The sequence below is a fragment of the Pseudomonas sp. LBUM1668 genome, from assembly GCF_059695715.1.
Genome location: NZ_CP166787.1, coordinates 5,011,971 through 5,069,641 on the forward strand (window position 1 = coordinate 5,011,971; position 57,671 = coordinate 5,069,641).

Here is a 57,671-nt window from a genome sequence, read left to right on the forward strand (position 1 = left end):
CCTCACAGCGCTTACACACCCAACCTATCAACGTCGTAGTCTTCGACGGCCCTTCAGGGAACTCAAGGTTCCAGTGAGATCTCATCTTGAGGCAAGTTTCCCGCTTAGATGCTTTCAGCGGTTATCTTTCCCGAACATAGCTACCCGGCAATGCCACTGGCGTGACAACCGGAACACCAGAGGTTCGTCCACTCCGGTCCTCTCGTACTAGGAGCAGCCCCTCTCAAATCTCAAACGTCCACGGCAGATAGGGACCGAACTGTCTCACGACGTTCTAAACCCAGCTCGCGTACCACTTTAAATGGCGAACAGCCATACCCTTGGGACCGGCTTCAGCCCCAGGATGTGATGAGCCGACATCGAGGTGCCAAACACCGCCGTCGATATGAACTCTTGGGCGGTATCAGCCTGTTATCCCCGGAGTACCTTTTATCCGTTGAGCGATGGCCCTTCCATACAGAACCACCGGATCACTAAGACCTACTTTCGTACCTGCTCGACGTGTCTGTCTCGCAGTCAAGCGCGCTTTTGCCTTTATACTCTACGACCGATTTCCGACCGGTCTGAGCGCACCTTCGTACTCCTCCGTTACTCTTTAGGAGGAGACCGCCCCAGTCAAACTACCCACCATACACTGTCCTCGATCCGGATAACGGACCTGAGTTAGAACCTCAAAGTTGCCAGGGTGGTATTTCAAGGTTGGCTCCACGCGAACTGGCGTCCACGCTTCAAAGCCTCCCACCTATCCTACACAAGCAAATTCAAAGTCCAGTGCAAAGCTATAGTAAAGGTTCACGGGGTCTTTCCGTCTAGCCGCGGATACACTGCATCTTCACAGCGATTTCAATTTCACTGAGTCTCGGGTGGAGACAGCGCCGCCATCGTTACGCCATTCGTGCAGGTCGGAACTTACCCGACAAGGAATTTCGCTACCTTAGGACCGTTATAGTTACGGCCGCCGTTTACCGGGGCTTCGATCAAGAGCTTCGCGTTAGCTAACCCCATCAATTAACCTTCCGGCACCGGGCAGGCGTCACACCCTATACGTCCACTTTCGTGTTTGCAGAGTGCTGTGTTTTTAATAAACAGTCGCAGCGGCCTGGTATCTTCGACCGGCATGAGCTTACGGAGCAAGTCCTTCACCCTCACCGGCGCACCTTCTCCCGAAGTTACGGTGCCATTTTGCCTAGTTCCTTCACCCGAGTTCTCTCAAGCGCCTTGGTATTCTCTACCCAACCACCTGTGTCGGTTTGGGGTACGGTTCCTGGTTACCTGAAGCTTAGAAGCTTTTCTTGGAAGCATGGCATCAACCACTTCGTCATCTAAAAGATGACTCGTCATCAGCTCTCGGCCTTAGAATCCCGGATTTACCTAAGATTCCAGCCTACCACCTTAAACTTGGACAACCAACGCCAAGCTGGCCTAGCCTTCTCCGTCCCTCCATCGCAATAACCAGAAGTACAGGAATATTAACCTGTTTTCCATCGACTACGCTTTTCAGCCTCGCCTTAGGGACCGACTAACCCTGCGTCGATTAACGTTGCGCAGGAAACCTTGGTCTTTCGGCGTGGGTGTTTTTCACACCCATTGTCGTTACTCATGTCAGCATTCGCACTTCTGATACCTCCAGCAAGCTTCTCAACTCACCTTCACAGGCTTACAGAACGCTCCTCTACCGCATCATCCTAAGATGATACCCGTAGCTTCGGTGTATGGTTTGAGCCCCGTTACATCTTCCGCGCAGGCCGACTCGACTAGTGAGCTATTACGCTTTCTTTAAAGGGTGGCTGCTTCTAAGCCAACCTCCTAGCTGTCTAAGCCTTCCCACATCGTTTCCCACTTAACCATAACTTTGGGACCTTAGCTGACGGTCTGGGTTGTTTCCCTTTTCACGACGGACGTTAGCACCCGCCGTGTGTCTCCCATGCTCGGCACTTGTAGGTATTCGGAGTTTGCATCGGTTTGGTAAGTCGGGATGACCCCCTAGCCGAAACAGTGCTCTACCCCCTACAGTGATACATGAGGCGCTACCTAAATAGCTTTCGAGGAGAACCAGCTATCTCCGAGCTTGATTAGCCTTTCACTCCGATCCACAGGTCATCCGCTAACTTTTCAACGGTAGTCGGTTCGGTCCTCCAGTTAGTGTTACCCAACCTTCAACCTGCCCATGGATAGATCGCCCGGTTTCGGGTCTATTCCCAGCGACTAGACGCCCTATTAAGACTCGCTTTCGCTACGCCTCCCCTATTCGGTTAAGCTCGCCACTGAAAATAAGTCGCTGACCCATTATACAAAAGGTACGCAGTCACAGAACAAAGTCTGCTCCCACTGCTTGTACGCATACGGTTTCAGGATCTATTTCACTCCCCTCTCCGGGGTTCTTTTCGCCTTTCCCTCACGGTACTAGTTCACTATCGGTCAGTCAGTAGTATTTAGCCTTGGAGGATGGTCCCCCCATATTCAGACAAAGTTTCTCGTGCTCCGTCCTACTCGATTTCATGACCAAGAGATTTTCGCGTACAGGGCTATCACCCACTATGGCCGCACTTTCCAGAGCGTTCCGCTAATCTCAAAGCCACTTAAGGGCTAGTCCCCGTTCGCTCGCCACTACTAAGGGAATCTCGGTTGATTTCTTTTCCTCAGGGTACTTAGATGTTTCAGTTCCCCTGGTTCGCCTCTTGCACCTATGTATTCAGTACAAGATAACCATCTTATGATGGCTGGGTTCCCCCATTCAGACATCTCCGGATCAAAGTCTGTTTGCCGACTCCCCGAAGCTTTTCGCAGGCTACCACGTCTTTCATCGCCTCTGACTGCCAAGGCATCCACCGTATGCGCTTCTTCACTTGACCATATAACCCCAAGCAATCTGGTTATACTGTGAAGACGACATTCGCCGAAAATTCGATAATACTCAATTCAGAGTAACTCACAAATTTTACCTTAGCCTGATCCGTTACCAGTGAAAGTAACGTTCAGTCTATCTTTCTATCACATACCCAAATTTTTAAAGAACGATCTAATCAAAAGACTAGAAATCAATATTCAATGCGAATATTCATTTCTAAACTCTTAAACTTTCGAAGCAGTTTATGGTGGAGCCAAGCGGGATCGAACCGCTGACCTCCTGCGTGCAAGGCAGGCGCTCTCCCAGCTGAGCTATGGCCCCATAACAAAATTGGTGGGTCTGGGCAGATTCGAACTGCCGACCTCACCCTTATCAGGGGTGCGCTCTAACCAACTGAGCTACAGACCCAATTTCGAGCTTGTAACTGTTAGCTCAGAGCTATCAGCTTGGAGCTTAAAGCTGCTTCTATCGTCTTCTTCAATGAATCAAGCAATTCGTGTGGGAGCTCATGGAGCAGCTGATGTCGTCGATTAAGGAGGTGATCCAGCCGCAGGTTCCCCTACGGCTACCTTGTTACGACTTCACCCCAGTCATGAATCACACCGTGGTAACCGTCCTCCCGAAGGTTAGACTAGCTACTTCTGGTGCAACCCACTCCCATGGTGTGACGGGCGGTGTGTACAAGGCCCGGGAACGTATTCACCGTGACATTCTGATTCACGATTACTAGCGATTCCGACTTCACGCAGTCGAGTTGCAGACTGCGATCCGGACTACGATCGGTTTTATGGGATTAGCTCCACCTCGCGGCTTGGCAACCCTTTGTACCGACCATTGTAGCACGTGTGTAGCCCAGGCCGTAAGGGCCATGATGACTTGACGTCATCCCCACCTTCCTCCGGTTTGTCACCGGCAGTCTCCTTAGAGTGCCCACCATTACGTGCTGGTAACTAAGGACAAGGGTTGCGCTCGTTACGGGACTTAACCCAACATCTCACGACACGAGCTGACGACAGCCATGCAGCACCTGTCTCAATGTTCCCGAAGGCACCAATCCATCTCTGGAAAGTTCATTGGATGTCAAGGCCTGGTAAGGTTCTTCGCGTTGCTTCGAATTAAACCACATGCTCCACCGCTTGTGCGGGCCCCCGTCAATTCATTTGAGTTTTAACCTTGCGGCCGTACTCCCCAGGCGGTCAACTTAATGCGTTAGCTGCGCCACTAAGAGCTCAAGGCTCCCAACGGCTAGTTGACATCGTTTACGGCGTGGACTACCAGGGTATCTAATCCTGTTTGCTCCCCACGCTTTCGCACCTCAGTGTCAGTATCAGTCCAGGTGGTCGCCTTCGCCACTGGTGTTCCTTCCTATATCTACGCATTTCACCGCTACACAGGAAATTCCACCACCCTCTACCATACTCTAGCTTGTCAGTTTTGAATGCAGTTCCCAGGTTGAGCCCGGGGATTTCACATCCAACTTAACAAACCACCTACGCGCGCTTTACGCCCAGTAATTCCGATTAACGCTTGCACCCTCTGTATTACCGCGGCTGCTGGCACAGAGTTAGCCGGTGCTTATTCTGTCGGTAACGTCAAAACACTAACGTATTAGGTTAATGCCCTTCCTCCCAACTTAAAGTGCTTTACAATCCGAAGACCTTCTTCACACACGCGGCATGGCTGGATCAGGCTTTCGCCCATTGTCCAATATTCCCCACTGCTGCCTCCCGTAGGAGTCTGGACCGTGTCTCAGTTCCAGTGTGACTGATCATCCTCTCAGACCAGTTACGGATCGTCGCCTTGGTGAGCCATTACCTCACCAACTAGCTAATCCGACCTAGGCTCATCTGATAGCGCAAGGCCCGAAGGTCCCCTGCTTTCTCCCGTAGGACGTATGCGGTATTAGCGTTCCTTTCGAAACGTTGTCCCCCACTACCAGGCAGATTCCTAGGCATTACTCACCCGTCCGCCGCTGAATTCAGGAGCAAGCTCCTGTCATCCGCTCGACTTGCATGTGTTAGGCCTGCCGCCAGCGTTCAATCTGAGCCATGATCAAACTCTTCAGTTCAAACATCTTTGGGTTTTTAAGAAACCCTAAACTTGGCTCAGCAATCGTTGGTTACATCTTTGATTTCTCGCGGAGTAACTTGTGATGCTGATAATCTTGTTGACTATCAGTCTGACTCCACAAGCACCCACACGAATTGCTTGATTCAGTTGTTAAAGAGCGGTTGGTTAAGATCTTTCGTCTCAACCGAGGCGCGCATTCTACAGCAGCCTCATTTGCTGTCAAGTGATTATTTTCAGAAGTTTTCGAAGAATTCTTCAACAACTTCAACCACTTGCGCTTCCGATCTCTCGTTAGCGGGAGGCGAATTCTACAGCGTTACTCGCTATTGTCAACACCTCTTTTTCTCCGCTTTCGACCGAGAAGATCGAACCGTTAAAAGAGCCAAACATCACCGCTCTTTCAACTCCTTCCAGGCTTCGATGAACTGAAGCGACCCGCTCTCGAAACCTACTTAACTCTTTGAATCTCAAGGAGTTTTCCGTTTCGACTGCGCCGGAAGTGGGGCGAATTATAGACGTCTGGAATCTGCCGTCAACCGTTAATTTCACTTTTGTTGCAGAACCTGCTTTTTGGGCACTAAACGTGGGATTCGACGAGCAACCGAAGGGACACGCAGCAATAGAAGCAGCCCACCTATAAAGGCATAGATCGCCCATTCCTTAAGATCAGCACGCGCGATCCACAGCATATGCAGAAGACCCAACCCAAGAATCACATAGACCAGCCGATGCAGCTTCTTCCAGCGAACACCTAAACGGCGCTGACTGTAGCGATTGGAGGTCACCGCTAACGCCAACAATCCGAGGAACCCCAGCGCACCGACAATAATGTAAGGCCGCTTGCGCAACTCAACACCCAGTTGAGACCAGTCGAACCCCAGGATGAAAGCCATATAGCTGCAAAGGTGCAAAACCACATAGGCAAAACACCAAAGGCCCAACTGTCGCCGAACAGCAATCCACCCCGCCCAACCGGTCAGTTTCTGCAAAGGCGTCATGCTCAAGGTGATCAACAGCAACACCAACGTGCCAAGGCCCAGCCTATCAACCAGCACCTTGCCAGGATCCGGCCCAAGCAGATCTGCGAAAGCCTGATAAAACCACAGCAATGGCCAGATCGCTGCGGCAATGAAAACACCCACCCGCCAGACCGGATATCGCATCAGTAGTTCTTCCGTAGATCGAGCCCTGTATATAAAGAAGCGACTTCATCCGAGTAGCCGTTGAACATCTGTGTATCGCGCACATTCGGCTTGAACAGACTGTTCGGCAGCCTCCGCTCGCGCGCTTGCGTCCAGCGCGGATGATCGACTGTCGGGTTCACATTTGCATAGAAGCCGTATTCGTCCGCCGCAATGCTTTGCCACGTCGTTTTCGGTTGCTCACTGACCAGACTGATACGCACGATGGATTTGACGCTTTTGAAGCCATACTTCCATGGCACCACCAGCCGCAGAGGTGCTCCGTTCTGATTCGGTAGCTCGCGCCCATACATGCCCACCGCGAGGATCGCCAACGGATTCATCGCCTCATCCAGACGCAAGCCTTCTATATAAGGCCAGTCGATCAGTGCGAAGCCGGAGCGCTGCCCGGGCATGCTTTTCGGATCCTGCAGGGTTTCAAACCGAATGTACTTGGCATTGGAGGTCGGCTCGACCTGCTTGAGCAGCGCCGCGATGGGAAACCCGATCCACGGAATGACCATCGACCAGGCCTCGACACAGCGCAGACGATAGATACGCTCCTCCAACTGGTACGGTTTCATGAAGTCTTCCAGCGCATAACGCCCCGGCTTACCCACCTCCCCGTCCACCACCACACTCCACGGCTCGGTTTTCAGCGAACCGGCATTAGCGGCCGGATCACCCTTGTCGGTGCCGAACTCATAGAAGTTGTTGTAGTGAGTCGCGTCCTTAAAAGGCGTGATCGCCTCATCCTTGACGTTTACCGCCCCCCATTTAGTAGAGGGGAGTTTTTCGGTAAACCAGGCGGGCGCCTTGCCAGGTTCGACATCGGCATATCGCGCCGCATCGTCAGCACTGGCCCAGCGCGGAAGACTGCTCACGGCGATGCCGGCCGCGGTGGCTCCGAGCAGCTGGCGGCGAGACAGATAGATGGATTCAGACGTGACGTCCGACTCATGGCAGTCAGACGCTTTGGGGATTTTGATGAGCATGGCAACTCCGCAGCTTTGGAGGACAGATGCACCCATAGACTGCGGAGTATGCTGGAAATTACATCACTCGGCGTTTTTGTGACGACGAAGATGCAACAGATACTGGATTGGGCCGGAAGCCGCATAAGCGAGGAACACCAGCAGCAGAATGCGCGGTGGATCGCTGAATACGACAGCGAACACCAGCACTACCGCGAGGATCGCCACGAAAGGCACGCGACCTTTCAAATCCAGCTCCTTGAAGCTGTTGTACTTGATGTTGCTGACCATCAGCATGCCGGCAGCCGCCACCATCAGTGCGACCAGAAACGACATCTTCGAACCCTGGATGCCGTAATCGCTGAACGCCCAGACAATGCCTGCCACCACACCGGCAGCTGCCGGACTGGCCAGACCGATGAAGTAGCGTTTGTCCGCTGTCCCCACCTGAGTGTTGAAACGCGCCAAACGCAACGCTGCGCCCGCTACATAGATGAAGGCGACCATCCAGCCGACCTTGCCCATGTCACCTAGCGCCCAGCCGAAGGCCAGCAACGCAGGCGCTACACCGAAGGCGACCATGTCGGACAGCGAGTCATACTCGGCGCCGAAGGCACTTTGCGTGTTGGTCATGCGCGCGACACGACCATCGAGGCCGTCCAGCACCATCGCGACAAAAATCGCGATTGCGGCGAACGCGAAATACTTGCTCGCGTTGACGGAATCGCCAGCGCTCAAGGCCGCCTGAGCGCTCATCGAGTTGATGATGGAGTAAAACCCGGCAAACAGGTTTGCGGTGGTGAACAGATTCGGCAGCAGATAGATACCACGATGCCGGACTTTACGACCTTCTGCGTCATGCCCTTCTTCGATGTGCTCATCGATGGGCAGCAGGCTTTCGGCGTCTGAAGCCTTGTTCGGCTCTTCGGGACGTTCGCTCATGGACATTACCTTGCAACGGTTTGGAAAAATTCGACAGATGCCTGTGGACGACGGTTCGGCCACAAACGATGCAGCTTTATACCAGAACCACCGACCCAAACGAAAAAACGCGGCCGAGGCCGCGTTTTTCGTACAAGGGACGACGACTTAGTTTTTGGCTTTGTCGACGATCTTGTTGGCACCGATCCACGGCATCATGGAGCGCAATTGCTCGCCGATGATTTCGATACCGTGAGCGGCGTTGTTACGACGCTTGGCGGTCATCGAAGGGTAGCCGGTTGCGCCTTCGCTGATGAACATTTTGGCGTATTCGCCGTCCTGAATACGTTTCAGGGCGTTGCGCATGGCCTGACGGGATTCGGCGTTGATCACTTCCGGGCCGGTCACGTACTCGCCGTATTCGGCGTTATTGGAGATCGAGTAGTTCATGTTGGCGATACCGCCTTCGTACATGAGGTCAACGATCAGTTTCAGTTCGTGCAGGCACTCGAAGTAGGCCATTTCCGGCGCATAGCCAGCTTCAACCAGAGTTTCGAAACCGGCTTTTACCAGTTCAACGGTACCGCCACACAGAACGGCTTGCTCGCCGAACAGGTCGGTTTCAGTCTCGTCCTTGAAGGTGGTTTCGATGATGCCGGTACGACCGCCACCAACGCCTGCAGCGTAGGACAGTGCAACGTTTTTGGCGTTGCCGGAAGCGTCCTGGTAGATCGCGATCAGGTCAGGAATACCGCCGCCTTTCACGAACTCGGAACGTACGGTGTGGCCCGGGGCCTTCGGCGCGATCATGATCACGTCGAGGTCGGCGCGCGGAACAACCTGGTTGTAGTGGATCGCGAAACCGTGGGAGAAGGCCAGGGTGGCGCCTTTCTTGATGTTCGGCTCGATTTCGTTCTTGTACAGAGCAGACTGGAACTCGTCCGGGGTCAGAATCATGACCAGGTCGGCAGCAGCAACAGCGGAAGCAACGTCGGTCACTTTCAGGCCGTGAGCTTCGGCTTTGGCAACGGTGGCCGAACCTTTACGCAGACCGACGGTAACGTCGACACCGGAGTCTTTCAGGTTGCACGCCTGGGCGTGGCCCTGGGAACCGTAACCGATGATGGCAACTTTCTTGCCCTGGATGATCGACAGGTCGCAGTCTTTTTCGTAATAAACTTTCATGAAATTCCCCTATATATCCAGGCCGTTCAGGCCATTCACTAATTTGGTTTAGATGCTGAGTACTTTGTCGCCGCGGGCAATACCGGTTACGCCACTACGGACGGTCTCCAGAATCGATGCGGTGCCGATGGACTGAATGAAGCTGTCGAGCTTGTCGCTGGTACCGGTCAATTGAACGGTATACACGCTCGCGCTGACATCGACGATCTGTCCACGGTAAATATCGGTGGTGCGTTTGATCTCGGCGCGCTGGGCGCCAGTGGCCTTGACCTTGACCAGCATCAGTTCGCGCTCGATGTGAGCACTTTCCGACAGGTCCACCAGCTTGACCACTTCGATCAGCTTGTTCAGGTTTTTGGTGATCTGCTCGATGACTTCATCATGACCCACAGTGGTCAGCGTCAGACGCGACAGGGTCGGGTCTTCGGTCGGGGCCACGGTCAGGCTTTCGATGTTGTAGTTGCGCTGCGAGAACAGGCCGACTACGCGAGACAAAGCGCCGGGTTCGTTTTCCAGAAGCAAGGAAATAATGTGCCGCATGATTAAGTACGCTCCGTCTTGCTCAGCCACATATCGCGCATGGAGCCGTCTTTGATCTGCATCGGGTAGACGTGCTCGCTGGTATCAACCGAAACATCGATGATCACCAGACGATCTTTCATGGCGAACGCTTCTGCCATCTTCGACTTCAGATCTTTCGATTCGGTGATGCGTACGCCGACGTGGCCATAAGCTTCAGCCAGCTTGACGAAGTCAGGCAGCGATTCCATGTAGGAATGCGAGTGACGGCTGCCATAGCTCATGTCCTGCCACTGACGAACCATCCCCAGAACACCGTTGTTCAGGATGACGATTTTCACTGGCAAGCCATATTGCAGGCAGGTCGACAGTTCCTGGATGTTCATCTGGATACTGCCTTCGCCGGTGACGCAGGCAACGTCGTCGTCCGGGAAGCTCAACTTGATGCCCATGGCTGCGGGAAAGCCGAAGCCCATGGTGCCCAGACCACCGGAGTTGATCCAGCGATTCGGCTTGTTGAACGTGTAGTACTGCGCAGCGAACATCTGGTGCTGACCCACATCGGAGGTGATATAGGCATCGCCCTTGGTCACTTCGCACAGGGTTTCGATAACGGTCTGCGGCTTGATTTGGCTGCCGTCGCCCTTGTCGTAAGGGAACAGGCCGCGATCACCGCGCCATTCATCAACCTGCTTCCACCAACTGGCCACGGACTCCTTGTTCGGGGTCTCGCCGATTTCCTTGAGGATCGCGACCATTTCGGTCAGGACGCTTTCCACCGGACCAACGATAGGCACGTCGGCCTTGATGGTCTTGGAAATCGAAGCCGGGTCGATGTCGATGTGAATGATCTTGGCATTCGGGCAGAACTTCGCCGGGCCATTGATCACTCGGTCATCGAAACGTGCGCCAACCGCCAGGATCACGTCGGCATGGTGCATCGCCAGGTTGGCGGTGTAGCTGCCGTGCATGCCGAGCATGCCGATGAACTGACGATCGGTGCCTGGGAAACCACCCAGGCCCATCAACGTGTTGGTCACCGGCAGGTTGAGCATTTTCGCCAGTTCGGTCAGCGGAGCGGAACCGTTGCCCAGAATGACGCCGCCGCCGGAGTACAACACCGGGCGCTTGGCCGCCAGAAGCATTTCTGCTGCCTTGCGGATTTGCCCGGAGTGGCCACGAACGGCCGGGCTGTAGGAACGCAGCTTGGCTTTTTTCGGGAAGATGTATTCGAACTTCTCGGCCGGGTTGGTCATGTCTTTCGGGATATCGACCACGACCGGGCCCGGACGACCGGATTGCGCCAGGTAGAAGGCCTTCTTCATGACTTCCGGGATTTCCGAAGCGTGCTTGATCATGAAGCTGTGCTTCACGATCGGCCGGGAGATACCGATCATGTCGGTTTCCTGGAACGCGTCGGTGCCGACCATGGTGCTTGGCACCTGACCGGAAATGATCACCATTGGAATCGAGTCCATATAGGCAGTGGCAATACCGGTGATGGCGTTTGTGGCGCCTGGACCGGAAGTCACCAATACCACGCCGGCTTTACCGGTGGCACGGGCGTAGCCGTCAGCCATATGGGTTGCCGCTTGTTCGTGACGAACCAGGATGTGAGTCACTTCCGGTTCTTTGAACAGGGCATCGTAAACATGCAGGAGAGCACCACCCGGGTACCCGTAGATATATTTGACGCCTTCGTCACGCAAGAAGCGGACGAGCATCTCACCGCCAGATAAAAGCTCCACGTTGTTCACCTCTAAAACGCCAGAATACCGCCCACGAAAAATGGGACGGGTCTTAATAGGTTTACTTCTCGGCAGAGCATGAGCGACGGTGGTCGCCGACTACGTCAGCACTGACTGAGCAAGTATTGGGATCGTCCCAAGTGTTGCGGGCCTTTCCCACCCAGCGCGAGGTAACGCGTTGCGGGTGTAACAGGTCGGCGCGGGTGTGCGCCTCATGATCTACCGAGTGGGTCTGCTTCTGGCAGTCCCTCTACAGCGGACTTTGGATTCTTCTGTTTCGCCCTCTCCAAGTCAAGTCGTCTGTGTGGTTAATTGTGGGTAAGCACATGAGAACGCAAGAAAAAACCTGAAAACGGCTACTCTGTTAGCGTCAATTGCGCAATTTTGCCAAGGAATCAGCATGCGAATGCTTCTGTTAACCCTGCTGATCGGCCTCAGCCCATGGTGCACAGCCGCTCAGATCTACAAATGGGTCGATGCCCAAGGTGTTACGCACTTCGATGCGCAACCTCCGCCGGGCCAACCATCCACCACCGTACAGACGCACTCGTCACCACCGGCAAAACCTGCAGCAATGCCAGGCAGCGGTGTGCTGGGCGATCAGAAAGCCATCGACGACAAGGTCAAAAAGCAGGTCGACGACCAACAGGCGCAGCTCAAGGCATTTTGTGAGCAGGCACGGACGAACCTTGCGCAATTGCAGAACAATCCGCGTTTGCGAGAGGAAGTCGGGGGGAAATTGCGGCGGCTGGATGATGCACAACGACAGGAGCGCATTGTCGAAGCGCAGAAACAAATTGCGGAGAACTGCCAGTAGAAAACTGTAGGAGCATTCGAGTGAAACGAGGCTGCGATCTTTTGATCTTGAGTTTAAAGATCAAAAGATCGCAGCCTGCGGCAGCTCCTGCAGGGAGCCGGTGTCAGCGTTCAAGAGCACCGTTCCAGCAAAAGACAGCGTCAGCGTTCTTCAGCGTGAAGCGGTGATCAGCAGGTCAAACTCTTTGAGCAGCACCTGCAGTTGACGATCCCGTCCCTGAACGTTGCGCTGAGCGAAGACCATTTCCGCCATTTCCTGAATACCCGAGGCGTTCGGCAGCGGCAGATCCTGTTCAAGGATCATCTTCATGCGGGGCAGGAAGATCCATTGCAGCCACTGCTCGAAATCGAGCGTGTCGACCGAAAACGGCTCGACACTGCTCAATGCTTCGGCCGACGGCGAAACCTCATCCCACCAGCCCTGCGTACGCAGCTCACGCTCGATCAGCAATAACTGATCGGCGATTTTCGGGAAACGTGCATCCATCACAGCGTTACCTTGGCCTTTTGACGGGCCAGGGCAGCGCCGGCGGAATCACCTTGTTTCTCACGGGACTGAGCGATGATTTCCCACAGATTGGCCTGCAAATCCGGACGACCATTGGCCATGGTCAACGCACGACGGGCGAACTGCTCGGCCTGCGGCGCATCGCCTTGAGCCATGCGCACCTGAGCCAGACGATAGAGCACTTGCGGCTCACGCGGCGCAACACGCTGCGCGCGCTCAAGGCTCGACGACGCACCGTTGAGGTCGCCACCGGCCTGTTGCTGTTGAGCCGTCGTCAGCAAGGCAAGCACCGGACCATCCAGTTGCTCGTCCGCCGACAACCCACCGCCACTGCTGGCCGAAGGAATGCCGCTCGGTGTCGAAGGCATGCTGTAGCTGCCGGAGTTGATCGGCGCCGACTCTACTGGCGACGGGTTGTATGGCCCCGACGTAATGCCGCCGGATGCCGGGCCCGGCACAATTGGCGCAGCGCTGATCGGTGCCGACGTTGTCGCGCCACCGCCCGGCACCATTACTACGACGCCGGTATCGCCTTGCGGGATGGCTTGAGGCTGGCCCTGCACAGGACGCTTGACCGTCGTCTGACGGAAACCGCCATTGGCGGAAATGCGTTCGCTGTTGGACACGGCTGAGCCCGAATCCACCACTGGGATCGAACCACGCTGAACGGTAGAGCAGCCGCTGAGCAAAGCCACGGCGGTCACCGCTGGAATCAACCACTTGTTCACTTGAAACCCTCTTTGCTTAATTCATCCAGCCCTTGACCCAATCCATCACCGACTCGCCAGATGCAGGCGTCTCGCTTGCACACGCAGCGCCGGGTGGTGGTTCGCTGCCGCGAATATACGGCATCTGCACCGCACCCGGGCAGTTGGCGTCAGAACCTTGCCCGGTACGCGAATCAACCCATGCCTGCACGACGTTGTCCGGCTGCGGCATGTCCAGCGGCAGCGGATCGGCCTTGCGCATGAAACTGCTCCAGACCTGCAACGCACCGGTCGCACCGGTGAACGGCGTCTTGCCGTTGTCATCACGGCCCAGCCAGACCACTGCCAGCAAGTCCTGACTGAAACCTGCGAACCAGCTGTCGCGCGAATCGTTACTGGTACCGGTCTTGCCGGCCAGCGTCAAAGTCTTCGGCAACACGTTGTAAACCGAGCTGCCGGTACCCTCGCGCATCACACGCTGCATGGCGTTCTGGATCAGATAGATCGACGCCGGATCAAACCGCTGCTCGATCTGGAACGGATAGCGCTTGAGCGGCTCGCCTTCGGCAGTCAGTACGCTGCGAATGCCGCGCATCGGCGTATTGAAACCACCATTGGCCAGCGTCTGGTACATGGTCGCCACTTCCATCGGCGTCATCGCGCCCGCCCCCAGCAACATCGACGGGAACGCCGGGAACTCGCGGGTCACACCCAGACGGGCCAGCGTCTTGAGGACATTCGGCACGCCCACTTCCAGACCCAGGCGCGAGGTCGAGAGGTTGTAGGAATGCGCCAGCCCCTGATACAGGAACACGGTGCCGTGGGAACGACGATCATAGTTCTGCGGCTTCCAGACTTGACCGTTCGCGCCTTTGACCGACAACGGATCATCCGACAGCCAACTGGTCAGTGTGTACTGGCTCGGTTTCTCCAGCGCGGTCAGATAAACCGCCGGTTTGATCAACGAGCCGATCGGCCGCACGGCATCCAGTGCCCGGTTGAAACCGGCATAACTGGCCTGGCGACTGCCGATCATGGCCTGGACTTCGCCGGTCTCCGGATTGGTCACGACCATCGCCGCTTCGACGTCATCGGAGCCCTTGCGACCGGCCAGACGCTTGAAGGTGTCGTTGACCGACGCCTCGGCCTTCATCTGCAGGATGGGGTCAAAACTTGTGAAGATCCGCAGGCCTTCTTCAGTCAAGTCTTCGTCGCGATAGTCTTCGCGCAGTTGACGTTTGACCAGGTCGATAAAGCCCGGGAAGGAGCTATCGGCCAGTTTGCCGCGAGTGGTTACACCCAGAGGCATGTTCTTCGCCGCGGCAACTTGCTCGGCAGTCGCTACGCCTTGCTGCTCAAGCACGTCGAGCACCAGATTGCGACGTTCCAGCGCACGCTCAGGATTGCGACGCGGGTTGTAATAGGACGGGCCTTTGACCATGCCGACCAGCATCGCGACCTGATGCAGTTTCAGCTCGGACAATGGCTGACCGAAGAAGAACTGACTGGCCAGACCAAAACCGTGCACGGCGCGCTGACCATCCTGACCGACAAAGACTTCGTTGAGGTACGCCTCAAGGATTTCCTTCTTGTCGTAATGCAGTTCCAGCAACATCGCCATCATTGCTTCAGTGAGCTTGCGGCTCAGGCTGCGTTCGTTGGTCAGGTAGAAGTTTTTCACCAACTGCTGGGTCAGCGTACTGCCGCCCTGAGTCATCTTGCCGCCAGAGGTGTTGACCCAGATCGCCCGGGCAATCGACTTCGGCGACACGCCCCAGTGGCTGTAGAAGTCCCGGTCTTCGACGGCGACCAAGGTTTCCAGCAGATACGGCGGCACCTGATCCAGTTTGATCAGGATGCGGTCTTCGAGGTTCTTCGGATAAATCCCGCCGATCAGAACCGGCTCCAGACGTACCACGGACAGTTTCGAACCGTTGGTCGCCGACAACTCGGCCACGTAATCGCCCGAGAAGCGCACACGCACAGGTTGTGCCTTCTCAAGCCCTTCATAGAACTGGAAGCCACGGGTATTCAGGTCGACGGTGTTTCCGGAAACTGCGGCAGCGCCGGGGCCATTGCTCACGGCTTCGCGGCGATAGCCGAGTGCGTCGAGTTCGGTGAGGAAATCTTCCTTGCTGAGCTTCTGTCCGACGAACAGCTCAAGCGGGCGCGCGTATACCTTGGCCGGGATGGTCCAGCGCTTGCCGGAGAACTTCTCCTGCACCACGGCATCGAGGTAAACGGCAAAGCCGGCCAGCACTACAAGGCCGACCAGACTGAGTTTAATGGCCCAACCCATCCATGGGCGCAGGCCCTTGGAAGGTGGTTTTTTCTTGGTACGGGGAGATCGAGTTCGAGTCATGGCGGCGGATTATACGCACTTTATTCAGACTCAACAGGCGCGCTCCGAGGTTTGCGTCAGGCGGGCGAGCGGCCATAATGGCGACCTCGAATTTCCCCCAGTCTCTGAAGGATCGCCCGTGAGCCAGTCTCTGATCGCTGCCCTGCAAAACCCGGCCCTGTATCCGCACCCCGTCGAAGGGTTCCAGGTCATCGAAACCCATATTTCGTGGGTGATCCTCACCGGTCCCTTTGCTTATAAAGTGAAGAAGCCGGTGAATTTCGGCTTCCTCGACTTCACCGGCCTCGATCAACGCGAACACTTTTGCGCTGAAGAACTGCGTCTGAACCAGCGTTTGACCGACGATTTGTATCTGGAAGTGTTGCCGGTGACGGGCAGCGTCGACACCCCGCAACTGGGCGGCGACGGCCCGGCAATCGAGTATGTGCTGAAAATGCGTCAGTTCCCGCAGACCGGTTTGCTCAGCACCCTGCAAGCCAACGGCGAGCTGACCACCCAACACATCGATGAAATGGCCGAGCAGATCGCGCACTTCCATCTCACCGCGCCGAAAGTCCCGGCCGAACACGACGCCGGCACCCCGGACAGCGTGATGGCGCCGGTCCGCCAGAACTTCGAACAGATTCTGCCGTTCCTCAGTGACAAGAACGACCTGCTGCAACTCGACGCTCTGCAAGCCTGGGCCGAAAGCAGCTTCGAACGCCTCAAGCCTCTGCTGGCTCAGCGCAAGGCCGACGGTTTCACCCGCGAATGCCACGGTGACATCCACTTGGGCAACGCCACCGTCATCGACGGCAAAGTGGTGATCTTCGACTGCATCGAATTCAACGAGCCGTTCCGCTTCACCGACGTTTACGCCGACACCGGTTTCCTTGCGATGGACCTGGAAGACCGCGGCCTGAAGTCGCTGGCTCGCCGCTTCATCAGCCAATACCTGGAACTGACCGGCGACTATCAAGGCCTGGAAGTGCTGAACTTCTATAAAGCCTACCGCGCACTGGTTCGCGCCAAAGTGGCCCTGTTCAGCATGCCGGCAGACGCGACTCCGGTGCAGCGCGCCACCACCCTGCGCCAGTACCGCAACTACGCCAACCTGGCGGAAAGCTACAGCACCATTCCTTCGCGCTTCATGGCCATTACCCACGGCGTTTCCGCTGTCGGCAAGAGCCACGTGGCCATGCGCCTGGTCGAAGCACTGGGTGCCATTCGCCTGCGCTCGGACGTTGAACGCAAGCGTTTGTTCGGCGAACAAACCGGCGCCAATGATGTACAGGCCGGCATTTATAGCGCCGACGCCAGCACCAAGACCTACGCGCGTCTGCATGAAATTGCTGAAGTGATCCTGCACGCCGGTTTCCCGGTGGTGATCGACGCGACTTACCTCAAGCGTGAGCAGCGCGACAACGCCGCGAAAATCGCTGAAGCCACTGGCACACCGTTCCTGATCCTCGACTGCAACGCGCCGCAAGCAGTGATCGAGAGCTGGCTGTCGATTCGTCAGGCCGATAAACAGGATCCGTCCGACGCCACGTTGGCTGTGATCGAAGCGCAACAGGCCAATCGCGAAGCGCTGACGCCGGAAGAGATTCTGCGCAGCAAACGCGTTCAGACCAATGAGTCCGGGACGCTGGACACCGTCGTCGCGCAGATCCGTCAACGCCTTCCAGGCCTGTAAGAAACTATTTCGGCCGTGAAGCCCTCGCTCGCTTCACGGCCGCCAAATAGTGGCACTATACTGGCGTCATAAAACCAACAGGTGATGTGACATGAGCCAGCCGAAACTTCTCGACACCCCGCTGTACGCCTTGCTGCACAAAGATGACATCACAGGTTTCAACAAGGAGCGCCCACAAGACGGCCCGATCGACATGGTCGGTGGCGACTTCCGTGGTCTCGATTTGCGCGAATTGAACGCCGATGGCGTGGATTTCCGGGACGCGTATTTCCGTTCTGCCGATTTGCGTGGCATTGATTTCCGCAAAGCGTCGCTTGAAGGCGCCAGCCTGGCCCACGCGCAAATTTCCGGGGCGTACTTCCCGCCGGAACTGAGCGCTGACGAGATTCTGATGTCGATGAATTTCGGCACACGCCTGCGTTATCGCACTCGCTGATTGCTTCATTATTCCCTGATACAACACCATCCCTGTAGGAGTGAGCCTGCTCGCGATAGCGGTTTAACTTTCAACACATGTGTGCCTGCCAGTCCGCTATCGCGAGCAGGCTCACTCCTACATTGATATGTGTGTTCCCCCCTCTTTTCTGCGCTCGCAGGCCGTTCTAGCCCCCTTTCTTAGAAGCGTTTGCGTTGAATCCGACCAAACAACCACGCTTTTCCTACTGATGGCTACACTCCTGAGAAGCTCGCCCACGCACCATTCGGCCGTCGCAAGGAGGCTTGATGAATGATGAACTGCAACACCTGAAGAATCTTGGCAAGACGTCGGCGCAATGGCTGCATGCCGTGGGCATTCACAGCGCCTCGGACTTGCGTCGCCTGGGCGCGGTGGACGCCTACAGGGCCGTGCGAACCCGCGGGTTTCGCGCATCGAAGGTGTTGCTGTATGCGATCGAAGGAGCGTTGATGGATGTGCACTGGAACGACATCCCCGCCGAACGCAAGGACGCCCTGAACAAGCAGCTCGAAGCCATTTCCACACGCCACAAAAACTGAACGGGCGCTGACTGCCATGTACCTGCTTGGGGAACAATCGGCATTGGCCGACGCATTGATCAACCGTTTGCAGAGTCTGCCTGCACAGGGGCTGGAAGGCCTTTTATCGTGCGGGCCGGCAATTGAGCTGGAAGCGACTGATGACCTGTCGGCGCAGTTGCCCGGCGATCAAGTGTTTCTACTGGCAGAAGGGGTGGTCAACGGTTTCATCGGTTCGCGCGCGCTGTTCTATTGGCAGGAAGGCGACTTGATCGGCCTCCAGCAGAGTGACGCCTGGGCCGATTGCCGCTTGCGCAGTGACGGGCCGTTACGTTTGCTGCCTTATCGGCGCAGTGACGTTTTCCAGCATTTATTGGCGGACGCCAGCCGTGCGGAGCGATTTCTCGAGTATCTGCTGGGACAAATGGCCCTCCTCGCCCACGCCGTGGCCGAACTGAAACCGCGGGAGTTTCGCAGTACCAACGGTTTCAAACGGGTCGAGGCCGGGGAAACCCTGATTCACCAGGGCGACCCCGCCGATCACGTGTTCGTGATCATCGACGGGCATGCCGAAGCCTTTGTCGATGGACACAAGGTCGGTGAGGTTCCCAAGGACGAGATCTTCGGCGCCATGGCGCTGTTCACCGGGGAGCCGCGCAACGCTACGGTGGTAACCCGAGAACCTTGCACAGTCATGCTGATTCCCGGTGATCAATTTTTGAGCATGACTCGCAGCAATCCGAAGATCGCCCACAGCCTGATCGAGAGCATGGCGCGGCGCATCGGCCAACTGAACAAACAGATCGCCCAACTGACGACTGACAAAGGGTAGCTCCAACCCTTTATTTACGGGGCATTCCGGCCATTGCAGAGACTAAATCAAATAAATGCAGAATCAGCGATTGACTTGGTAATGAGAATCGCTATGATTATCACAACTGGTCGCGAGATCAGTCGATATTCTGAAAAGCCCTTGGTTCGGACTCTCAGATTATCTCCTCATCAGGCTAATCACGGTTATTTGACCCGGTTTTTACCGGGTCTTTTTTTGCCTGTGGAAAAGTCATTTGCCGAACTGTTTACGCATCTCTTCACAATAATCGCGCTTCGGCGTGGCGGGGGTGTACCAGACGTAATCGGCCATCGCCTGAGTTACCTCATCGCCCTGCTCTGCCAGCATCAGCACCGTCGGTGCTCGGGGCTCGCCCACATCCACGACGTGCAGCGGCACCCCGACATCCTTGCGCACATGCCAGCCGCCGGCCAACAGCAAGGACGGAGTCGGCGCCGAGAGCAAACGCTCTGCCATGCGTCGATCCCGTTGCTGCTGAACCGCCAGCATCGCCGGCATCTGTGAATCTGGCAGCAGACCACAGTGAGAATCGCCGATCTGCCCCAGCAAAGTTGTTTTCACTGCTTCAGCATTGCTGCGTTCGCCGCTCAAAACGGGCGCATTGCGATAGAAGGCACGGATTTCGCCGTTATCCAGGTTGGCGGCCAGCAGCGGGTACGGTTGCGTGAGGGCGAAGCGGACAATTGGTCCGTAGAGATTCCAGTCCCAACCCTCCTGCCAGGCCAATGCGCCGGGAAGGTCAGAGGGAGGCGACGCGGACTGGCGAACCGCAGTAACTTTGGCCTGTTGATCCGGCGTGAGCATTTCCAGCAGCAGGCTGCCCTGCGGCCGTAGTTCGCCAAGCGACTGTAAAAGCCATAACTGCGCAGCGTGATGGTCGGCGTTGTCATGCTGCTCACCGACGATCACCCGATCAGGTTCAGCGAGGCGTGCCAGCAATTGCTGCGCGGTCAGCGCCTGACCGCTGTGCAGATCACGAATCTGACCACCGATAGGCGGCGGCGCAGCAACATGCTGACACCCGGCGAGCAACAACACAGCCAACAGCCACATCCCACGCATGCGATCACCTTGATAAGAAAGTCAGCGGGCGATGATCAGCGGATGCCCACGCTCCGGGTGCGGCTGCACCAATACCTCAAGGCCGAACACGGCTTTGAGCGTATCCGGTTGCAATACCTGTTGCGGCGTATCCAGTGCTACCGGACGCCCGCCTTCAAGCAGCAACACGCGATCACAATAACGTGCTGCCAGATTCAGATCATGCAGGATCACCAGCACGGCGGCGCCACGATCGGCAAACTCGCGCACCGCTTGCAGTGTGGTGTGTTGATGCAGCGGGTCGAGCATCGAGGTCGGCTCATCCAGCAATAGCGTTTGCCCCGCCTGCCCCGGCCAGAGTTGCGCGAGCACCCGCGCCAGATGCACGCGCTGCCGTTCGCCACCGGACAACGCCAGATAACTGCGACCGCTCAGATGCCCGGCGTCTGCGGCCGCCAGTGCCGCGGCGACAATCTCGTCATCGCGCACCCGGCCACTTTGATAAGGCAAACGCCCCATGCCGACCACTTCTTCGACGCGAAAGGCAAAATCCAGCGTCGACACCTGCGGTAACACGGCCAGGCGTTGCGCGCGTTGGGTGCCGGTCCAATGGCTCAACACGTGCGCGTCAAGCAAGACTTCTCCCTCACTGGCCGTCAATTCACCGCACAAAGCGCCGAGCAAGGTGCTTTTACCGGCGCCATTCGGGCCGAGCACACCGAGTACTTCACCCGGTTCAAGCTCAAGGGTGATACCGCTGAGCACGTTTTTACGACCACGGAGGATGTGCAGATTGTGCGCACGCAACATCAGGCACGCCCTCGCAGCAGCAGATATAGAAAGAACGGTGCACCGATAAACGCCGTGACGATACCGATCGGCAATTCCGCCGGCGCCAGGGCCAGTCGAGCCACCAGATCAGCCAGCAACAACAGGCTCGCCCCGGCCAACACCGAGGCCGGCAGCAAGACCCGGTGATCCGGCCCTGCCAGCAATCGCACCAGATGTGGCACCACCAGCCCGACAAACCCGATCATTCCCGCCGCCGCCACTGCCGCGCCGACACCCAGCGCCGTACAGAACACCAATTCCCGCTTGAGCCGTTCGACATCGATGCCCAAATGCCCGGCTTCGGATTCACCCAGTAACAAGGCGTTCAGTGCTTTCGCCCGACGCGGCAACCACAACGCCACACCGGCACTGATGATCAGCAATGGCCACAGCCGCGCATAACTGGCGCCATTGAGGCTGCCGAGATTCCAGAACGTCAGTGTGCGCAGGGTCGCGTCGTCTGCCAGATAAGTGAACAGGCCAACCGCCGAACCGGCGAGTGCCGTCAGCGCGATCCCCGCCAGCAACATGGTCGCGACATTGGTTTGCCCATTGCGCCGACCGAGCCGATAAACCAGTGCCGTAACACCGAGCCCACCAAGAAACGCGCACGCCGACAACAGATAAGGCCCGAACCATTCCGGCAAGCCGCCAAAAAACGAGCCGCCGACAATCGCAACCGCCGCCCCCAGCGCCGCGCCACTGGAAACGCCAACCAGCCCCGGATCTGCCAACGGGTTGCGAAACAACCCTTGCATTGCCACACCCGACAACGCCAGCACGCCGCCGACCGCGAGCCCGAGCAAGGTTCGCGGCAGCCGAATCTGCCCGAGAATCAGCTCAGCCTGCTCCAGACCTTCCGGTGCCAGCGGTACGCCGATCATGCGCAACGCCGCACGCAGGGTATCGAAGAGCGGCAAGCTGACCGGCCCCAACGCCAACGACAACCAGATCGCCAGCAAACACAGAAGTGTCAGGCCAATGAACAGGCTGCGAGGTTTTACCAGTGTGGTCATTGGCCGCTCTTGGCCGGGTAAAAACCGTCAGACAGGGTTTTCAGCGCTGCTGGCAACCGTGGTCCGAGCCCACCGACCAACAAGGTCGGATCGAGCTCCAGCACCCGTCCGGCCTTGGCCGCGCGGCTGGCGTTGAGAATCGGATTTTCCTTGAACAACGCAACCTTGGCCGCTTCACCGGTTAACGCTCGGTCGGAAAACACCAACACTTCTGGATCGAGGCTGGCGAGGGATTCCACAGAAAACGGCTTGTACCCGGTGTGGGTGGCGAGATTACGCCCGCCTGCCTGTTCCAGCAGCCAGTCAGCGGCAGTGTCCTTGCCAGCAATCAGCGGCTTGCCACCGGCATGCCCGAGCAACAGCAGCACGCCCGGCGCCTTTTGTCTGGATTGCGCGTCAGTCACCCGCGTTTTTTGCGCGTCGAGTTGCTGTTGATAACTCTGCAGCAGTTGCGTGGCCTGTTTTTCCGCTCCAAGTAGCTGGCCCAGATGGGTGACGTTTTTTTCCAGTGTCGGCAGATCCGGTTGGGCCGAGAACAATTCCACTCGAACGTTGGCCGCTTTCACCTGCGCCAGCACTGGTGGCGGGCCCATTTCCTCGGTACCGATCAGAATGTCCGGACGCAAGCTGAGGATGCCTTCCGCAGACAGACTGCGCTGATAGCCGATGCTCGGCAGGGCCTTCAAGGCTTGCGGATGCTGACTGGTAGTATCGACGCCGACCAGTTTCGACTCGCCACCCAGCGCACTGACCCATTCCGACAGCGCACCGCCGGCACTGACCCAACGTTGCGGCAAATCAGCCGCTGCAGCCTGGTGACTGACCAGAAGTCCGACACACAGCACAGCAACGCGGGTACTCAGGCGCATACACAGCTTCCTTGAACAAGGTTTTCCCGGGCGTCAGGATGTCAGGCCAAGTATCCTCGGCATCTGGCCGGCGCCTTCGGGTGAAGGCCGCCATTTGATAATTGTTTGCATTTAAACGTCAAGCTCGGACATATCCCGACACGACACTAGAGGATAGCCATGAAGTTTCTCTGCGCCGGCACCGATCTGGCCGAGGCCGGCAGTCGCGGTTTTGATGTCGATGGGCAAAAACTGTTTGCCGTGCGTCGCAACGGTCAGGCGTATGTCTACCTCAACCGCTGCCCGCACCGCGGTGTAGGGCTGGAATGGCATCCCGATCAGTTTCTCGATCAGAGCAACAGCCTGATCCAGTGCGCCACTCACGGTGCACTGTTTCTGATCGAGGACGGTGAATGCGTTTCCGGGCCGTGTGCCGGGCAATCGCTGACGGCCATACCCTGCCGCGAAGATGCGCAAGGCCTGTGGATAGATGTTTAACCGTTGAGCAGCACGTCGAGGCGGCGGTCGATCACCATTTCTTCATGGCTCAAGCGAACGCCGTAAGCCAAAACCTCAACTCCGCAGGCGACCGCTTCACGCAACGCCTCGGCGTAGGCCGAATCGATTTCTTCGGCCGGACGCACCGCTTCAATCCCGCTGAGATTCACGCAATACAGCTGCACTGCACGAATCCCGTCCCGCGCCAGGTGCGCCAACTCACGTAAATGCTTGGCGCCACGCTGGGTCACCGCATCGGGAAACGCCGCCACGTTCGTGCCATCGAAACCCAGCGTGACGCTTTTCACTTCGACATAAGCTGGGCCGCTCGGGTATTCGAGGCGGAAATCAATGCGGCTTTTTTCCTGTCCGTAAGCCACTTCGCGCTTCAACGCGGTAAAGCCGTTCAACTCGGTAATGACGCCAGCCTGCAACGCCTCTTCAACCAATCCATTGGCGCGTGCGGTGTTCACGCAGAACAACCGTCCCTGCGGGGTCTCACCGATTTCCCAAGTGCCGGGCAGTTTGCGTTTCGGGTCGTTGGAGCGGCTAAACCAGACCTGCCCACCCTCGACCTGACAATTGAGCATCGAACCGGTGTTCGGGCAGTGAATAGTCAGCAACTCGCCGTTAACGGTCTCGATATCGGTGAGAAAACGCTTATATCGACGGATCAGTCGCGCCTCTTCCAGAAGAGGATAAAAACGCATCAGGCTTGCCAGCTCTTCAAGCCACGGGCAATCCGCTCCACCGCTTCCTGTAAGCGAGGGAGGTTTTGCGTGTAGGCAAATCGCACATGGTGACTGGCCTGATAACGGCCAAAGTCGAGACCCGGCGTGAACGCAACGTGCTCGGTTTCGAGGAAATGACGGCAGAACGCGAAGGCATCGCCGCCGAACTTGCTGATATCCGCGTAGAGATAAAACGCGCCTTCCGGTTCTACCGCGATGTTGAAACCCAACTCGCGTAATGCCGGCAGCAGGAAATCTCGACGTCGGCCGAATTCGGCTCGGCGCTCCTCAAGAATCGCGATGGTATTCGGCTCGAAACACGCCAGCGCCGCGTACTGGGCCATGCTCGGTGCGCTGATGTAGAGGTTCTGCGCGAGTTTTTCCAATTCACTGACCGCCGCATCCGGTGCGACCAGCCAGCCAAGACGCCATCCAGTCATGCCGAAATATTTGGAGAAACTGTTGAGCACGAAAGCGCTGTCATCAACTTCCAGAACGCTGGCCGCGTCGGTGCCGTAAGTCAGCCCGTGATAGATCTCATCCACCACCAGATGCCCGTGCCGCGCCTTGATGGCTGTGGATAACCCGGCGAGTTCATCGCGGGTCAGGATCGTCCCGGTCGGGTTGGCGGGCGACGCGACCAGTGCGCCAACGCTGTCGTGATCCCAGTGCCGCTCGACCAGATCCGGAGTCAGTTGGTAACGCACCTCCGGCCCTACCGGAACAAGCTGCGCCGCGCCTTCGACCAAGCGCAGGAAGTGCCGATTGCACGGGTAACCCGGGTCCGCCAGCAACCAGTGTTTACCGGGATCGACCAGCAGGGCACTGGCCAGCAGGAGCGCCCCGGAGCCTCCCGGCGTGATCAGGATGCGGCGCGGGTCAATGTTCAAGCCGTAACGCAACTGATAAAAACCGGAAATCGCTTCGCGCAACTCTGGAATACCGCGCGCGGCGGTGTAGCGCGTCTTGCCCGCCGTCAGTGCTGCGTGTCCCGCCTGGATGATCGGCTCGGCCGTGGTGAAGTCCGGCTCGCCGATTTCCAGGTGGATCACGTCGTGGCCCGCGGCCTGCAATTCATTGGCCCGCGCCAGCAGCGCCATCACATGGAACGGTTCGATCGCACGACTGCGCGCACTGTAGGGCTGAGCCATTGGCCTTCCTTCGACGGGGGAAAAGAAACGATTCTACCCATCTGCCGGAACGAGCGAGAACCCGTAGCGGTCACAGCCACAAGAACGCTGGACTGTAACGATACGAACGTACGCTCCAGGATTGACTAAAATCAGTGATTGAACAGGTCTTCAACACCGCCAGACATGGCTTGGCAAACATTTCCAGGCACCGTCGGCCGCAGCCTCGACATCCGGGAGTAGCGCGGGCCGAATTGATCTGGTAAGTTCGCCCGCTTGCAGCCGCAGGGCCGGCAGGTGTCGGTGATGGAGCAATCCTGCGCAATGGATTACAAGAGTAGAGGCGGTCCATTTCATGCCCACCCAAGCAAAGCAACAGGCTAATCCGACCGTCAGCGGTTTCGAACCTTATGTTCAGGCCAAAGACGAAGAGTATATGGGCGCTCCAATGCGTGCCCACTTCACCAAGATCCTGAACAAGTGGAAACAGGACTTGATGCAGGAAGTCGACCGTACCGTCGACCATATGAAAGACGAAGCGGCCAACTTCCCTGACCCGGCCGACCGTGCCAGCCAGGAAGAAGAATTCGCCCTGGAGCTGCGCGCCCGCGATCGCGAGCGCAAGCTGATCAAGAAGATCGACAAGACGCTTGATCTGATCCAGAACGAAGATTACGGCTGGTGCGAATCCTGCGGCATCGAGATCGGCGTCAAGCGCCTCGAGGCCCGTCCTACCGCCGACATGTGCGTCGACTGTAAGAACCTGGCTGAAATCAAGGAAAAGCAGGTCGGCAAGTAATATCGACCTGAACGAAAAACGGAGCGTGCGAACGCTCCGTTTTTGTTTCTGCCGTTTGCCCCTTGTAAGAGTGAGCCTGCTCGCGATAGCGGTGGGTCAGTCAATTACGATGTTGAATGCCAGACCGCGATCGCGAGCAGGCTCACTCCTACAAGGTGTTGTGTACACCCCCGGAAAGTAACATCGCCGCCATGACTGCCAAGACTCCTCCCGCCTACATCGGCCGCTTCGCCCCGACACCCAGTGGCCACTTGCACTTCGGCTCGCTGGTCGCTGCCCTCGCCTCGTATCTCGACGCGCGTTCGGTCGGCGGCCGCTGGCTGGTGCGTATGGAGGATCTCGACCCGCCGCGCGAAGAGCCCGGCGCACAGGTAGCGATCCTCAAGGCCCTGGAAAGCTATGGCTTTGAATGGGATGGCGACATGGTGCGCCAGAGCGATCGACATGACGCTTATGCCCAAGTGCTCAACAGCCTGTTCAATCATGGCCTGGCCTACGCCTGCACTTGCTCGCGCAAACAACTGGAGCCTTATCACGGGATTTATCCGGGGTTGTGCCGCAACGCGGGCCACGACCAGCAAGACGCGGCGATCCGCCTGCGCGTGCCGGAGCTGGAATATCACTTCATCGATCGGGTGCAGGGCGAATATCGCCAGCATCTGGGCCGCGATGTCGGCGACTTTGTGATTCGCCGTCGCGACGGCCTCTATGCCTACCAACTTGCCGTGGTGCTCGACGATGCCTGGCAAGGCATCACCGATATCGTCCGTGGCGCCGATCTGCTCGACTCCACGCCGCGCCAGCTCTATCTGCAAGAACTGCTGGGCTTGCGTCAGCCGCGCTACCTGCACCTGCCGTTGATCACCCAACCGGACGGCAACAAACTCGGCAAGTCCTACCGCTCGCCGCCGCTCGAGGCGGATCAAGCCACGCCGCTGCTGCTACGAGCCTTGCGTGCGTTGGGACAAAATCCCGGCGCGGAACTCGAACACGCTACGCCGCAGGAACTGCTGAAGTGGGGCAGCGCGCACTGGGATGCCACCAGGATCCAGCGCACACTGACCCTGCCCGAAGCGCAACTGCTATGACGACACTTGCAGTCGCGCAGCCATCCGTTACCATCGCCGCACGTTTTCGGGCACGCGCATAAAAAAGAGAGGCCGGGATGTACATCTATCGCTTGGTCCTGCTTTTGGTCGTGGGGATTTATCTGTTTTCGCCCGCCATCATGGATTGGTGGATCGACGCTACGGGCGCCTGGTATCGCCCCTATCTGCTTTGGCTGATCCTGATTGTCGTGACCTTCATCCTGCAGAGCCAAAAAGATGCCGATGAGCTTTAGCCTGACCCAGATGCTGCTAATCAGCGCCGCCTACCTGGCCGCACTGTTTGGCGTGGCCTGGATCAGTGAGCGTGGAATGATTCCACGGGCGATCATTCGCCATCCGCTGACTTACACGCTGTCGCTGGGGGTTTACGCCAGTGCCTGGGCGTTCTACGGCACGGTGGGACTGGCCTATCAGTACGGCTATGGCTTTCTGTCCAGTTATCTCGGGGTGTCCGGCGCATTTCTGCTGGCGCCGGTGCTGCTCTATCCGATTCTGAAAATCACCCGCACTTATCAACTGTCGTCGCTGGCGGATCTGTTTGCCTTCCGCTTCCGCAGCACTTGGGCCGGGGCGCTGACCACGATTTTCATGCTGATCGGCGTGCTGCCGCTGCTGGCGTTGCAGATTCAAGCGGTAGCCGATTCCATTGGCATCCTCACCGGCGAGCCGATTCAGAGCCGCGTGGCGCTGGCGTTCTGTGCGCTGATCATTCTGTTCACGATTTTCTTCGGCTCCCGACATATCGCGACGCGCGAGAAGCACGAAGGGCTGGTGTTCGCGATTGCCTTTGAATCGGTGATCAAACTGATCGCCCTCGGCGGCGTTGGCCTGTATGCGCTGTACGGCGTATTCGACGGTCCGCAACAGCTTGAGCTGTGGCTGCTGCAAAACCAGACCGCCCTCGCCGCGCTGCACACGCCGTTGCAGGAAGGCCCGTGGCGCACGCTGCTGCTGGTGTTTTTCGCTTCGGCAATCGTGATGCCGCACATGTATCACATGACCTTCACCGAAAACCTCAACCCGCGCTCATTGGTCAGCGCAAGCTGGGGTTTGCCGCTATTCCTGCTGCTGATGAGCCTGGCAGTGCCGCTGATTTTGTGGGCCGGCCTCAAGCTCGGCGCCACTACCGACCCGGAATACTTCACCCTCGGCATCGGCATTGCCGCCAACAGCAAGCCGCTGGCATTGCTCGCCTATGTCGGCGGTTTGTCGGCGGCCAGTGGCCTGATCATCGTCACCACTCTGGCACTGTCGGGCATGGCGCTTAACCACCTGGTGCTGCCGCTTTACCAGCCGCCCGCCGAAGGCAATATCTATCGCTGGCTGAAGTGGACTCGCCGGGCGCTGATTGTCGCGATCATCATGGCCGGTTTCGGCTTTTATCTGATGCTCGGCGCCGGTCAGGATCTGGCCAATCTGGGCATCGTCGCTTTTGTAGCCACGTTGCAATTCCTGCCGGGCGTGTTGTCGGTGCTGTACTGGCCGACCGCCAATCGTCGCGGTTTTATTGCCGGTTTGCTGGCGGGGATTCTGGTGTGGGTGGCGACCATGCTCCTGCCGCTGGTCGGCAATCTGCAAGGTTTCTACATTCCGCTGCTGAACATGATTTACGTGCTGGACGACACCAGTTGGCACATGGCGGCGATCGCCTCGCTGGCCGCCAACGTGCTGATGTTCACTTTGATCTCGCTGTTCACCAACGCCAGCCCGGAAGAGGCGTCCGCTGCCGAAGCTTGCGCGGTGGACAATGTGCGCCGCCCGCAACGCCGCGAACTGCACGCCGCCTCGCCACAGGAATTCGCCACACAACTGGCTAAACCGCTGGGTGCCAAGGCTGCGCAGAAAGAAGTCGAACAGGCGCTGCGTGATCTTTATCTGCCGTTCGATGAACGCCGCCCGTACGCCTTGCGCCGTTTGCGCGACCGTATCGAAGCCAACCTCTCCGGTCTGATGGGCCCAAGCGTCGCTCAGGACATGGTCGAAACCTTCCTGCCGTACAAGGCCGGCGGCGAAAACTACGTCACCGAAGACATTCACTTCATCGAAAGCCGTCTCGAGGATTACCACTCGCGGCTCACCGGTTTAGCCGCTGAACTCGATGCCCTGCGCCGCTACCACCGCCAGACCTTGCAGGAACTGCCGATGGGCGTCTGCTCGCTGGCCAAGGATCAGGAGATCCTGATGTGGAACAAGGCCATGGAAGAACTCACCGGGATCGCTGCGCAACGCGTGGTCGGCTCGCGCCTGAGCACCATCGGCGATCCGTGGAAAGAATTGTTGCAAGGCTTTATCAACTTGCCCGATGAGCACTTGCACAAACAACACCTGGCCCTCGACGGCCAGACGCGCTGGCTCAACCTGCACAAGGCAGCGATTGACGAGCCGCTGGCCCCCGGTAACAGCGGTCTGGTGCTGCTGGTCGAAGACCTCACCGAAACCCAGATGCTCGAAGACAAACTGGTGCACTCCGAGCGCCTGGCCAGCATCGGTCGCCTTGCTGCGGGGGTGGCCCATGAAATCGGCAATCCGATCACCGGCATCGCCTGTCTGGCGCAGAACCTGCGCGAAGAACGCGAAGACGATAGCGAACTGACCGAAATCAGCGGGCAGATTCTCGAACAGACCAAACGCGTGTCACGCATCGTCCAGTCGCTGATGAGCTTCGCCCACGCTGGCAGCCATCAGCACAGTGACGAGCCCGTCTGTCTGGCCGAAGTCGCGCAGGATGCCATCGGGCTGCTGGCGTTGAACCGACGCAATTTCGAAGTGCAGTTCTACAACCTGTGCGATCCCGATCATTGGGTCGAAGGCGATCCGCAGCGGCTCGCCCAGGTGCTGATCAATCTGCTCTCCAACGCCCGCGACGCATCGCCGCCGCACAGCGCGGTGCGGGTCAAGAGTGAAGCCGGCGAACACACGGTCGATCTGATCGTGGAGGACGAAGGCAGCGGTATTCCGAAGAACATCATGGACCGATTGTTCGAACCCTTCTTCACCACCAAGGACCCTGGCGAAGGCACCGGTCTGGGCCTTGCACTGGTCTATTCCATCGTTGAAGAGCATTATGGACAAATCACCATCGACAGCCCGGCTGATGTACAAAGCCAACGCGGCACCCGTATCCGGGTGACCTTACCGCGTCATGTCGAAGCGACGTCCGCTGTGAACTGAGACCGTCGAGAGTATCGAATCAATGCCGCACATTTTGATCGTCGAAGACGAAACAATTATCCGCTCCGCCTTGCGCCGCCTGCTGGAACGTAACCAGTACCAGGTGAGCGAAGCCGGTTCAGTGCAGGAAGCACAAGAACGCTTCACCATTCCTACGTTCGATCTGATCGTCAGCGATCTGCGTTTGCCGGGCGCCCCTGGCACCGAGCTGATCAAGCTTGGCCAAGGCACGCCGGTGCTGATCATGACCAGTTACGCCAGCCTGCGCTCGGCGGTGGATTCGATGAAGATGGGCGCGGTGGACTACATTGCCAAGCCTTTCGACCACGATGAAATGCTTCAGGCTGTCGCGCGAATTTTGCGTGACCGTCAATCGGCGCCTGCCGCCGGGGAGACCGTTACCGCCAAAACCGCCAATGGCAGCGGCAAATCCGCCGTCGACAACAGCAATGGCGAAATTGGCATCATCGGTTCGTGCCCGCCGATGCAGGACCTGTACAGCAAGATCCGCAAAGTCGCCCCGACCGACTCCAATGTGTTGATCCAGGGCGAGTCCGGCACCGGCAAAGAGCTGGTGGCGCGTGCGCTGCACAATCTGTCGAAACGCGCCAAGGCGCCGATGATCTCGGTGAACTGTGCGGCCATCCCGGAAAGCCTGATCGAGTCCGAACTGTTCGGCCACGAGAAAGGTGCGTTCACTGGCGCCAGCGCCGGGCGCGCCGGGCTGGTCGAAGCGGCGGACGGTGGCACGCTGTTCCTCGACGAGATCGGTGAATTGCCACTCGAAGCCCAGGCCCGCTTGCTGCGTGTGTTGCAGGAAGGCGAAATTCGCCGGGTGGGTTCGGTGCAGTCGCAGAAGGTCGATGTGCGCCTGATCGCGGCCACTCACCGGGACCTCAAGAGCCTGGCGAAAATCGGCCAGTTCCGCGAAGACCTTTATTACCGCCTCCACGTGATCGCGTTGAAACTGCCGGCCTTGCGCGAGCGCGGTGCTGACGTCAACGAGATCGCCAGCGCCTTCCTCGCCCGCCAGAGTGCGCGCATCAACCGCACTGACCTGACATTCGCCGCGGATGCCGAACAGGCCATCCGTCACTATTCCTGGCCGGGTAACGTGCGTGAGTTGGAAAATGCTGTCGAGCGCGCTGTGATTCTCAGCGAGAGTCCGGAAATTTCCGCGGAGCTGCTGGGCATCGACATCGAGCTGAGCGATCTGGAAGACGACGAGTTCATCGGCCTGCCACCGCAAACGGGCGGTAACGCCAGCAACAGCAGCCACGAACCGACCGAAGACCTGTCGCTGGAGGACTACTTCCAGCACTTCGTCCTCGAGCATCAAGACCACATGACCGAGACCGAACTGGCGCGCAAACTGGGCGTCAGCCGTAAATGCCTGTGGGAACGTCGTCAGCGTCTGGGCATTCCACGGCGCAAGACCGGGGTCGCCAGCGAGAGCTGAACGTTACCTGTCGAGTGTGCGGGTAACGTTTAAAGATGTGAAAAAACTGTTACCTCAGTCCATTCACGTAACAGAAGCCGGGGTTATCGGTAACGAAACCCCGGCTTTTTTTCGTCCCGACAAAACGGTTATATCGACCTAACCCCTTGTTTTATTGGGCCTCGCAAAAGTTGGCACGCCCCCTGCTATATGTTTGGTACAAGAACAATAACAAGCAATGCACAAGACAATAAAAATAAGACGAATCGACTCACGCACAATAAAAACAAGACGGCGAGAGGCGCAGCTAACTGATTCTTTTGGAGAGGCGTTGTATTTGGGGCTTGCCCCACGACCAGGCCGAGAACAACAAAAACTGTCCTAAGACAGAGCCTGTACTGGTTGGATCGAGAGATCACTGCAATTCAGCGACCAAAGCAATCCGTTTGCTCTTGGCTCCCGATTGGGAGGGTCATGAAGGAAAAGCTTCATGGCGAGGGCACTCAACAAAAACAAGAAGCCCGAATCAACAATAAAAAGAGCACGCAACTACTTTCTTGGGGAGCTTCGGCTCCCCTTGTAGTTTCTCCCTTCTGTAAAAATCCCCGTTTTCATAGCGTCAGAAGCCTGTAGCCCGCGACTTGCACGGCAAATCGGCTGTCTCCTACACCATCCCCTGACTAAATGCTAGAATCTGCGCCCATCATGCGGTCATTCTTTGGTATGGCCGAACATTCCTTCAAACAGTGCATCCCATGCTGAAGAAGTTGTTCCAGTCATTCCGAACTCCCGTGCGTCGTACGCAACACATCCGTAGCACCCCTGAAGTGCTCAACAGCGGTCAACATTCGCTGCAGAAAACGCAATTCAGCCGCTACGCGGTCAACATTGTCGAACGCTTGCAGGGCGCCGGTTACCAGGCCTATCTGGTCGGCGGTTGCGTGCGTGACATGCTTTTGGGTATCACACCCAAGGATTTCGACGTCGCCACCAGCGCCACGCCCGAGCAAGTCCGTGCCGAATTCCGCAATGCGCGGATCATCGGCCGTCGCTTCAAACTGGTGCATATCCATTTCGGTCGCGAAATCATTGAAGTCGCGACCTTCCGCGCCAATCACCCCGTAAACGAAGACGACGAAGACAGTAACCAGTCTTCGCGTAACGAAAGCGGGCGGATTCTGCGCGACAACGTCTACGGCACCCTGGAAGAAGACGCGCAACGCCGCGACTTCACCATCAATGCCCTGTATTACGATCCGGTCAGCGAGCGCATTCTCGATTACGCCAACGGCGTGCACGACATTCGCAATCACCTGATCCGCCTGATTGGCGATCCAAAGCAGCGTTACCAGGAAGACCCGGTACGCATGCTGCGGGCCGTGCGTTTCGCCGCCAAGCTCAATTTCGGCATCGAAAAACACACCGTTCAGCCGATCCGCGAACTGGCGCCGATGCTGCGCGAGATTCCTTCGGCGCGCCTGTTCGAAGAAGTACTCAAGCTGTTCCTCTCCGGGCACGGTGCGATCACCTTCGAGATGCTGGTCGATCTGCAACTGTTCGCCCCGCTGTTCCCGGCCAGTGCCGACGCGCTGGATCACAACCCGGATTACACCCACACATTGATCAGCGAAGCGCTGACCAATACCGACCTGCGCATCAAGCAGAACAAACCGGTGACCCCGGCGTTCCTGTTTGCCGCGATGCTGTGGCCCGCCCTGCCGGCCCGCGTTTTGCGTCTGCAAGAGCGTGGCATGCCGCCGATTCCGGCGATGCAGGAAGCCGCGCACGAGCTGATCGCCGAACAGTGTCAGCGCATTGCGATTCCAAAGCGCTTCACCATGCCGATCCGCGAAATCTGGGACATGCAGGAACGCCTGCCACGGCGTAGCGGCAAGCGTGCCGATTTGTTGCTCGACAACCCACGCTTCCGCGCCGGTTACGACTTCCTGTTGTTGCGTGAAAGCGCCGGTGAGCAGACCGACGGCCTGGGCGAATGGTGGACTGACTATCAGGATGCCAACGACAGCGAACGTCGCGACATGATCCGCGACCTCAGTGGCAAAGGTGATGACGCCAGCGGTGCGCCGCGCAAACGTCGTCGCAGCGGCGGTTCCAAGCGCAAGCGCGCCGGTGCGCCGAACGCCACGGGCGAGTAAGGCATGGAACGCATCTACATCGGTATGGGCAGCAACCTCGCTGACCCTGCCGAACAATTGCGCAGCGCGGTCGACGCGCTGGGGCAGTTGCCGCAGACCGCACTCGTCGGCGTTTCCGCGTTCTATCAAAGCGACTCGCTGCTGCCGGGCCAACCGCGTTACACCAACGCGGTCGCCGCGCTCGACAGCACGTTAGCTCCGCTGGATCTGCTCGACGCCCTGCAAGCCATCGAAAACGATCAGGGCCGCGAACGCCTTGAGCGCTGGGGTCCGCGCACGCTGGATCTGGATATTCTGCTGTTCGGTGATCGCCTGATCGACGAACCAAGACTGAAAGTCCCGCATTACCAGATTCAGGAACGCGCGTTCGTCCTGTATCCGATGGCTGAACTGGCTCCTGCCGATTTGCGCCTTGCCGATGGCCGCAGCCTCGCCGATCTGCTGGCAGCCTGCCCCTTCGTCGGCCTCGAACGCCTCCCCCAAGCCTGAAGCAAATCCCCCTGTAGGAGCTGCCGCAGGCTGCGATCTTTTGATCTTGCTCTTGTTATTAAAACCCCAAGGATCAAAAGATCGCAGCCTTCGGCAGCTCCTACATGGATAGCGTGCGGCATCGCTATTTTTGTCGGACAAAAACTCCGCGAATCAGCCCCGCCGCGCCGCTGAATCGCATCAGTAACGCCGGTAACACTCCCCTCGTAACAACGCGGTAACACACGCAATTGACTTCCGCTTGGCTCCTCACGACTATAGGCGTCCCGCTGCCGCCAACCCGGCACATACGGGCGCAATCCAGGCCTTATAAGCACGACAAAAGACCGTGCGCCTGAGTAGATAAAGAATCACGCGCGTTACTCGCAGTAGTTTCCAGAGCGCCTGAACGAGGATTTTTTACATGCCAGCCATCACCCTGACCACGCTCCAGAGCCTCAAGCAGAAAGGTGAAAAGATCACCATGCTGACCTGCTATGACGCGACTTTCGCCCACGCCTGCAACGAGGCCGGTGTCGAAGTGTTGCTGGTGGGCGACTCACTCGGCATGGTTCTGCAAGGTCACGACAGCACCCTGCCGGTGACCACCGCAGAAATGGCCTATCACACTGCCTGCGTCAAACGCGGCAATCGCGATGCCCTGATCATGGCCGACCTGCCGTTCATGGCCTACGCCACGCTTGAGCAAACCATGACCAACGCCGCCATGCTGATGCAGGCCGGCGCGCACATGATCAAGGTCGAAGGTGCACTGTGGCTGGCCGAGTCGATCCGTCTGCTTGCCGAACGCGGTATCCCGGTCTGCGCGCACATGGGCCTGACGCCGCAAGCGGTGAACATTCTCGGTGGCTATAAAGTGCAGGGCCGCAACGAAAACCAGGCGCGGCAGATGCGTGCAGACGCAATCTCGCTGGAACAGGCTGGTGCGGCGATGCTGCTGCTCGAATGCGTACCGAGTGAACTGGCTGCCGAAATCAGTCAGGCAGTGAAGATTCCGGTCATCGGAATCGGCGCTGGCAGCGCTACCGATGGTCAGGTCCTGGTGCTGCACGACATGCTCGGTCTGTCGATCTCCGGCCGCGTACCCAAGTTCGTGAAAAACTTCATGCACGGTCAGGACAGTATCGATTCGGCCCTCAAGGCCTACGTCAGCGAAGTCAAAGCCGTCACGTTCCCTGGCATCGAACACGGATTCTCTGCATGAACACCGTCAAAACCGTACGCGAACTGCGCGCTGCTGTAGCCCGCGCCCGCAGCGAAGGCAAGCGCATCGGCTTCGTGCCGACCATGGGCAACCTGCACAGCGGCCACGTTGCGCTGGTGACCAAAGCCACGCAACGCGTGGATTTCGTGGTCGCGAGCATTTTCGTCAACCCGCTGCAATTCGGCGCCGGCGAAGACCTCGACAAATACCCGCGTACCCTCGCGGCGGATCAGGAAAAACTGCTGGAAGCCGGTTGCTCGCTGCTGTTCGCGCCGACCGTCGAAGAGATGTACCCCGATGGCATGGCCGGGCAAACCCGGGTCAGCGTGCCGCAACTTTCCGAAGGTCTGTGCGGCGCCAGCCGTCCGGGGCATTTCGAAGGTGTGGCGACGGTGGTCAGCAAACTGTTCAACATGGTCCAGCCGGATCTGGCGATTTTCGGTCAGAAGGATTTCCAGCAACTGGCGGTGATCCGCGCGCTGGTGCATGACCTGAACATGCCAATCCAGATCATCGGTGAACCGACAGTCCGCGCTGACGATGGCCTGGCACTGTCGTCACGCAACGGTTTCCTCAGCGAAGAACAACGCGCCGTAGCCCCAGTGGTCTATCGCACCCTGAGCACGATTGCCGAGTCGATTCAGCAAGGTGAACGGGATTTCCCGGCACTGATCAGCGCGCAACTGCGCCAGCTCGAAGCCGCTGGCCTGCGCCCGGACTATCTGGAAATCCGCCACGCCGTGACCTTGCGTCCGGCCGCGGCTGAAGACCGTGATCTGGTGATTCTGGTGGCGGCGTTCCTCGGTACTACGCGATTGATCGATAACCTGCACCTGAATCTCGATAGTCCTGTCTGAAAACACCGCCCCCCCTGTAGGAGTGAGCCTGCTCGCGATGAGTACCTGACATTCAGCATCATTGTTGAACGTCAGTGCGCTATCGCGAGCAGGCTCACTCCTACAGTGTTTTCCGGCGTTGTGAAGATTGCATTTCAAGGTTTGTTGCCGCTCTTGAATACTTCGGGTATACCCCTCCCTCCCCTTTTGTCGGCCAAATCCCATTACTGATGTTAAAAAAGTACAGGGATCGGGTCAGACAAAGTCAAGACAGATTGCAGCGCGAGGTTTACTGTATTCGCCCTGTGTCCAGAAACCGTGACAACGCAGTTGGCCCACGCCCAAACATGGCGTGCAGGCCTGTTCAGTGTTCAAAAGGCCGTTCAAGTAAAAAGGAAAACCGCAGCGATGGCGTATTACCTCAATCCTCAAGACGTTACCGCTCTGCCCGCCTGGCAAGCGTTGAAAGATCACCGCCAAGCCATGCAGGATTTCAGCATGCGCGAAGCCTTTAACGCCGATCCGCAGCGCTTCAATCAGTTCACCCTCAGCAGCTGCGGGCTGTTTCTCGATTATTCGAAGAATTTGATCAACGCCCAGACCCGCGATCTGCTGGTGAGCCTGGCCAATGAAGTCGATCTGAAGGGCGCGATCAAAGCGCTGTTCGACGGCGAAATCGTCAATACGTCCGAACAGCGCCCTGCGCTGCACACCGCCCTGCGCCGTCCGGTCGGCGACAAGCTGTCGGTCAACGGCGTCAACGTGATGCCGGAAGTGCACAAGGTGCTGAACCAGATCACCGATCTGGTCGGCCGCATCCACGACGGTCTGTGGCGTGGTTACACCGAGAAGCCGATCACTGACGTGGTCAACATCGGCATCGGTGGTTCGTTCCTCGGCCCTGAGCTGGTGTCCGAAGCCTTGCTGTCCTACGCGCAAAAAGGCGTGCGTTGCCACTATCTGGCGAACATCGACGGCAGCGAGTTCCATGAACTGACGCAAAAGCTGCGCGCCGAAACCACGCTGTTCATCGTTTCGTCGAAGTCGTTCAACACCCTCGAAACCCTGAAGAACGCTCAGGCCGCACGCGCCTGGTATCTGGCTCAAGGCGGTTCGGAAGCCGAGCTGTATCGTCACTTCATCGCTGTCTCGAGCAACAACGCCGCTGCCGTGGCGTTCGGCATTCGTGAAGAAAACATCTTCCCGATGTGGGACTGGGTTGGCGGCCGTTACTCGCTGTGGTCGGCCATCGGTTTGCCGATTGCCCTGGCCATCGGCATGTCCAACTTCAAGGAACTGCTGTCCGGTGCCTACACCATGGACCAGCATTTCCAGACCGCGCCGTTCGAACAGAACATGCCAGTGCTGCTGGCGCTGCTCGGCGTGTGGTACGGCAACTTCTGGGGCGCGCAAAGCCACGCGATTCTGCCGTACGACCACTACCTGCGCAACATCACCAAGCACTTGCAGCAACTGGACATGGAGTCCAACGGCAAGAGCGTGCGTCAGGACGGTACTCCGGTCTCGACTGATACCGGCCCGGTGATCTGGGGCGGCGTCGGCTGCAACGGTCAGCACGCCTACCACCAGCTGTTGCACCAAGGCAGCCAACTGATCCCGGCCGACTTCATCGTGCCAATCGTCAGCTTCAACCCGGTGTCCGACCACCATCAGTGGCTGTACGCCAACTGCCTGTCGCAGAGCCAGGCGCTGATGCTCGGCAAGACCCTGCCGGAAGCCGAAGCCGAATTGCGCGACAAGGGCATGAGCGAGGAGCAGGTGCACCAAATTGCTCCGCACAAGGTGATCCCGGGCAACCGTCCGAGCAACACCCTTGTGGTCGAACGCATCAGCCCGCGTCGTCTCGGCGCGCTGGTGGCCATGTATGAGCACAAAGTGTTTGTGCAAAGCGTGGTCTGGGGCATCAACGCCTTTGACCAGTGGGGCGTGGAACTGGGCAAGGAATTGGGTAAGGGCGTTTACAACCGCCTGGTCGGCAGCGACGAAACCAACGCTGACGATCCGTCTACCCAGGGCTTGATCAACTACTTCCGCGGTCGTCACCGCGGGTGATAGGCTGAAGGGGCGGTTTGCCTGCCCCTACAGCTTGCAACATCGACAGTTCCACGGCACCGGGCTAATCGCAGAATCGGTGGCGTACACGATCTGTGTAGGAGCTGCCGAAGGCTGCGGTCTTTTGATCTGATCTTAAAAACAAGATCAAAAGATCGCAGCCTTCGGCAGCTCCTGCACGAGTCGTACAGCTCCCCTCTTGTCGCACAACAAGAATAAGGAACCGTCATGTTCGATATCAGCACGTTCCCCCAAGCCGATGCCGTCCGCCGGGCTGCTCAGTTGAGTCAGGACGACTATCAGCGCCTGTACCGCGAATCCATTGAACACCCCAGCACCTTCTGGGCCGAACAGGCCACGCGCTTCCTCGACTGGAGCACGCCGTGGCAGACCGTTCAGCGCTACGACCTGAAAACCGGTGAAGCCGCCTGGTTTGCCGGCGGTAAGCTGAATGTCAGTTACAACTGCATCGACCGTCACCTTGCACAGCGCGGCGATCAGACCGCGTTGCTCTGGGAAGGCGACGACCCTGCCGAATCGGCGCAAATCACTTACAAAAAACTCCATCATCACGTCTGCCGACTGGCCAACGTGCTGAAAAGCCGTGGCGTGAAGAAAGGCGATCGGGTGTGCATCTACATGCCGATGATTCCCGAGGCCGCTTACGCCATGCTCGCCTGCACCCGAATCGGCGCCGTTCACTCGGTGGTGTTTGGCGGCTTTTCCCCTGACTCCATGCGCGACCGTATCCTTGATGCCGACTGCCGCACCGTGATCACCGCCGACGAAGGCGTGCGCGGGGGCAAATTCGTGCCGCTGAAAAGCAACGTCGACAAAGCCCTGCAAAGTTGCCCGGATGTCAGCACTGTCATCGTGGTCGAGCGCACGCAAGGCAAGGTCGATTGGGTCGAGGGCCGAGACCTTTGGTATCACCAGGCCGTGCGCGACGTCAGCGACGATTGCCCACCAGAACCAATGGACGCCGAAGACCCGCTGTTCATCCTCTACACCTCCGGTAGCACCGGCAAACCCAAAGGGGTGCTGCACACCACCGGCGGCTATCTGCTGCAAGCGGCGATGACCTTCAAATATGTGCTCGATTACCGCGACGGCGAAGTGTTCTGGTGCACGGCCGACGTCGGCTGGGTGACCGGCCACAGCTACATTGTCTACGGACCACTGGCCAATGGCGCGACCACGCTGATGTTCGAAGGCGTGCCGAGCTATCCGAGCAGCTCGCGCTTCTGGCAGGTCATCGACAAGCACAAGGTCAATATCTTCTACACCGCACCGACGGCACTGCGCGCGTTGATGCGCGAAGGTGCCGAACCGCTGAAGGAAACTTCCCGACAAAGCCTCAGATTACTCGGCAGCGTCGGTGAGCCGATCAACCCGGAAGCGTGGGAATGGTATTTCAACGTGGTCGGCGAACAACGCTGCCCCATCGTCGATACCTGGTGGCAGACCGAGACTGGCGGCATCATGCTCAGCCCCTTGGTCAGCGCGCAGCGGATCAAGCCAGGCTGCGCCACGCAACCGATGTTCGGCGTGCAACCGGTGCTTCTCGATGAACACGGCAAGGAGATCAAAGGCGCCGGCAGCGGCGTGCTCGCCATAAAATCAAGCTGGCCGGGGCAGATCCGCAGTGTCTACGGCGACCCGCAACGGATGGTCGATACCTACTTCAAGCCCTACCCCGGCTACTACTTCACCGGCGACGGCGCCCGCCGCGACGAGGACGGCGATTACTGGATCACCGGACGTATCGACGATGTGATCAACGTTTCCGGCCATCGAATCGGCACCGCCGAAGTGGAAAGCGCGCTGGTGCTGCACAACAGCATCGCCGAAGCCGCGGTGGTCGGTTACCCACATGACGTCAAAGGCCAGGGCATTTACGCCTTCGTCACACCGATGAACGGCACCGAGCCCGGCGATGAATTGAAAAAAGAACTGCTGGCCCACGTCAGCAAGGAGATCGGCAGCTTCGCCAAACCGGATCTGATCCAGTGGGCGCCGGCCTTGCCGAAAACCCGCTCAGGCAAGATCATGCGGCGCATATTGCGCAAGATCGCCTGCAACGAACTCGACAGCCTCGGTGACACATCGACCCTGGCCGATCCGAGCGTGGTGCAAGGCCTGATCGACACGCGCCTCAATCAGTAACCCTGGCGGGCGCGGCCAACCGAGCGCGCCCCTCCTCTCTCACTGAGTGCTCATGGAATTCATCCGCAGCCGTATCGAAAACCAACTCATGAGCCTGACCGGTCTGTCCCTCGGTCAGCTTGATCTGGAAAACCCCAAGGGCGACCCGGGGCTGTTTGGTCCCGAGTCGGTCAGTTGGCAGGTGCACGGTGACTTCAGCAGCATGTTGATCGGCGGTATCAGTGCGCTATTGCTGCAGGCGCTGCATCCGCTGGCGCTGGCCGGGGTCTGGGACCACTCGAACTTTCGTGAAGACATGGTCGGACGTTTGCGCCGCACCAGTCAGTTTGTCTCCGGCACCACTTTCGGTTCACGCCGCGACGCCGACTGGTTGATCGAGAAAGTCCGCACCATTCACCTGCAAGTGGTCGGCACGGCGCCAGATGGCCGGCCTTATGCGGCCAGCGATCCGGATTTGCTGACATGGGTGCATGTGGCGGAAGTCAGTAACTTTCTCGCTGCGCATCTGCGTTATCGCAATCCGCAGTTGTCATTGGAAGATCAGGACCGTTATTACGCGGAAATCGCCGTGGTCGCCGAGCGTCTCGGCGCCCGGGATGTGCCGAAATCGCGGCAGGCCGTGGCGGATTATCTGCAACGCATGCGCCCGCAATTGCTCTGTGATGAGCGCAGCCGCGAAGTTCTGCGCCTGCTGCTCGAAGCCCCGGCCCCCAGCCTGATGGCGCGGCCATTTGGCGATCTGATGATGAAGGCCGGCATCGACCTGTTGCCAGACTGGGCCAGCGACATGCTCGACGCCCGGCAGAATCCGCTGCAACGCCAACTGATCCGCGCCAGCGTCAAGCGCAGCGCGCCGATGCTGCGCTGGGCGATGCGCAATGGCTCGGTGCAACGGGCAAAGCGGCGGATGGGGCTGTTGACCTGACCGGAACCAAAGGCTTGCTCGCGAAGGCAGCACCTCGGTCGCCCGCCAAGCTGCTAAACTCCCGCGCCCCAATTCCCTCCAGCAAGGCGCCCGCATGTCTTCCTTGAATCAGGCGCTGCGCGCCGCCCTCGATCAACGTCAGGACTTGCTCTCTGTACTGCACAGCCAGGGCACCGACTGCTATCGCCTGTTCCATGGCAGCCAGGAAGGCGCCGGCGGCCTGACCATCGACCGTTACGGCCCGCAGTTGCTGGTGCAAAGCTTTCACCAGACGCTGGAGCGTGACGAGTTGCTGCAACTGCACGCCATCGTCAACCAGACCCTGGGCCTGGAGACTTTGCTGGTCTACAACGACCGTTCTCGTGGCAACTCGCGTATCGACCGTGAAGACCACGTCTACCGCGCCGACGACGCTGCACTGGCGGATCTGGTCGGTCACGAATGGGGCCTGAATTACCGAGTACGCGGACGCCATGCCGGGCAGGATCCGCTGCTGTTCCTCGACCTGCGCAACACCCGCGGCTGGGTCAAGGATCACGCCAGAGGCAAAAGCGTGCTCAACCTGTTCGCCTACACCTGCGGCGTTGGCTTGAGTGCCGCGGCCGGTGGTGCCCGTGAAGTGTGCAACCTGGATTTTGCCGAGGGCAATCTCGCGGTCGGTCGCGAAAACGGTTTGCTCAATCCGCAGTTGCCGGAAATGGAGTTCGTCCAGTCCGACTACTTTCCGGCCATCCGCCAACTGGCCGGTCTGCCCATCAGTCAACGACGCGGGCAGAAACTGCCGAGCTATCAGCGCCTGGAACAGCGCCAATACGATCTGGTGCTGCTCGATCCGCCGGCCTGGGCCAAGAGCGCGTTCGGCACCGTCGACCTGCTGCGCGACTATCAAAGTCTGCTCAAACCAGCCCTGCTGACCACCGCCGACAACGGTGTACTGATCTGCTGCAACAACCTGGCGAAAGTCAGCATGGACGACTGGCGCGAACAGGTCCTGCGTTGCGCCGAGAAGGCCGGGCGCCCGGTGCGTGAGTGGAGCGTGATGACCCCGGGCGCGGATTTCCCGTCGCTGGACCAACAGCCGCCACTGAAAACCCTGATCCTGCAACTCTGATCACATTCCCATGTAGGAGCTGCCGCAGGCTGCGATCTTTTGACTTTGTTTTTTTTTGATCAAAAGATCGCAGCCTGCGGCAGCTCCTACAAAATTGCAGACAAATCTGAACAATCCTGCTCCACACCAGGTACTTCGGAACCAGAATCGCGTGCCATACTCCAAGGCACTCCGATTACGACAGATGAAGCCGCACATGCCCAAAGGATTGATTCGCGCGATTGGCGCACTGTTGACCGTTCTGGCCCTTTACAGCCTGTTGGGGTTTCTGATTTTACCGGGCATCGCCTTGCGTGTTGCCAACCAGCAACTGGCCAATTACGCGGCGGTGCCTGCGCATATCCAGCGCATCGAACTCAATCCGTTCAGCCTTGAAATCACCTTGTGGGGCCTGGTCATCGGTGAGCCCGGCAAAGAACAGGTCGGTTTTGAACGCCTGTACGCCGACCTGGAGCTCGACAGCCTGTGGACGAAAGCAGTCCATCTGTCCAACATCGAAATGGACAAACCGAAGACCGAAATCCTCTTCGCCAAAGACGGCAAGCTCAACCTGCTCGGTCTGTTCAACATACCCGCCAGTGAACCGACACCCGTCGATCCCGAAGCCAAGCCGTTTCCTCTGCGCATCGACCAGATCAAACTCGCCAACGGTGTCGTGCACTTTCAGGATGTGCGCCCGAGCGAACCCATCGAATTCCTCTACGACGATCTCAACTTCGAGCTGAAAAATCTCAGCACCCTGCCCGAAGACAGCGCCGACATGACTCTGGTCGCGATTGGCCCTAACGGTGGCCGAATCGACTGGAGCGGCAATTTCAGCCTGATCCCGATCGCCTCCGAAGGCTCGCTGAAAATTACCGACGGCAATATGAAAGCGTTTTGGCCTTACGTGCGAGACGCAGTGCCCTTGGTTCTTGAAAACGGCGTGATGAACCTCAGCACCGAATACAAACTCAATCTGTCGAAACAAACCGAGCTGCAGTTGAACAACGTTGCGGTGAGCATCGCGCCGTTCGCGATCAAGGCACCCGACGGGCGCCCACTGGCAAAACTCGAACGCCTCGACATCAGCGAGACCTCGGTGGACCTGGCGAAACAGCAAGTGGTAGTCGGCAAGATTCGCAGCCAGAAACTTGAAACCTGGGCCGCCCTCGAGGCCGACGGGCAACTGGACTGGCAGAAACTGTTCGCCAGCCAGCCGTCGAAACCTGCCGCCAAAGCCGCCGCCGAACCGGCCAGCACACCCGCAACCGCCGACTCGCCGAAACCTGAACCAAGCGCGCCGGACAAGCCATGGCAAGTACTGCTCAAAGATGTGCAACTGCGCAACTACACCGTCCATCTGGCCGACCGGTCGGCTAATCCACCGGTGGCACTGGATGTCACCCCGCTGAACGTCGATCTGCAGGATTTTGACAGCCTCAATGGCTCACCCTTCAAGCTCAAACTCGATACCGGGCTGGGCAAGCAGGGCAAGATCCTCGCCGATGGCACGGTCAATCTGGCGCCGGTCAACGCCCAGCTCAACGTTAAAACCCAAGACATCGACCTGCGTGTCGCGCAGTCCTACATCAATCCGTTCATTCGTCTCGAATTGCGCAGCGGCATGCTCGGCAGTGACCTCAAGGTCAACCTCAAGAGCACCGAACCGCTGGCTCTCAGCGTGACCGGACGCGCGCAGATCGATCAACTGCACACCCTCGACACCCTGAAAACCCGCGACTTCCTCAAGTGGCAGCAAGTGGTCGTGGAAGGCCTGAACTATCAGCACGGCGACAGCCTGTCGATCGACAAGGTCAACCTGTTACAACCGTACGTGCGCTTCATGATCAACGATGACCGTACCACCAACATCGATGATCTGCTGATTCCGCAGCCTGCCGACAGCGGCGCAAAAACCGCCGCCGCCAAACCGGCCAGCAAAGACAAACCACTGGGCATTCGCATCGGTGGTATCGCCATCAACGACGGCTCGGCCAACTTCGCCGATTTCAGCCTGACGCCGAATTTCGCCACCGCTGTCCAGCAACTCAACGGCCAGATCGGCACCATCGACAGTCGACAGTCGAAACCGGCCACTGTCGATATCAAAGGCAAGGTTGATCGCTATGCGCCAGTGACCATCAAGGGCGCGGTCAATCCATTCGACCCGATGGCCAGCCTCGACATCACCACCAGTTTCAAACGGGTCGAGCTGACCACCCTGACGCCCTACTCCGGCAAATTCGCCGGATACCGCATCCGCAAGGGCCGGCTCAACCTCGACCTGCATTACCTGATCACCAAGGGCCAACTGAAGGCCGAGAACAAAGTGGTGGTCGAGCAATTGCAACTGGGTGAGAGAGTCGACAGCCCGGACGCGACAAGTCTGCCGCTGAAACTGGCGATCGCGTTGCTCAAAGACGTCGACGGCAAAATCTCCATCGAATTACCCGTAACGGGCGACTTGAACAATCCGCAATTCAGCGTGATGCCGATTGTCTGGCAGACCCTGCGCAATCTGATCGTCAAAGCCGCTGCGGCGCCATTCAAGATGATTGGTGGATTGGTCAGTGGTGGCGGTTCCCAGGACCTCGGCACGGTGTCGTTCGCGCCAGGCTCCAGCGAGCTGAACAAGGATGCCGAGGGTGCGCTGATCAAGCTGTCCCAGGCACTCAAGGAGCGTCCGGCCCTGCGCCTGGAAATCGAGGGTGTCGCCGCCAAAAGCAGCGACGGCCCATTGCTCGCCGAACAGCGCCTGGAACGTGAATACCAATACAACTACTACAAGATGCTCCAGCGCCGCGGCGATAAAGTCCCGGCTCAGGCGTCCTTGATTGACGTGCCGGACAGCGAGAAAGGCCCACTGCTCGAAGGCATTTATCGCACCCGTCTGAAGACTCAGCCGCCGGCCGAATGGAAGGATCTGGGCAAGGAAGAACGCACAGCGAAAATGCGCGCAGGCGTGATCCAGTTCTGGAGTACCAGCGATGTGCTGCTGCGTCAGTTGGGTCAGGACCGTGCCAGCAGCATCAAGGATTTTCTGGTGGACAAGGGCCAACTGGCTGACGACCGCGTGTACTTCATCGACACCAATCTGGGCGAGGCTGAAAGCGACGGTCGGGTAGTGACGCAAATGCATCTGGATGCCGAATGAGCAAACGCAAATGGCTGGCGGCAATGGCACTGACATTCGTTGCTGGCCAGGCGTTGGCCTCCGATACGCTGCGTTGCGGCAGCCAACTGATCAGCCTCGGCGACCGCGCAAGCGAGGTGCTACAGAAGTGCGGCGAGCCGGTGAGCCGCGATGTGCTGGGTTACAAACGCAGCGCCAATCGCCGGGAAGAGTTTCAGGTCGAGGAATGGACCTACGGCCCGAGCAACGGCATGTATCAATACCTGCGTTTCGAAGGCAATCGCCTGAAGCAGATCAATAGCAAACGCGGTAACTGAAAAGATCAAAAGATCGCAGCCTTCGGCAGCTCCTACAGGGGAACCACATTCCTGTGTAGGAGCTGCCGAAGGCTGCGATCTTTTTGCTTCTACAAAATAAAACAGGCCCCGACACAAAGTGCCGGGGCCTGTAATGGTCACATCCGTGTGACCGGTCGCATGAACTCTAAAGTTGCGGCAGACGTATTGCTCGGCCCGTCTGTCGCCCCTTCTCCCGGTCCAGGCGAGAAGTCATGCCTTACTCGGCTTTCAGGCCGTCAGCGGAGACCGCTTTAACGCCTTTGATTTTCTTGGCGATGGCTACTGCAGTAGTTTTCTGCGAATCGGTTACGGCAGTAGTCGACGACAGCGATACAACGCCTTGGTTGGTTTCAACTTTAATGTCGGTACCTGGAATGCCTTTTTCGGTTACCAGGTCAGCTTTGACCTTGGTGGTGATCCAGGTATCGGAAGTATCTTGTTTCATCTCGGTGACTTCACCGGCAGCCAGAGTCATTGGAGCCTGGGTAGCCTGAGCCGATTGTGCGAATGCACCGGAAGCCATGGTCAGGGTCAGCGCGGTAGCAGCAGCGGCAGTGATAGCGAACTTCTTCATACGAGTAACTCCTGTTTTTCTGGAAAGTCTGCTGGATGTCTTGTCAGCAGGGTTACCGTAGATATTGCGAACGCTGTGCCAACTTTTTGAAAGACATTAAATCTTTATAAATCAATAACTTACAAATAATGCAAAATTCCGGATTCATGCAAAATGCATGACTTGTTGAATATTCACATGCAAGTTGCGGCTTTTTGAAAAGTTCCTAAGGCGCTGAAATTATTGAAGCTTTTGTGAAGCGCTGCGCAATGAAAAATGCCCCGCATTGCGGGGCATCTCTTGAACGTAGCCTGCCGAATTACGCACCGCTGGCCGTGCAGCCTTTAGGGGAATATTCCGTATTAACCGTCGTTGCGCACGTCCACACGCCCGATGTGGCACCCGTGGTTGCGCCTGAGCGGCTGAGTGTGATCGTTTTGCCGAGTACCGGACCTGGCGCATTGACCAGTGTGCAAGTGATTGAACCGGCACCCGACGAGGCTGTGCCCGTAGCCGCCAATGTACAGTTGGATGTCGTCGCCGCAGCACCACCGGCCACCAGTGTCAGCGTCGGATCGGTGCCCTGATTGATGGTGTCTTCAAACGGCACTTTCAGAGCGCTGATCTCTGCCAGCCCCGCCGTTACCTTGGATCGCGCCTGATATTTCGAATACTGCGGCAGGGCGATAGTCGCCAGAATCCCGATGATCGCCACAACGATCAGCAGCTCGATCAGCGTAAAACCTTGTTGTTTTTTCATAGAAACGCTCCATGCATGAGTCGAAATCTCATGATCTGAGATGAACCGAGCATAGCCCATGCCAAGCGCCTGAGCCCTGCACACAAAGCGCCAGCGTCGCCCTACGCAGTTTCCTACAACCCGCAACCGCACTATCTGACACTTTTTGTCACCTGCACCGACCGTGTTAGGCGCTCTCACTTGACTAGGCTATAAGTCATGAACGGCAAGCGTGCGGAATCCCCATGAATGACATCGCTCTGAGCGGTCTGGCCAAACAATTGGTGCAGGCCGAACTGCTGACGGAAAAAAGCGCCGAGCAGGCCTCGCAACAGGCCCAGCGCAATCGGCTGTCGCTGGTCAGTTATCTGGTGCAGAACAAACTGGTAAAGAGCGCGCAGGTAGCCGAGATCGCCTCCGAGCACTTTGGCATGGCGTTCCTCGACCTTAATTGCCTGGACAAGGAAACCCAGCCCAAAGGCCTGGTCAGTGAAAAACTGATACGCCAGCATCACGCCCTGCCCTTGTGGCGACGCGGCAACAAGCTGTTCGTGGGGATTTCCGACCCCAGCAATCATCAAGCGATCAACGACATCCAGTTCAGCACCGGATTGAGCACCGAAGCCATCCTGGTGGAGGACGATAAGCTCAGCGACGCCATCGAAAAGTTCTTCGATACCCACGCCAGCGGTCTCGAAGACATGGCCGACGTCGATCTCGACGGCCTCGATGTCGAATCGATCGACGACAACAAGCAGGACGCCATCGGCGGACAAGACGCCGACGATGCGCCGGTGGTGCGTTTCGTCCACAAGATGCTGCTCGATGCGATCAAGAGCGGCTCCTCCGACCTGCATTTCGAGCCTTACGAAAAGAACTACCGGGTACGGGTGCGCACCGACGGCATTTTGCGCGAGGTGGCCAGGCCGCCGATCCAACTGGCCGGGCGCATCGCCGCACGTTTGAAAGTCATGGCCAGCCTCGACATCTCGGAACGGCGCAAACCGCAGGACGGACGGATCAAGATGCGCCTGTCCAAAAGCAAGTCGATCGACTTCCGGGTCAATACCCTGCCGACCCTGTGGGGCGAGAAAGTGGTGATCCGGATCCTCGACCCCTCCAGCGCGCAGATGGGCATCGACGCCCTCGGCTATGAGCCTGAGCAGAAAGAGCTGTATTTGGCAGCACTGAAGCAGCCACAAGGGATGATTCTGGTCACCGGCCCCACTGGCTCGGGCAAAACCGTGTCGCTGTACACCGGGCTGAATATTCTCAACACGGTCGACATCAACATATCCACCGCCGAAGACCCGGTGGAGATCAACATGGAAGGCATCAACCAGGTCAACGTCAACCCCAGGCAGGGGCTCGACTTTGCCCAGGCCTTGCGCTCGTTTCTGCGTCAGGATCCGGACGTGATCATGGTCGGCGAGATCCGCGATCTGGAAACCGCCGAGATCGCGATCAAGGCTGCGCAAACCGGTCACCTCGTATTGTCCACACTGCACACCAACAGCGCCGCCGAAACCCTGACGCGACTGCACAACATGGGTATCCCCGGTTTCAACATCGCCACCTCTGTCAGCCTGATCATCGCCCAGCGGCTGGCGCGCAAGTTGTGCAGCCACTGCAAGAGAGCCATCGAGATTCCGCGCGAAACCCTGATCAAGGAAGGCTTCCCCGAGGAACGCATCGGCAGTTTCACGATCTACGAGCCAGTCGGTTGCGATCACTGCAATGGCGGTTACAAGGGACGCGTGGGGATTTATGAAGTGGTGAAGAACACAGCAGACCTGCAACGACTGATCATGGCCGAGGGCAACTCGCTGGAAATCGACATTCAGATGCGCCGCGACGGCTACGACGACTTGCGTACCTCAGGTCTGCGCAAGGCCATGCAAGGCATTACCAGCCTGGAAGAAATCAACCGGGTCACCAAGGACTGAACATGGCAGTCAAGGCAGCGAAAATCAGCGTCTACGCCTGGGAAGGCACGGACAAGAAAGGCAGCAAACTCAGCGGTGAATTAAGCGGGCAGAACCCGGCACTGATCAAGGCTCAACTACGCAAACAAGGGATCAATCCGGGGAAGGTGCGCAAAAAAACCGCCTCGTTTTTCAGCTTCGGCAAACGCATCAGGCCCCGCGACATCGCCCTGTTCACGCGGCAGATGGCGACCATGATGAAGGCTGGCGTGCCGCTGCTGCAGTCGTTCGACATCATCGGTGAGGGCTTCGAAAACCCGGCCATGCGCAAACTGGTCGACGAGGTGAAACAGGAGGTCGCCGCCGGCAACAGTTTCGCCAACGCCCTGCGCAAGAAGCCGCAATATTTCGATGAGTTGTATTGCAACCTCGTGGATGCCGGCGAACAGTCCGGCGCCCTCGATACGCTGCTGGAACGGGTCGCAACCTATAAGGAAAAAAGCGAAGCCCTCAAGGCCAAGATCAAGAAAGCCATGACCTACCCCACCGCCGTGGTGCTGGTTGCAGCCGTGGTAACCGGGATTCTGCTGGTGAAAGTGGTGCCGCAGTTCGAGTCGGTTTTTTCCGGTTTCGGTGCAGAGTTGCCTGGGTTCACCCTGATGGTCATCAGCCTCTCGGAATTCATGCAGCAATGGTGGTGGGCGATACTCGTTGCTCTGGTGGCCGCTTTTTTCGGCACCCGCCATGCGCTGAAAAAATCCCAGGCGATGCGCGATCGCAAAGACACCTGGCTATTGAAGCTGCCGTTGGTAGGCACGCTGATGTACAAATCCGCCGTTGCACGCTTCGCCCGGACCTTGTCGACCACGTTTGCTGCCGGCGTACCGTTGGTGGAAGCGCTCGACTCGGTGGCCGGCGCCACGGGTAACGTGGTGTTCAAGCGTGCGGTATTGCGCATCCGCCAAGACGTTTCCACGGGCATGCAGTTGAATTTCTCCATGCGCACCACCGGGGTTTTCCCCAACATGGCGGTGCAGATGACTGCCATCGGCGAAGAGTCCGGCGCGCTGGACGAGATGCTCGCCAAGGTCGCCGGGTTTTACGAGGACGAAGTGGATAACATGGTCGACAACCTCACCAGCCTCATGGAGCCGTTCATCATGGTCGTCCTGGGGGTGATTGTCGGCGGTCTGGTGGTGGCGATGTACCTGCCGATCTTCCAACTCGGCTCAGCGATCTGACATGCCTATCGACGAACTGTTTGCCCTGTACCCACTGGCCTTTGTCTTCACCGCGTTGCTGCTCGGTCTTATCGTCGGCAGCTTTCTCAATGTGCTGGTCTGGCGCTTGCCGAAAATGCTCGAACGCGATTGGCGCCAGCAGGCGCAGGACGTACTCGGTCTACCCGGCGAAACGCCGCAGCCCACTTACAACCTGATGCTGCCGCACTCCGAGTGTCCGCACTGCGCACATCGAATTCGTGCGTGGGAAAACATTCCGCTGCTCAGTTATCTGTGGCTGCGCGGGCGCTGCTCCGCGTGCGCAGCGCCCATCAGCAAACGCTATCCGCTGGCCGAACTGAGTTGTGGACTGCTTTCAGCGTTTATCGCCTGGCATGTGGGTTTTGGCTGGGCGGCCTGTCTGTTGATCTTCCTCACCTGGGGCTTGCTGGCGATGAGCCTGATCGACACCGAGCATCAATTGTTGCCCGATGTGCTGGTGCTGCCATTGTTGTGGCTGGGGCTGATCGTCAACAGTTTCGGGCTGTTCGTGCCGCTGCACGATGCCATGTGGGGCGCGGTGGCCGGTTATATGGCGCTGTGGTCGGTGTTCTGGCTGTTCAAACTGCTGACCGGCAAGGACGGCATCGGTCACGGTGATTTCAAGCTGCTGGCGCTGCTCGGCGCCTGGGGTGGCTGGCAGATTCTGCCGCTGACGATCCTGTTGTCTTCGCTGGTGGGAGCGATTATCGGGGTGATTTTGCTGCGTGTGCGCGAGCAGAAAACCTCGACGCCGATCCCCTTCGGACCTTATCTGGCAATTGCCGGCTGGATTGCCTTGCTCTGGGGTGGTCAAATAACCGACTTCTATTGGCAGTTTGTCGGTTTGAAATGAATACCCCTGTGGAAAAACCCTGGATTCTCGGCCTGACCGGCGGCATCGGCAGCGGCAAAAGCGCCGCGGCCCAGCACTTCATCGACCTTGGCATCCATGTGGTCGACGCTGATCACGCAGCACGTTGGGTGGTCGAGCCGGGGCGCCCGGCGCTGGCCAGGATTGCCGAGCACTTCGGCGCTGGCGTGTTGCAGGCTGACGGCACGCTGGATCGCGCCGCCCTGCGCAAGCTGATCTTCGAAGTCCCGGAGCAGCGCCGCTGGCTCGAAGCCCTGCTGCATCCGTTGATCGCCGAGGAAATCGCCCATCATCTGGCGCAGGCAAAATCGCCCTATGCGATTCTGGTTTCGCCGCTGTTGATCGAATCCGGGCAGTACGCGATGACCCAGCGAATCCTGGTGATCGACGCTCCGCAACAACTGCAGATCGAACGCACCTTGCAGCGTGACCAGACCAGCGAACAGCAGGTTCAGGCGATCCTCAAGGCCCAGTCGAGCCGTGAAGACCGCGTGAGCCGTGCCGACGACGTGGTGGTCAACGACCGCGACCTCGCCTGGCTGCACAGCGAGGTCGAGCGCCTGCATGACTTTTACCTGACTTTAAGTGGAGGCCAATCATGAGCCAGATCCCAACCGTAGAATGCCCAACGTGTGGCGCCCCCGTGGAATTCACGCCGGATAACAAATTCCGGCCGTTCTGCTCCGATCGCTGCAAACTGATCGACCTCGGCGCCTGGGCCTCCGAAGAGCACAAGATCCCGGTCGCACCGGATGCCGAGGATGAACTGTTTTCCGGCGATTTCGATCCGCGCCACTGATCCCGTCAGGGTCGCATGAAGCCGTAGTCCTGATCGTCGTCGAGGTTTTCCGCCAGAAAGCGCAACTCGTCGGCCAGGTCTTCGGCGTTGCGCACGGTCTTGCTCTGTTGCACCACCGCACTGAGCAAGGCGCGCAAACTCAATCCCGGGTCAAAACCTACTTCTTGCGCCATCTCCAGACTCTGCCGGGTTTGCTGCCGCGCCCACTCGTAAACACTCATGCTGCCGCTCCTGAAGGGATTTGGCCGAGCATGAAATGCCGCGCGCGTGGCGGGTTTGATATGGATCAAGACTTGGGGTCGTCGTCCTTCCAGGGTGCCGAAAGGTAGCGCGTGCGGTTGAACGTCTCCAGCCATTCCGGGCTGAACACCACCAGTGCGCTGACCACCATGCCGTTGATGAAAGCCTCGGGGAATATGATCAGCCACAGGTAGCCGATAAAGTCTTCCAGCCATTCGGGCATGGCAAACAGGCCGTCGTACCAGAGCAATGTCAGGCTCAGCAGCAGACACAGCAGCGCCGACAGCGCGGCGGCGAGAAACCCGGAGCAGAAGATGTACACAAAGGGATTGCGTGGCTGGGCGCGCTCGACGAGGATCGCCACGCACTCGGTAATCAGCACCGGCAGCAGAATGAACAACGCACCGTTGACCCCCAGCGCCGCGAGATCCTGGCGCCCGAGCAGCAACAGACCGACCTGCGCCACCAACCCGCCGAGAATCGCCAGCGGCCAGTCCAGCAGCAACGTCACCGCCGTCATGCCAATGAAGTGATAAGACACTCCGGTATCGAAATCCCGGCGCACCAGCCACAACAGAAACAACGCGAACACCGTGCCGAACAACAGATGCTGGCGACGGCTGTCACTGAACAATTCGACCCAGGGAGCACGAACAATCGCCCAGAGCAGCACCGGCAGGTAAATCAGCCATCCGAGCGTCAGGCTTGTGGATGACAGCAGTTCGGCGCCGATCATAGATGAGCCTTCGCTGACGCCTGGGGCCACGCCAGCCGAAGATCGAGCAGCAACACTGATATATTTTTCACGCGGATCTCCCGTCGAGACAGATCTCAGTCTATACCGCCGTTTGCGACTCGCCGTGTCACGCTTCTGCGCGTGGCGTGCAGTAAATACGGAGGAAAGAAAAAGTTACGAAAACTTTACGGGACGAGACAACAGGCCCGCCGATACTGCGCGGCGCTAACAAAACAGGCGTTATCTATGTCCATTGCGGTAGTACGGCTCATCAGCTTCATTCTGGGAATTATTCTGATCACGCTTGCGGTGAGCATGCTGATACCGATGCTGACGCTGGTGATCCATGATCGCAAAGATGATATGTCGGCCTTCCTGTGGTCGAGCTTGATCACAGCGCTGTGCGGGCTGCTGATGATTAACAAGGGTCGCCCCGAGAACGTTCATTTGCGTCCTCGCGATATGTACATGCTGACGACCGCCAGTTGGGTGGTTGTGTGCATATTCGCCGCATTGCCCATGGTGCTTATCCAGCACATCAGCTACACCGATGCGTTTTTTGAAACGATGTCAGGCATCACCACGACTGGATCGACCATCCTCACCGGGCTGGACACGGCATCTCCAGGATTGCTGATCTGGCGATCGATGCTGCATTGGCTGGGCGGGATCGGCTTCATCGGCATGGCGGTGGCTATCCTGCCATTACTGCGGGTCGGGGGCATGCGGCTATTCAAGACTGAATCATCCGACTGGTCGGAAAAGGTCACGCCGCGCTCCCATGTCGCCGCCAAATACATTCTGGGGCTTTATATCGGGCTTACCGGTCTTGCCACGCTGGCCCTGTGGATAGCAGGGATGACGCCGTTCGAAGCCATCAACCATTCAATGTCATTGATTTCCACGGGAGGATTTTCGACCTCCGATGCCTCGCTGGCACATTGGACGCAACCGTCCATTCATTGGGTGGCGGTCGCTATCATGATTCTGGGCAGCCTCCCTTTCACGCTGTATGTGAGCACGCTTCGCGGCAACAAACGGGCCTTGTTCAAAGATCATCAGGTACGCGGGTTCATTGGCTTTTTGCTCATTACCTGGGTGCTGGTCGGTACCTGGTTGTGCTTGCACAGCGAGTACGGCTGGTGGGAAGCGTTCCGGATCGTGGCGGTCAACGTGACATCGGTGGTCACGACGACCGGCGTAGCGCTGGGGGATTACACGTTATGGGGCAGTTTTGCCGTATTGCTGTTCTTCTATCTGACCTTTGTCGGAGGTTGCTCCGGCTCCACCGCTGGCGGTCTTAAAATATTCCGCTTTCAAGTGGCCGGCACACTGCTGATGGGCAGTCTGAATCAATTGATCCACCCTCGCGCCGTGATCCGAAAAAAATACAACAAACACCCCATCGACGAGGACATCGCCCGTTCGCTGCTGACGTTTTCATTCTTTTTCACCATCACTATCGGGGCGATCGCCATGGGGTTGGCACTCATCGGCCTGGACTGGACAACTGCATTGAGTGGCGCGGCTACCGCCGTCTGCAACGTCGGGCCTGGCGTTGGCTCGATCATTGGCCCGGCGGGAAACTTTTCCACACTGCCCGATGCTGCCAAATGGCTGCTGACTATCGGCATGCTTTTGGGAAGACTGGAGATCCTAACCGTCCTGGTGCTGCTCACACCGGTTTTCTGGAAATACTAGTCTCGACAACCCTTTGAGATTTATTGCCTAGACTCCTCTTGTCCACCGTGCAAACGCTTTTCAGCCCTGAACCGCACGAGAACTAAAACAAGAGGAACATCTCAATGCTTAAATCATTGCGCAACGCGGTCGTCTGCGCCCTCGCGCTGGGCGTATCGGGCCTGGCGCTGGCGGCCGATCCAATCGTTATCAAGTTTTCCCATGTCGTCGCCGAGCAAACGCCCAAAGGCCAGGGCGCGCTGCTGTTCAAGAAACTCGTCGAAGAACGCCTGAAGGACAAGGTCAAGGTTGAGGTCTACCCGAACTCTTCGCTGTTTGGCGACGGCAAGGAAATGGAGGCACTGCTGTTGGGCGATGTGCAGCTCATTGCACCGTCGCTGGCCAAGTTCGAACAATACACACCGAAATTGCAGCTATTCGACTTGCCGTTCCTGTTCAACGACATCACGGCCGTCGACCGTTTCCAGCGCAGCCCTCAAGGCCAGGAACTGCTCAAGTCGATGGAAAGCAAGAACATCACAGGGCTGGCTTATTGGCACAACGGCATGAAGCAGCTGTCCGCCAACAAGAAGCTGGTTGTACCGGGCGATGCCCGGGGTCTGAAATTCCGTGTACAGGCGTCGGCGGTACTGGATGAGCAATTCAAAGCAGTGAAAGCCAACCCGCGCAAGTTGAGCTTCGCCGAGGTATATCAAAGCTTGCAGACCGGTGTGGTGAATGGCGCGGAAAACCCTTACTCGAACATCTTCAGTCAGAAAATGCACGAGGTGCAGAAGTTCATCACTGAATCCGACCATGGCTTGCTCGACTACATGCTGATCACCAACACCAAGTTCTGGAATGGCCTGCCGCCGGATGTGAGAACCGAACTGGATAAAATAATCGTCGAGGTTACCGCCCAGGTGAACAAAGACGCCGAGAAGCTCAACCAGGACGCCAAACAGCATATCGTCGACGCCAAAACCACTGAAATCATCCTGCTGACTCCGGAACAACGTGGCGAGTGGCGTGAAAAAATGAAGCCGGTCTGGGCGAAGTTCGAAGGTGCTATTGGCGCCGACCTGATCAAGGCCGCCGACGCCTCGAACCAGGCTCAGTAAATCTGCCCGCGTGTGCCGCCTCAAAGGGGCGGCACCTGTTTCATTGTCGTCACTCGATCGGGAGCAGCCATTCATGAATGCCTTGCGGCGCATCTGGGACCACTTCGAGGAAGGCTTCATTGTTTTCCTGTTGGCGGCAATGACGCTGGTGACGTTCGTTTACGTCATCCTGAACAACCTCTATAGCGTTTTCTACAGCTTCGCCGAGCAATGGCAAGGCGCCAGTGAATCGTTATTCGCAATTGGCGACAGCATCATGGGAATGGCCCAGGCCATGACGTGGAGCATCGCGTTGACCAAAGCCCTGTTTGCCTGGCTGATCTTTTTTGGCCTGTCCTATGGCGTGCGCACTGCCGGGCATATCGGTGTCGATGCCTTGGTGAAGCTGGCAAGCAAACCGGCTCAGCGCATCATCGCCATCATTGCCTGCCTGTGCTGTCTCGGCTATGCGGGGCTGCTCAGTGTCAGCAGTTTCGAATGGATTCAAACGTTGTTCATCGCCGGTATCGGCGCTGAGGATCTCGGTCACTACGGCATCATGCAGTGGCACATCGGGCTGATCGTGCCAGTCGGTTTCGCTCTGGTGTTCATTCGCTTTGCCGAAATCCTCGTGCGCATCGTGCAGAACCGTCAAACCGGCCTGGGCCTGGCCGATGAAGCCGCAGATGCGCTGAAACTGACCGACCATGAGGATGACAAGAAATGACCATTCTGTTCCTCTTCGTCGCCCTGTTCGTGCTGATGTTCATCGGTGTACCGATCGCCATTTCCCTAGGTTTGGCCGGCTCGATGACGATCATTCTGTTCAGCCCCGACTCCGTGCGCTCACTGGCCATCAAGTTATTCGAGACATCCGAGCACTACACGTTACTGGCGATCCCGTTCTTTTTACTGGCCGGTGCGTTCATGACCACGGGCGGCGTCGCGCGACGCCTGATCGACTTTGCCAATGCGTGTGTCGGTCATATTCGCGGCGGCCTGGCCATCGCAGCCGTCCTCGCGTGCATGTTGTTCGCCGCGCTGTCCGGCTCGAGCCCTGCAACGGTCGCGGCCGTAGGTTCCATCGCAATTGCGGGCATGGTTCGCTCCGGTTATCCACAGGCGTTCGGTGCCGGCATCGTGTGCAATGCCGGCACGCTGGGCATTCTCATTCCGCCCTCCATTGTCATGGTGGTGTATGCCGCTGCGACGGAGACCTCGGTCGGCAAACTGTTCATGGCCGGGGTCATACCGGGTTTGCTGCTGGGTACTTTCTTGATGATTGCCATCTACATCGTCGCCGTCAGGAAAAACCTGCCCGCCATGCCTCGAGCCACCGTTCGTGAATGGTTTACGGCAGCACGCAAAGCCATCTGGGGCCTGTTGCTGATGGTCATCA

The 57,671-nt window shown here is 58.1% G+C and carries 49 protein-coding genes, 2 tRNA genes and 2 rRNA genes (2 of these 53 cut by a window edge); 30 read left to right on the forward strand and 23 right to left on the reverse strand.

The annotated features are described in order from the left end of the window. The 10 genes from ACA061_RS22520 to ACA061_RS22565 form a co-directional block, all read right to left on the reverse strand. Positions 1–2,852, reverse strand: a 23S ribosomal RNA gene (locus ACA061_RS22520); it reaches 42 nt to the left of the window's first position. A gap of 241 nt (positions 2,853–3,093) precedes the next feature. Continuing rightward, positions 3,094–3,169 (reverse strand) — tRNA-Ala (locus tag ACA061_RS22525). A gap of 10 nt (positions 3,170–3,179) precedes the next feature. Further along, positions 3,180–3,256, reverse strand: a tRNA-Ile gene (locus tag ACA061_RS22530). A 123-nt stretch (positions 3,257–3,379) separates the two neighbouring features. Beyond that, positions 3,380–4,916: ribosomal RNA gene (locus ACA061_RS22535) — 16S ribosomal RNA — on the reverse strand. The 16S and 23S rRNA genes sit together here with 2 tRNA genes alongside, the layout of an rRNA operon. A 547-nt stretch (positions 4,917–5,463) precedes the next feature. After that, entirely contained in the window at positions 5,464–6,081 is a 618-nt protein-coding gene (msrQ, locus tag ACA061_RS22540) for a protein-methionine-sulfoxide reductase heme-binding subunit MsrQ (RefSeq protein WP_497300073.1), read from the reverse strand. Then, entirely contained in the window at positions 6,081–7,094 is a 1,014-nt protein-coding gene (gene msrP, locus ACA061_RS22545; RefSeq protein WP_210554929.1) for a protein-methionine-sulfoxide reductase catalytic subunit MsrP, read from the reverse strand. The genes msrQ and msrP overlap by 1 nt, the downstream gene beginning before the upstream one ends. A gap of 63 nt (positions 7,095–7,157) precedes the next feature. Beyond that, positions 7,158–8,015 carry a CDP-diacylglycerol--serine O-phosphatidyltransferase gene (gene pssA / locus ACA061_RS22550; RefSeq protein WP_042561080.1) on the reverse strand — a complete coding sequence of 286 codons (858 nt, stop codon included), beginning with the start codon at positions 8,013–8,015 and terminating at the stop codon, positions 7,158–7,160. Positions 8,016–8,162: 147 nt separating this feature from the next. Beyond that, entirely contained in the window at positions 8,163–9,179 is a 1,017-nt protein-coding gene (ilvC, locus tag ACA061_RS22555) for a ketol-acid reductoisomerase (protein ID WP_007948647.1), read from the reverse strand. A gap of 48 nt (positions 9,180–9,227) precedes the next feature. Continuing rightward, positions 9,228–9,719 carry an acetolactate synthase small subunit gene (gene ilvN, locus ACA061_RS22560; RefSeq protein ID WP_003176102.1) on the reverse strand — a complete coding sequence of 164 codons (492 nt, stop codon included), beginning with the start codon at positions 9,717–9,719 and terminating at the stop codon, positions 9,228–9,230. A gap of 2 nt (positions 9,720–9,721) precedes the next feature. Beyond that, positions 9,722–11,446, reverse strand: coding sequence for an acetolactate synthase 3 large subunit (locus ACA061_RS22565; protein WP_150602247.1), 1,725 nt, complete (start codon positions 11,444–11,446; stop codon positions 9,722–9,724). Between the two features lie 400 nt (positions 11,447–11,846). Between ACA061_RS22565 and ACA061_RS22570 the strand changes: the two genes are divergently transcribed. Next, entirely contained in the window at positions 11,847–12,263 is a 417-nt protein-coding gene (locus tag ACA061_RS22570) for a DUF4124 domain-containing protein (protein WP_150617399.1), read from the forward strand. Positions 12,264–12,413: 150 nt separating this feature from the next. On the opposite strand, the gene ACA061_RS22575 is transcribed toward ACA061_RS22570, so the two are convergent. Genes ACA061_RS22575 through mrcB form a run of 3 tightly spaced genes read right to left on the reverse strand, consistent with a single transcriptional unit; the run spans position 12,414 to position 15,839 of the window. Then, positions 12,414–12,749, reverse strand: coding sequence for a YqcC family protein (locus ACA061_RS22575; protein ID WP_150595353.1), 336 nt, complete (start codon positions 12,747–12,749; stop codon positions 12,414–12,416). Beyond that, entirely contained in the window at positions 12,749–13,498 is a 750-nt protein-coding gene (locus ACA061_RS22580) for a tetratricopeptide repeat protein (protein WP_210554927.1), read from the reverse strand. The genes ACA061_RS22575 and ACA061_RS22580 overlap by 1 nt, the downstream gene beginning before the upstream one ends. A gap of 16 nt (positions 13,499–13,514) precedes the next feature. After that, positions 13,515–15,839: a penicillin-binding protein 1B gene (gene mrcB / locus ACA061_RS22585; protein WP_150602244.1), complete on the reverse strand. Its 2,325-nt coding sequence runs from the start codon at positions 15,837–15,839 to the stop codon at positions 13,515–13,517. Positions 15,840–15,957: 118 nt separating this feature from the next. On the opposite strand from mrcB, the gene ACA061_RS22590 reads away from it, so the two are divergent. The 4 genes from ACA061_RS22590 to ACA061_RS22605 all read left to right on the forward strand — a co-directional run bounded on the left by ACA061_RS22590 (position 15,958) and on the right by ACA061_RS22605 (position 19,321). Next, a complete protein-coding gene (locus ACA061_RS22590) occupies positions 15,958–17,514 on the forward strand; it encodes a bifunctional aminoglycoside phosphotransferase/ATP-binding protein (RefSeq protein WP_497300074.1) in 1,557 nt (518 codons plus the stop codon). Between the two features lie 91 nt (positions 17,515–17,605). Then, positions 17,606–17,950, forward strand: a complete 345-nt coding sequence (locus tag ACA061_RS22595; protein ID WP_077574553.1) for a pentapeptide repeat-containing protein — start codon at positions 17,606–17,608, stop codon at positions 17,948–17,950. 287 nt (positions 17,951–18,237) lie between these two features. Beyond that, on the forward strand, positions 18,238–18,510 hold the full coding sequence (locus tag ACA061_RS22600; protein WP_042561087.1) for a TfoX/Sxy family protein: 273 nt from the start codon (positions 18,238–18,240) through the stop codon (positions 18,508–18,510). A gap of 16 nt (positions 18,511–18,526) precedes the next feature. After that, entirely contained in the window at positions 18,527–19,321 is a 795-nt protein-coding gene (locus ACA061_RS22605) for a Crp/Fnr family transcriptional regulator (RefSeq protein ID WP_497300075.1), read from the forward strand. 231 nt (positions 19,322–19,552) lie between these two features. Here ACA061_RS22605 and ACA061_RS22610 read toward each other — a convergent pair whose 3' ends face one another. Genes ACA061_RS22610 through ACA061_RS22625 form a run of 4 tightly spaced genes read right to left on the reverse strand, consistent with a single transcriptional unit; the run spans position 19,553 to position 23,099 of the window. Further along, positions 19,553–20,404: a ChaN family lipoprotein gene (locus tag ACA061_RS22610; RefSeq protein ID WP_210554924.1), complete on the reverse strand. Its 852-nt coding sequence runs from the start codon at positions 20,402–20,404 to the stop codon at positions 19,553–19,555. A gap of 21 nt (positions 20,405–20,425) precedes the next feature. Next, positions 20,426–21,193, reverse strand: a complete 768-nt coding sequence (locus ACA061_RS22615; protein WP_497300076.1) for a heme ABC transporter ATP-binding protein — start codon at positions 21,191–21,193, stop codon at positions 20,426–20,428. Beyond that, the gene (locus tag ACA061_RS22620) at positions 21,193–22,176 is read right to left on the reverse strand and encodes a FecCD family ABC transporter permease (protein ID WP_191627705.1); all 984 of its coding nucleotides are present in this window, start codon (positions 22,174–22,176) and stop codon (positions 21,193–21,195) included. Before ACA061_RS22620 ends, ACA061_RS22615 begins: the two co-directional genes overlap by 1 nt. A gap of 50 nt (positions 22,177–22,226) precedes the next feature. Next, the gene (locus tag ACA061_RS22625) at positions 22,227–23,099 is read right to left on the reverse strand and encodes a heme/hemin ABC transporter substrate-binding protein (protein WP_497300077.1); all 873 of its coding nucleotides are present in this window, start codon (positions 23,097–23,099) and stop codon (positions 22,227–22,229) included. Positions 23,100–23,258: 159 nt separating this feature from the next. On the opposite strand from ACA061_RS22625, the gene ACA061_RS22630 reads away from it, so the two are divergent. Further along, entirely contained in the window at positions 23,259–23,576 is a 318-nt protein-coding gene (locus ACA061_RS22630) for a Rieske (2Fe-2S) protein (protein WP_150602237.1), read from the forward strand. Here ACA061_RS22630 and sfsA read toward each other — a convergent pair. Continuing rightward, on the reverse strand, positions 23,573–24,286 hold the full coding sequence (gene sfsA / locus ACA061_RS22635) for a DNA/RNA nuclease SfsA (protein WP_497300078.1): 714 nt from the start codon (positions 24,284–24,286) through the stop codon (positions 23,573–23,575). The two genes, ACA061_RS22630 and sfsA, sit on opposite strands and share 4 nt — an antisense overlap. Next, positions 24,286–25,458, reverse strand: a complete 1,173-nt coding sequence (locus tag ACA061_RS22640; protein ID WP_497300079.1) for a pyridoxal phosphate-dependent aminotransferase — start codon at positions 25,456–25,458, stop codon at positions 24,286–24,288. The genes sfsA and ACA061_RS22640 overlap by 1 nt, the downstream gene beginning before the upstream one ends. A gap of 334 nt (positions 25,459–25,792) precedes the next feature. Here ACA061_RS22640 and dksA point away from each other — a divergent pair, with 334 nt between their 5' ends. From dksA to ACA061_RS22715, 15 genes are all read left to right on the forward strand, one after another. Next, entirely contained in the window at positions 25,793–26,236 is a 444-nt protein-coding gene (dksA, locus tag ACA061_RS22645) for an RNA polymerase-binding protein DksA (RefSeq protein WP_042561095.1), read from the forward strand. Positions 26,237–26,427: 191 nt separating this feature from the next. Continuing rightward, entirely contained in the window at positions 26,428–27,324 is an 897-nt protein-coding gene (gluQRS, locus tag ACA061_RS22650) for a tRNA glutamyl-Q(34) synthetase GluQRS (protein WP_497301986.1), read from the forward strand. A 77-nt stretch (positions 27,325–27,401) separates the two neighbouring features. Beyond that, positions 27,402–27,578 (forward strand): hypothetical protein, encoded by a 177-nt coding sequence (locus ACA061_RS22655; RefSeq protein WP_003176118.1) that lies wholly within the window; start codon positions 27,402–27,404, stop codon positions 27,576–27,578. After that, a complete protein-coding gene (locus ACA061_RS22660; RefSeq protein ID WP_497300080.1) occupies positions 27,562–30,516 on the forward strand; it encodes a sensor histidine kinase in 2,955 nt (984 codons plus the stop codon). The genes ACA061_RS22655 and ACA061_RS22660 overlap by 17 nt, the downstream gene beginning before the upstream one ends. Before the next feature lie 22 nt (positions 30,517–30,538). Further along, positions 30,539–31,975, forward strand: coding sequence for a sigma-54-dependent transcriptional regulator (locus tag ACA061_RS22665; RefSeq protein ID WP_150688187.1), 1,437 nt, complete (start codon positions 30,539–30,541; stop codon positions 31,973–31,975). A gap of 734 nt (positions 31,976–32,709) precedes the next feature. Continuing rightward, the gene (locus ACA061_RS22670) at positions 32,710–34,110 is read left to right on the forward strand and encodes a polynucleotide adenylyltransferase PcnB (RefSeq protein WP_497300081.1); all 1,401 of its coding nucleotides are present in this window, start codon (positions 32,710–32,712) and stop codon (positions 34,108–34,110) included. A 3-nt stretch (positions 34,111–34,113) separates the two neighbouring features. Next, complete coding sequence (gene folK / locus ACA061_RS22675) at positions 34,114–34,599, forward strand: 2-amino-4-hydroxy-6-hydroxymethyldihydropteridine diphosphokinase (RefSeq protein ID WP_150617387.1); 486 nt, start codon at positions 34,114–34,116, stop codon at positions 34,597–34,599. Positions 34,600–35,002: 403 nt separating this feature from the next. Further along, entirely contained in the window at positions 35,003–35,803 is an 801-nt protein-coding gene (gene panB / locus ACA061_RS22680; protein ID WP_150602232.1) for a 3-methyl-2-oxobutanoate hydroxymethyltransferase, read from the forward strand. Next, positions 35,800–36,660, forward strand: a complete 861-nt coding sequence (gene panC / locus ACA061_RS22685) for a pantoate--beta-alanine ligase (RefSeq protein ID WP_497300082.1) — start codon at positions 35,800–35,802, stop codon at positions 36,658–36,660. Before panB ends, panC begins: the two co-directional genes overlap by 4 nt. A gap of 387 nt (positions 36,661–37,047) precedes the next feature. Then, the gene (gene pgi, locus ACA061_RS22690) at positions 37,048–38,712 is read left to right on the forward strand and encodes a glucose-6-phosphate isomerase (protein ID WP_150617385.1); all 1,665 of its coding nucleotides are present in this window, start codon (positions 37,048–37,050) and stop codon (positions 38,710–38,712) included. A 228-nt stretch (positions 38,713–38,940) separates the two neighbouring features. Next, positions 38,941–40,878 (forward strand): acetate--CoA ligase, encoded by a 1,938-nt coding sequence (acs, locus tag ACA061_RS22695; RefSeq protein ID WP_210701862.1) that lies wholly within the window; start codon positions 38,941–38,943, stop codon positions 40,876–40,878. 52 nt (positions 40,879–40,930) lie between these two features. After that, complete coding sequence (locus ACA061_RS22700; RefSeq protein ID WP_210701861.1) at positions 40,931–41,803, forward strand: oxygenase MpaB family protein; 873 nt, start codon at positions 40,931–40,933, stop codon at positions 41,801–41,803. Between the two features lie 94 nt (positions 41,804–41,897). Then, entirely contained in the window at positions 41,898–42,914 is a 1,017-nt protein-coding gene (locus ACA061_RS22705) for a class I SAM-dependent rRNA methyltransferase (RefSeq protein WP_150602227.1), read from the forward strand. Between the two features lie 184 nt (positions 42,915–43,098). Next, positions 43,099–46,050: a DUF748 domain-containing protein gene (locus tag ACA061_RS22710; RefSeq protein WP_497300083.1), complete on the forward strand. Its 2,952-nt coding sequence runs from the start codon at positions 43,099–43,101 to the stop codon at positions 46,048–46,050. Further along, positions 46,047–46,346: a DUF2845 domain-containing protein gene (locus ACA061_RS22715; protein WP_150602225.1), complete on the forward strand. Its 300-nt coding sequence runs from the start codon at positions 46,047–46,049 to the stop codon at positions 46,344–46,346. The genes ACA061_RS22710 and ACA061_RS22715 overlap by 4 nt, the downstream gene beginning before the upstream one ends. 238 nt (positions 46,347–46,584) lie before the next feature. On the opposite strand, the gene ACA061_RS22720 is transcribed toward ACA061_RS22715, so the two are convergent. Continuing rightward, positions 46,585–46,941, reverse strand: coding sequence for a BON domain-containing protein (locus tag ACA061_RS22720; protein ID WP_150617380.1), 357 nt, complete (start codon positions 46,939–46,941; stop codon positions 46,585–46,587). Positions 46,942–47,239: 298 nt separating this feature from the next. Further along, positions 47,240–47,680, reverse strand: coding sequence for a pilin (locus tag ACA061_RS22725; protein WP_150617379.1), 441 nt, complete (start codon positions 47,678–47,680; stop codon positions 47,240–47,242). Positions 47,681–47,904: 224 nt separating this feature from the next. Between ACA061_RS22725 and pilB the strand changes: the two genes are divergently transcribed. From pilB to yacG, 5 genes are read left to right on the forward strand one after another with little or no spacing between them, the layout of a single operon-like run. Continuing rightward, on the forward strand, positions 47,905–49,605 hold the full coding sequence (gene pilB / locus ACA061_RS22730; protein WP_210701860.1) for a type IV-A pilus assembly ATPase PilB: 1,701 nt from the start codon (positions 47,905–47,907) through the stop codon (positions 49,603–49,605). A gap of 2 nt (positions 49,606–49,607) precedes the next feature. Continuing rightward, entirely contained in the window at positions 49,608–50,825 is a 1,218-nt protein-coding gene (locus ACA061_RS22735; RefSeq protein WP_210554913.1) for a type II secretion system F family protein, read from the forward strand. Position 50,826: 1 nt separating this feature from the next. Next, positions 50,827–51,699 carry a prepilin peptidase gene (locus tag ACA061_RS22740; RefSeq protein ID WP_210554912.1) on the forward strand — a complete coding sequence of 291 codons (873 nt, stop codon included), beginning with the start codon at positions 50,827–50,829 and terminating at the stop codon, positions 51,697–51,699. Then, positions 51,696–52,319 carry a dephospho-CoA kinase gene (coaE, locus tag ACA061_RS22745; protein ID WP_150617376.1) on the forward strand — a complete coding sequence of 208 codons (624 nt, stop codon included), beginning with the start codon at positions 51,696–51,698 and terminating at the stop codon, positions 52,317–52,319. The genes ACA061_RS22740 and coaE overlap by 4 nt, the downstream gene beginning before the upstream one ends. After that, the gene (yacG, locus tag ACA061_RS22750) at positions 52,316–52,516 is read left to right on the forward strand and encodes a DNA gyrase inhibitor YacG (protein ID WP_042561115.1); all 201 of its coding nucleotides are present in this window, start codon (positions 52,316–52,318) and stop codon (positions 52,514–52,516) included. The genes coaE and yacG overlap by 4 nt, the downstream gene beginning before the upstream one ends. Before the next feature lie 5 nt (positions 52,517–52,521). Here yacG and ACA061_RS22755 read toward each other — a convergent pair whose 3' ends face one another. Further along, positions 52,522–52,737 carry a hypothetical protein gene (locus tag ACA061_RS22755; protein WP_150602218.1) on the reverse strand — a complete coding sequence of 72 codons (216 nt, stop codon included), beginning with the start codon at positions 52,735–52,737 and terminating at the stop codon, positions 52,522–52,524. A 65-nt stretch (positions 52,738–52,802) separates the two neighbouring features. Beyond that, positions 52,803–53,492 carry an energy-coupling factor ABC transporter permease gene (locus tag ACA061_RS22760; RefSeq protein ID WP_150602217.1) on the reverse strand — a complete coding sequence of 230 codons (690 nt, stop codon included), beginning with the start codon at positions 53,490–53,492 and terminating at the stop codon, positions 52,803–52,805. A 246-nt stretch (positions 53,493–53,738) separates the two neighbouring features. Here ACA061_RS22760 and ACA061_RS22765 point away from each other — a divergent pair, with 246 nt between their 5' ends. From ACA061_RS22765 to dctM, 4 genes are all read left to right on the forward strand, one after another. Beyond that, positions 53,739–55,193: a TrkH family potassium uptake protein gene (locus ACA061_RS22765; protein ID WP_497300084.1), complete on the forward strand. Its 1,455-nt coding sequence runs from the start codon at positions 53,739–53,741 to the stop codon at positions 55,191–55,193. Between the two features lie 104 nt (positions 55,194–55,297). Beyond that, complete coding sequence (locus ACA061_RS22770) at positions 55,298–56,293, forward strand: TRAP transporter substrate-binding protein (RefSeq protein ID WP_497300085.1); 996 nt, start codon at positions 55,298–55,300, stop codon at positions 56,291–56,293. A gap of 73 nt (positions 56,294–56,366) precedes the next feature. After that, the gene (locus ACA061_RS22775; RefSeq protein WP_150602215.1) at positions 56,367–56,999 is read left to right on the forward strand and encodes a TRAP transporter small permease; all 633 of its coding nucleotides are present in this window, start codon (positions 56,367–56,369) and stop codon (positions 56,997–56,999) included. Next, positions 56,996–57,671: the 5' portion of a C4-dicarboxylate TRAP transporter large permease protein DctM gene (gene dctM / locus ACA061_RS22780; RefSeq protein WP_150602214.1), read on the forward strand. 608 nt of this gene lie beyond the right edge of the window; only the first 676 of its 1,284 coding nucleotides appear in the window; its start codon is at positions 56,996–56,998; its stop codon lies beyond the right edge, outside the window. The genes ACA061_RS22775 and dctM overlap by 4 nt, the downstream gene beginning before the upstream one ends.

What these genes read in the sequence shown, in the direction of transcription:
- ACA061_RS22630 (WP_150602237.1), top strand. Translation starts at nt 23,259, where the DNA reads ATGAAGTTTCTCTGCGCCGGCACCGATCTGGCCGAGGCCGGCAGTCGC.
- ACA061_RS22710 (WP_497300083.1), top strand. Translation starts at nt 43,099, where the DNA reads ATGAAGCCGCACATGCCCAAAGGATTGATTCGCGCGATTGGCGCACTG.
- ACA061_RS22660 (WP_497300080.1), top strand. Translation starts at nt 27,562, where the DNA reads ATGCCGATGAGCTTTAGCCTGACCCAGATGCTGCTAATCAGCGCCGCC.
- ACA061_RS22715 (WP_150602225.1), top strand. Translation starts at nt 46,047, where the DNA reads ATGAGCAAACGCAAATGGCTGGCGGCAATGGCACTGACATTCGTTGCT.
- ACA061_RS22640 (WP_497300079.1), bottom strand. Translation starts at nt 25,458, where the DNA reads ATGGCTCAGCCCTACAGTGCGCGCAGTCGTGCGATCGAACCGTTCCAT.
- panB (WP_150602232.1), top strand. Translation starts at nt 35,003, where the DNA reads ATGCCAGCCATCACCCTGACCACGCTCCAGAGCCTCAAGCAGAAAGGT.
- mrcB (WP_150602244.1), bottom strand. Translation starts at nt 15,839, where the DNA reads ATGACTCGAACTCGATCTCCCCGTACCAAGAAAAAACCACCTTCCAAG.
- ACA061_RS22760 (WP_150602217.1), bottom strand. Translation starts at nt 53,492, where the DNA reads ATGATCGGCGCCGAACTGCTGTCATCCACAAGCCTGACGCTCGGATGG.
- ACA061_RS22575 (WP_150595353.1), bottom strand. Translation starts at nt 12,749, where the DNA reads ATGGATGCACGTTTCCCGAAAATCGCCGATCAGTTATTGCTGATCGAG.
- ACA061_RS22570 (WP_150617399.1), top strand. Translation starts at nt 11,847, where the DNA reads ATGCGAATGCTTCTGTTAACCCTGCTGATCGGCCTCAGCCCATGGTGC.
- ACA061_RS22765 (WP_497300084.1), top strand. Translation starts at nt 53,739, where the DNA reads ATGTCCATTGCGGTAGTACGGCTCATCAGCTTCATTCTGGGAATTATT.
- ACA061_RS22720 (WP_150617380.1), bottom strand. Translation starts at nt 46,941, where the DNA reads ATGAAGAAGTTCGCTATCACTGCCGCTGCTGCTACCGCGCTGACCCTG.
- ACA061_RS22600 (WP_042561087.1), top strand. Translation starts at nt 18,238, where the DNA reads ATGAATGATGAACTGCAACACCTGAAGAATCTTGGCAAGACGTCGGCG.
- ACA061_RS22655 (WP_003176118.1), top strand. Translation starts at nt 27,402, where the DNA reads ATGTACATCTATCGCTTGGTCCTGCTTTTGGTCGTGGGGATTTATCTG.
- ACA061_RS22605 (WP_497300075.1), top strand. Translation starts at nt 18,527, where the DNA reads ATGTACCTGCTTGGGGAACAATCGGCATTGGCCGACGCATTGATCAAC.
- ilvN (WP_003176102.1), bottom strand. Translation starts at nt 9,719, where the DNA reads ATGCGGCACATTATTTCCTTGCTTCTGGAAAACGAACCCGGCGCTTTG.
- ilvC (WP_007948647.1), bottom strand. Translation starts at nt 9,179, where the DNA reads ATGAAAGTTTATTACGAAAAAGACTGCGACCTGTCGATCATCCAGGGC.
- ACA061_RS22705 (WP_150602227.1), top strand. Translation starts at nt 41,898, where the DNA reads ATGTCTTCCTTGAATCAGGCGCTGCGCGCCGCCCTCGATCAACGTCAG.
- ACA061_RS22755 (WP_150602218.1), bottom strand. Translation starts at nt 52,737, where the DNA reads ATGAGTGTTTACGAGTGGGCGCGGCAGCAAACCCGGCAGAGTCTGGAG.
- ACA061_RS22670 (WP_497300081.1), top strand. Translation starts at nt 32,710, where the DNA reads ATGCTGAAGAAGTTGTTCCAGTCATTCCGAACTCCCGTGCGTCGTACG.
- sfsA (WP_497300078.1), bottom strand. Translation starts at nt 24,286, where the DNA reads ATGCGTTTTTATCCTCTTCTGGAAGAGGCGCGACTGATCCGTCGATAT.
- msrQ (WP_497300073.1), bottom strand. Translation starts at nt 6,081, where the DNA reads ATGCGATATCCGGTCTGGCGGGTGGGTGTTTTCATTGCCGCAGCGATC.
- coaE (WP_150617376.1), top strand. Translation starts at nt 51,696, where the DNA reads ATGAATACCCCTGTGGAAAAACCCTGGATTCTCGGCCTGACCGGCGGC.
- pssA (WP_042561080.1), bottom strand. Translation starts at nt 8,015, where the DNA reads ATGAGCGAACGTCCCGAAGAGCCGAACAAGGCTTCAGACGCCGAAAGC.
- yacG (WP_042561115.1), top strand. Translation starts at nt 52,316, where the DNA reads ATGAGCCAGATCCCAACCGTAGAATGCCCAACGTGTGGCGCCCCCGTG.
- ACA061_RS22595 (WP_077574553.1), top strand. Translation starts at nt 17,606, where the DNA reads ATGAGCCAGCCGAAACTTCTCGACACCCCGCTGTACGCCTTGCTGCAC.
- folK (WP_150617387.1), top strand. Translation starts at nt 34,114, where the DNA reads ATGGAACGCATCTACATCGGTATGGGCAGCAACCTCGCTGACCCTGCC.
- msrP (WP_210554929.1), bottom strand. Translation starts at nt 7,094, where the DNA reads ATGCTCATCAAAATCCCCAAAGCGTCTGACTGCCATGAGTCGGACGTC.
- panC (WP_497300082.1), top strand. Translation starts at nt 35,800, where the DNA reads ATGAACACCGTCAAAACCGTACGCGAACTGCGCGCTGCTGTAGCCCGC.
- ACA061_RS22770 (WP_497300085.1), top strand. Translation starts at nt 55,298, where the DNA reads ATGCTTAAATCATTGCGCAACGCGGTCGTCTGCGCCCTCGCGCTGGGC.
- pgi (WP_150617385.1), top strand. Translation starts at nt 37,048, where the DNA reads ATGGCGTATTACCTCAATCCTCAAGACGTTACCGCTCTGCCCGCCTGG.
- ACA061_RS22735 (WP_210554913.1), top strand. Translation starts at nt 49,608, where the DNA reads ATGGCAGTCAAGGCAGCGAAAATCAGCGTCTACGCCTGGGAAGGCACG.
- ACA061_RS22625 (WP_497300077.1), bottom strand. Translation starts at nt 23,099, where the DNA reads ATGCGCCTGAGTACCCGCGTTGCTGTGCTGTGTGTCGGACTTCTGGTC.
- ACA061_RS22775 (WP_150602215.1), top strand. Translation starts at nt 56,367, where the DNA reads ATGAATGCCTTGCGGCGCATCTGGGACCACTTCGAGGAAGGCTTCATT.
- ACA061_RS22610 (WP_210554924.1), bottom strand. Translation starts at nt 20,404, where the DNA reads ATGCGTGGGATGTGGCTGTTGGCTGTGTTGTTGCTCGCCGGGTGTCAG.
- ACA061_RS22725 (WP_150617379.1), bottom strand. Translation starts at nt 47,680, where the DNA reads ATGAAAAAACAACAAGGTTTTACGCTGATCGAGCTGCTGATCGTTGTG.
- ACA061_RS22665 (WP_150688187.1), top strand. Translation starts at nt 30,539, where the DNA reads ATGCCGCACATTTTGATCGTCGAAGACGAAACAATTATCCGCTCCGCC.
- gluQRS (WP_497301986.1), top strand. Translation starts at nt 26,428, where the DNA reads ATGACTGCCAAGACTCCTCCCGCCTACATCGGCCGCTTCGCCCCGACA.
- pilB (WP_210701860.1), top strand. Translation starts at nt 47,905, where the DNA reads ATGAATGACATCGCTCTGAGCGGTCTGGCCAAACAATTGGTGCAGGCC.
- ACA061_RS22740 (WP_210554912.1), top strand. Translation starts at nt 50,827, where the DNA reads ATGCCTATCGACGAACTGTTTGCCCTGTACCCACTGGCCTTTGTCTTC.
- ACA061_RS22615 (WP_497300076.1), bottom strand. Translation starts at nt 21,193, where the DNA reads ATGTTGCGTGCGCACAATCTGCACATCCTCCGTGGTCGTAAAAACGTG.
- acs (WP_210701862.1), top strand. Translation starts at nt 38,941, where the DNA reads ATGTTCGATATCAGCACGTTCCCCCAAGCCGATGCCGTCCGCCGGGCT.
- dksA (WP_042561095.1), top strand. Translation starts at nt 25,793, where the DNA reads ATGCCCACCCAAGCAAAGCAACAGGCTAATCCGACCGTCAGCGGTTTC.
- ACA061_RS22700 (WP_210701861.1), top strand. Translation starts at nt 40,931, where the DNA reads ATGGAATTCATCCGCAGCCGTATCGAAAACCAACTCATGAGCCTGACC.